This window comes from Staphylococcus lutrae (assembly GCF_002101335.1).
Classification (GTDB): Bacteria; Bacillota; Bacilli; order Staphylococcales; family Staphylococcaceae; genus Staphylococcus; species Staphylococcus lutrae.
In genome coordinates this window covers 230,687-288,357 of sequence record NZ_CP020773.1, presented here as the reverse complement: position 1 = coordinate 288,357, position 57,671 = coordinate 230,687, and the positions used below count along the sequence as shown (strand labels likewise).

61 protein-coding genes, 9 tRNA genes, 2 pseudogenes and 2 riboswitches (2 of these 74 running past the window's edge) are annotated in these 57,671 nt (G+C 35.6%); of the genes and pseudogenes, 52 read left to right on the top strand and 20 right to left on the bottom strand.

The window, feature by feature from the left end:
- A protein-coding gene (gene yhaM, locus B5P37_RS01435) for a 3'-5' exoribonuclease YhaM (RefSeq protein ID WP_085236403.1) crosses the window boundary here: on the top strand, positions 1-411 show its 3' end. 531 nt of this gene lie to the left of the window's left edge; only the last 411 of its 942 coding nucleotides appear in the window; its start codon lies off the left edge, out of view; the stop codon is at positions 409-411.
- 224 nt (positions 412-635) lie between these two features.
- Here the strand turns inward: yhaM and prsA are convergent, their stop codons facing one another.
- From prsA to B5P37_RS01410, 5 genes are all read right to left on the bottom strand, one after another.
- Entirely contained in the window at positions 636-1,604 is a 969-nt protein-coding gene (gene prsA, locus B5P37_RS01430) for a peptidylprolyl isomerase PrsA (protein WP_085236401.1), read from the bottom strand.
- A gap of 251 nt (positions 1,605-1,855) precedes the next feature.
- Positions 1,856-2,407 (bottom strand): DUF3267 domain-containing protein, encoded by a 552-nt coding sequence (locus B5P37_RS01425; protein ID WP_085236399.1) that lies wholly within the window; start codon positions 2,405-2,407, stop codon positions 1,856-1,858.
- A gap of 47 nt (positions 2,408-2,454) precedes the next feature.
- Entirely contained in the window at positions 2,455-2,985 is a 531-nt protein-coding gene (locus B5P37_RS01420; protein WP_085236397.1) for an HTH-type transcriptional regulator Hpr, read from the bottom strand.
- Positions 2,986-3,084: 99 nt separating this feature from the next.
- Positions 3,085-3,441 carry a YtxH domain-containing protein gene (locus B5P37_RS01415; protein ID WP_085236395.1) on the bottom strand — a complete coding sequence of 119 codons (357 nt, stop codon included), beginning with the start codon at positions 3,439-3,441 and terminating at the stop codon, positions 3,085-3,087.
- A 76-nt stretch (positions 3,442-3,517) separates the two neighbouring features.
- Entirely contained in the window at positions 3,518-3,943 is a 426-nt protein-coding gene (locus B5P37_RS01410; protein ID WP_085236393.1) for an HIT family protein, read from the bottom strand.
- A 135-nt stretch (positions 3,944-4,078) separates the two neighbouring features.
- Between B5P37_RS01410 and ecsA the strand changes: the two genes are divergently transcribed.
- Both ecsA and ecsB read left to right on the top strand, forming a co-directional pair.
- A complete protein-coding gene (gene ecsA, locus B5P37_RS01405) occupies positions 4,079-4,816 on the top strand; it encodes an ABC transporter ATP-binding protein EcsA (protein ID WP_085236391.1) in 738 nt (245 codons plus the stop codon).
- Positions 4,813-6,027 carry an ABC transporter permease EcsB gene (gene ecsB / locus B5P37_RS01400; RefSeq protein ID WP_085236389.1) on the top strand — a complete coding sequence of 405 codons (1,215 nt, stop codon included), beginning with the start codon at positions 4,813-4,815 and terminating at the stop codon, positions 6,025-6,027. The genes ecsA and ecsB overlap by 4 nt, the downstream gene beginning before the upstream one ends.
- Before the next feature lie 63 nt (positions 6,028-6,090).
- On the opposite strand, the gene B5P37_RS01395 is transcribed toward ecsB, so the two are convergent.
- On the bottom strand, positions 6,091-6,600 hold the full coding sequence (locus tag B5P37_RS01395; protein ID WP_085236387.1) for a signal transduction protein TRAP: 510 nt from the start codon (positions 6,598-6,600) through the stop codon (positions 6,091-6,093).
- Positions 6,601-6,928: 328 nt separating this feature from the next.
- Here B5P37_RS01395 and hemE point away from each other — a divergent pair, with 328 nt between their 5' ends.
- From hemE to B5P37_RS12305, 15 genes and pseudogenes are all read left to right on the top strand, one after another.
- Positions 6,929-7,963 carry a uroporphyrinogen decarboxylase gene (gene hemE / locus B5P37_RS01390; RefSeq protein WP_085236384.1) on the top strand — a complete coding sequence of 345 codons (1,035 nt, stop codon included), beginning with the start codon at positions 6,929-6,931 and terminating at the stop codon, positions 7,961-7,963.
- 37 nt (positions 7,964-8,000) lie between these two features.
- Entirely contained in the window at positions 8,001-8,933 is a 933-nt protein-coding gene (hemH, locus tag B5P37_RS01385; RefSeq protein WP_085236382.1) for a ferrochelatase, read from the top strand.
- Between the two features lie 5 nt (positions 8,934-8,938).
- Positions 8,939-10,342, top strand: coding sequence for a protoporphyrinogen oxidase (gene hemY / locus B5P37_RS01380; protein WP_085236380.1), 1,404 nt, complete (start codon positions 8,939-8,941; stop codon positions 10,340-10,342).
- Positions 10,343-10,701: 359 nt separating this feature from the next.
- Complete coding sequence (locus B5P37_RS01375; RefSeq protein WP_085236378.1) at positions 10,702-11,256, top strand: RBBP9/YdeN family alpha/beta hydrolase; 555 nt, start codon at positions 10,702-10,704, stop codon at positions 11,254-11,256.
- Positions 11,257-12,167: 911 nt separating this feature from the next.
- Positions 12,168-12,470, top strand: a complete 303-nt coding sequence (locus B5P37_RS01370) for a complement inhibitor SCIN family protein (protein ID WP_244898622.1) — start codon at positions 12,168-12,170, stop codon at positions 12,468-12,470.
- A gap of 516 nt (positions 12,471-12,986) precedes the next feature.
- A tRNA-Glu gene (locus tag B5P37_RS01365) sits at positions 12,987-13,058 on the top strand.
- 109 nt (positions 13,059-13,167) lie between these two features.
- Positions 13,168-13,241: transfer RNA gene (locus tag B5P37_RS01360), tRNA-Met, on the top strand.
- 11 nt (positions 13,242-13,252) lie between these two features.
- A tRNA-Asp gene (locus B5P37_RS01355) sits at positions 13,253-13,329 on the top strand.
- 10 nt (positions 13,330-13,339) lie between these two features.
- A tRNA-Phe gene (locus B5P37_RS01350) sits at positions 13,340-13,412 on the top strand.
- A gap of 14 nt (positions 13,413-13,426) precedes the next feature.
- Positions 13,427-13,499 (top strand) — tRNA-His (locus tag B5P37_RS01345).
- Positions 13,500-13,514: 15 nt separating this feature from the next.
- Positions 13,515-13,588 (top strand) — tRNA-Gly (locus B5P37_RS01340).
- Between the two features lie 7 nt (positions 13,589-13,595).
- Positions 13,596-13,670, top strand: a tRNA-Asn gene (locus tag B5P37_RS01335).
- A 1-nt stretch (position 13,671) separates the two neighbouring features.
- Positions 13,672-13,743: transfer RNA gene (locus B5P37_RS01330), tRNA-Glu, on the top strand.
- Positions 13,744-13,791: 48 nt separating this feature from the next.
- Positions 13,792-13,880, top strand: a tRNA-Ser gene (locus B5P37_RS01325).
- Between the two features lie 212 nt (positions 13,881-14,092).
- Positions 14,093-15,413: pseudogene (locus B5P37_RS12305) on the top strand (ISL3 family transposase).
- 206 nt (positions 15,414-15,619) lie between these two features.
- On the opposite strand, the gene B5P37_RS01315 reads toward B5P37_RS12305, so the two are convergent.
- Positions 15,620-16,195, bottom strand: a complete 576-nt coding sequence (locus tag B5P37_RS01315; protein WP_085236373.1) for a recombinase family protein — start codon at positions 16,193-16,195, stop codon at positions 15,620-15,622.
- 267 nt (positions 16,196-16,462) lie between these two features.
- Between B5P37_RS01315 and B5P37_RS12300 the strand changes: the two genes are divergently transcribed.
- Entirely contained in the window at positions 16,463-16,567 is a 105-nt protein-coding gene (locus B5P37_RS12300) for a putative holin-like toxin (RefSeq protein WP_219620995.1), read from the top strand.
- A gap of 391 nt (positions 16,568-16,958) precedes the next feature.
- Here B5P37_RS12300 and B5P37_RS01310 read toward each other — a convergent pair whose 3' ends face one another.
- Positions 16,959-17,297 (bottom strand): tyrosine-type recombinase/integrase, encoded by a 339-nt coding sequence (locus B5P37_RS01310; protein WP_240622412.1) that lies wholly within the window; start codon positions 17,295-17,297, stop codon positions 16,959-16,961.
- Positions 17,298-17,452: 155 nt separating this feature from the next.
- On the opposite strand from B5P37_RS01310, the gene istA reads away from it, so the two are divergent.
- Entirely contained in the window at positions 17,453-18,736 is a 1,284-nt protein-coding gene (gene istA, locus B5P37_RS01305; protein ID WP_085236371.1) for an IS21 family transposase, read from the top strand.
- A complete protein-coding gene (locus B5P37_RS11860) occupies positions 18,733-18,978 on the top strand; it encodes a hypothetical protein (RefSeq protein WP_085236368.1) in 246 nt (81 codons plus the stop codon). Before istA ends, B5P37_RS11860 begins: the two co-directional genes overlap by 4 nt.
- Here B5P37_RS11860 and B5P37_RS01295 read toward each other — a convergent pair.
- Positions 18,950-20,079 (bottom strand): IS3 family transposase gene (locus tag B5P37_RS01295; protein ID WP_145951843.1). Its coding sequence is split into 2 segments (ribosomal slippage): positions 18,950-19,833 and positions 19,833-20,079, totalling 1,131 coding nucleotides; the frame shifts between segments, so codons are not numbered across the junction. The two genes, B5P37_RS11860 and B5P37_RS01295, sit on opposite strands and share 29 nt — an antisense overlap.
- Positions 20,080-20,153: 74 nt before the next feature.
- Between B5P37_RS01295 and istB the strand changes: the two are divergent.
- Positions 20,154-20,720: pseudogene (gene istB / locus B5P37_RS01290) on the top strand (IS21-like element helper ATPase IstB); the annotation flags it as partial.
- A gap of 48 nt (positions 20,721-20,768) precedes the next feature.
- Here the strand turns inward: istB and B5P37_RS01285 are convergent.
- Positions 20,769-21,041, bottom strand: coding sequence for a hypothetical protein (locus tag B5P37_RS01285; protein WP_085236365.1), 273 nt, complete (start codon positions 21,039-21,041; stop codon positions 20,769-20,771).
- Positions 21,042-21,684: 643 nt separating this feature from the next.
- On the opposite strand from B5P37_RS01285, the gene B5P37_RS01280 reads away from it, so the two are divergent.
- From B5P37_RS01280 to menC, 12 genes are all read left to right on the top strand, one after another.
- The gene (locus tag B5P37_RS01280; RefSeq protein WP_085236363.1) at positions 21,685-21,963 is read left to right on the top strand and encodes a DUF2087 domain-containing protein; all 279 of its coding nucleotides are present in this window, start codon (positions 21,685-21,687) and stop codon (positions 21,961-21,963) included.
- A complete protein-coding gene (locus tag B5P37_RS01275) occupies positions 21,956-23,146 on the top strand; it encodes an MFS transporter (protein ID WP_085236361.1) in 1,191 nt (396 codons plus the stop codon). The genes B5P37_RS01280 and B5P37_RS01275 overlap by 8 nt, the downstream gene beginning before the upstream one ends.
- Positions 23,147-23,334: 188 nt before the next feature.
- Positions 23,335-24,399, top strand: a complete 1,065-nt coding sequence (ulaG, locus tag B5P37_RS01270) for an L-ascorbate 6-phosphate lactonase (RefSeq protein ID WP_085236359.1) — start codon at positions 23,335-23,337, stop codon at positions 24,397-24,399.
- A 27-nt stretch (positions 24,400-24,426) separates the two neighbouring features.
- The gene (locus B5P37_RS01265) at positions 24,427-25,854 is read left to right on the top strand and encodes a PTS ascorbate transporter subunit IIC (RefSeq protein ID WP_085236357.1); all 1,428 of its coding nucleotides are present in this window, start codon (positions 24,427-24,429) and stop codon (positions 25,852-25,854) included.
- A gap of 22 nt (positions 25,855-25,876) precedes the next feature.
- Entirely contained in the window at positions 25,877-26,155 is a 279-nt protein-coding gene (locus tag B5P37_RS01260) for a PTS sugar transporter subunit IIB (protein WP_085236355.1), read from the top strand.
- A gap of 12 nt (positions 26,156-26,167) precedes the next feature.
- Positions 26,168-26,635, top strand: a complete 468-nt coding sequence (locus B5P37_RS01255) for a PTS sugar transporter subunit IIA (protein WP_085236353.1) — start codon at positions 26,168-26,170, stop codon at positions 26,633-26,635.
- A gap of 16 nt (positions 26,636-26,651) precedes the next feature.
- Complete coding sequence (locus tag B5P37_RS01250) at positions 26,652-27,290, top strand: 3-keto-L-gulonate-6-phosphate decarboxylase UlaD (RefSeq protein ID WP_085236351.1); 639 nt, start codon at positions 26,652-26,654, stop codon at positions 27,288-27,290.
- Positions 27,291-28,154: an L-ribulose-5-phosphate 3-epimerase gene (locus B5P37_RS01245; RefSeq protein ID WP_085236349.1), complete on the top strand. Its 864-nt coding sequence runs from the start codon at positions 27,291-27,293 to the stop codon at positions 28,152-28,154. It begins immediately after the preceding gene.
- Positions 28,147-28,842, top strand: coding sequence for an L-ribulose-5-phosphate 4-epimerase AraD (gene araD, locus B5P37_RS01240; protein ID WP_085236346.1), 696 nt, complete (start codon positions 28,147-28,149; stop codon positions 28,840-28,842). Before B5P37_RS01245 ends, araD begins: the two co-directional genes overlap by 8 nt.
- 130 nt (positions 28,843-28,972) lie before the next feature.
- Complete coding sequence (locus tag B5P37_RS01235) at positions 28,973-30,535, top strand: BglG family transcription antiterminator (RefSeq protein WP_240622363.1); 1,563 nt, start codon at positions 28,973-28,975, stop codon at positions 30,533-30,535.
- Positions 30,536-30,856: 321 nt separating this feature from the next.
- Entirely contained in the window at positions 30,857-32,254 is a 1,398-nt protein-coding gene (gene menE / locus B5P37_RS01230) for an o-succinylbenzoate--CoA ligase (protein ID WP_085236343.1), read from the top strand.
- A 2-nt stretch (positions 32,255-32,256) separates the two neighbouring features.
- Positions 32,257-33,249 (top strand): o-succinylbenzoate synthase, encoded by a 993-nt coding sequence (gene menC, locus B5P37_RS01225; RefSeq protein WP_085236341.1) that lies wholly within the window; start codon positions 32,257-32,259, stop codon positions 33,247-33,249.
- Here menC and yidD read toward each other — a convergent pair.
- A complete protein-coding gene (gene yidD / locus B5P37_RS01220; RefSeq protein ID WP_085236338.1) occupies positions 33,195-33,470 on the bottom strand; it encodes a membrane protein insertion efficiency factor YidD in 276 nt (91 codons plus the stop codon). The two genes, menC and yidD, sit on opposite strands and share 55 nt — an antisense overlap.
- 46 nt (positions 33,471-33,516) lie before the next feature.
- Between yidD and ytkD the strand changes: the two genes are divergently transcribed.
- Positions 33,517-33,993, top strand: coding sequence for an RNA deprotection pyrophosphohydrolase (ytkD, locus tag B5P37_RS01215; protein ID WP_240622365.1), 477 nt, complete (start codon positions 33,517-33,519; stop codon positions 33,991-33,993).
- A 4-nt stretch (positions 33,994-33,997) separates the two neighbouring features.
- Positions 33,998-34,747, top strand: a complete 750-nt coding sequence (locus tag B5P37_RS01210; protein WP_103322017.1) for an alpha/beta hydrolase family protein — start codon at positions 33,998-34,000, stop codon at positions 34,745-34,747.
- 156 nt (positions 34,748-34,903) lie between these two features.
- On the opposite strand, the gene pckA is transcribed toward B5P37_RS01210, so the two are convergent.
- The gene (pckA, locus tag B5P37_RS01205; RefSeq protein ID WP_085236333.1) at positions 34,904-36,490 is read right to left on the bottom strand and encodes a phosphoenolpyruvate carboxykinase (ATP); all 1,587 of its coding nucleotides are present in this window, start codon (positions 36,488-36,490) and stop codon (positions 34,904-34,906) included.
- A gap of 251 nt (positions 36,491-36,741) precedes the next feature.
- Positions 36,742-36,853, top strand: a riboswitch (SAM riboswitch).
- Between the two features lie 105 nt (positions 36,854-36,958).
- Here pckA and metK point away from each other — a divergent pair.
- From metK to B5P37_RS01190, 3 genes are all read left to right on the top strand, one after another.
- On the top strand, positions 36,959-38,158 hold the full coding sequence (gene metK, locus B5P37_RS01200; RefSeq protein ID WP_085236330.1) for a methionine adenosyltransferase: 1,200 nt from the start codon (positions 36,959-36,961) through the stop codon (positions 38,156-38,158).
- 88 nt (positions 38,159-38,246) lie between these two features.
- A complete protein-coding gene (locus tag B5P37_RS01195; RefSeq protein WP_085236327.1) occupies positions 38,247-39,158 on the top strand; it encodes an NERD domain-containing protein in 912 nt (303 codons plus the stop codon).
- A 233-nt stretch (positions 39,159-39,391) separates the two neighbouring features.
- Positions 39,392-40,228: an aldo/keto reductase gene (locus B5P37_RS01190; RefSeq protein WP_085236324.1), complete on the top strand. Its 837-nt coding sequence runs from the start codon at positions 39,392-39,394 to the stop codon at positions 40,226-40,228.
- Between the two features lie 141 nt (positions 40,229-40,369).
- Here the strand turns inward: B5P37_RS01190 and B5P37_RS01185 are convergent, their stop codons facing one another.
- From B5P37_RS01185 to B5P37_RS01175, 3 genes are read right to left on the bottom strand one after another with little or no spacing between them, the layout of a single operon-like run.
- Entirely contained in the window at positions 40,370-40,717 is a 348-nt protein-coding gene (locus B5P37_RS01185) for a fluoride efflux transporter FluC (RefSeq protein ID WP_085236322.1), read from the bottom strand.
- Positions 40,714-41,079, bottom strand: coding sequence for a fluoride efflux transporter CrcB (gene crcB, locus B5P37_RS01180; RefSeq protein ID WP_085236319.1), 366 nt, complete (start codon positions 41,077-41,079; stop codon positions 40,714-40,716). The genes B5P37_RS01185 and crcB overlap by 4 nt, the downstream gene beginning before the upstream one ends.
- Positions 41,080-41,109: 30 nt before the next feature.
- On the bottom strand, positions 41,110-41,412 hold the full coding sequence (locus B5P37_RS01175) for a hypothetical protein (protein ID WP_085236317.1): 303 nt from the start codon (positions 41,410-41,412) through the stop codon (positions 41,110-41,112).
- 152 nt (positions 41,413-41,564) lie between these two features.
- Here B5P37_RS01175 and B5P37_RS01170 point away from each other — a divergent pair, with 152 nt between their 5' ends.
- Both B5P37_RS01170 and B5P37_RS01165 read left to right on the top strand, forming a co-directional pair.
- A complete protein-coding gene (locus tag B5P37_RS01170) occupies positions 41,565-42,275 on the top strand; it encodes a transaldolase (RefSeq protein WP_085236315.1) in 711 nt (236 codons plus the stop codon).
- A gap of 165 nt (positions 42,276-42,440) precedes the next feature.
- Positions 42,441-42,890: a magnesium transporter gene (locus B5P37_RS01165; RefSeq protein WP_085236313.1), complete on the top strand. Its 450-nt coding sequence runs from the start codon at positions 42,441-42,443 to the stop codon at positions 42,888-42,890.
- On the opposite strand, the gene B5P37_RS01160 is transcribed toward B5P37_RS01165, so the two are convergent.
- Together B5P37_RS01160 and B5P37_RS01155 are read right to left on the bottom strand one after the other, a co-directional pair.
- A complete protein-coding gene (locus B5P37_RS01160) occupies positions 42,887-43,327 on the bottom strand; it encodes a competence protein ComK (protein ID WP_240622364.1) in 441 nt (146 codons plus the stop codon). The genes B5P37_RS01165 and B5P37_RS01160 overlap by 4 nt on opposite strands.
- Positions 43,324-43,818, bottom strand: a complete 495-nt coding sequence (locus tag B5P37_RS01155; RefSeq protein ID WP_085236311.1) for a sigma-70 family RNA polymerase sigma factor — start codon at positions 43,816-43,818, stop codon at positions 43,324-43,326. Before B5P37_RS01155 ends, B5P37_RS01160 begins: the two co-directional genes overlap by 4 nt.
- A gap of 196 nt (positions 43,819-44,014) precedes the next feature.
- On the opposite strand from B5P37_RS01155, the gene B5P37_RS01150 reads away from it, so the two are divergent.
- The 7 genes from B5P37_RS01150 (at position 44,015) to ribH (ending at position 51,270) form a co-directional block, all read left to right on the top strand.
- Positions 44,015-44,236: a hypothetical protein gene (locus tag B5P37_RS01150; protein ID WP_085236309.1), complete on the top strand. Its 222-nt coding sequence runs from the start codon at positions 44,015-44,017 to the stop codon at positions 44,234-44,236.
- Positions 44,237-44,390: 154 nt separating this feature from the next.
- The gene (gene sagB / locus B5P37_RS01145) at positions 44,391-45,254 is read left to right on the top strand and encodes a peptidoglycan release complex glucosaminidase SagB (RefSeq protein WP_085236307.1); all 864 of its coding nucleotides are present in this window, start codon (positions 44,391-44,393) and stop codon (positions 45,252-45,254) included.
- Positions 45,255-45,886: 632 nt separating this feature from the next.
- Positions 45,887-47,458, top strand: coding sequence for an FAD/NAD(P)-binding protein (locus B5P37_RS01140; protein ID WP_085236305.1), 1,572 nt, complete (start codon positions 45,887-45,889; stop codon positions 47,456-47,458).
- A gap of 161 nt (positions 47,459-47,619) precedes the next feature.
- Positions 47,620-47,754: riboswitch (FMN riboswitch) on the top strand.
- Between the two features lie 161 nt (positions 47,755-47,915).
- Positions 47,916-48,959, top strand: a complete 1,044-nt coding sequence (gene ribD, locus B5P37_RS01135; RefSeq protein WP_085236303.1) for a bifunctional diaminohydroxyphosphoribosylaminopyrimidine deaminase/5-amino-6-(5-phosphoribosylamino)uracil reductase RibD — start codon at positions 47,916-47,918, stop codon at positions 48,957-48,959.
- A 4-nt stretch (positions 48,960-48,963) separates the two neighbouring features.
- On the top strand, positions 48,964-49,593 hold the full coding sequence (locus B5P37_RS01130; RefSeq protein WP_085236300.1) for a riboflavin synthase: 630 nt from the start codon (positions 48,964-48,966) through the stop codon (positions 49,591-49,593).
- Positions 49,594-49,606: 13 nt separating this feature from the next.
- Positions 49,607-50,788: a GTP cyclohydrolase II gene (gene ribA / locus B5P37_RS01125; RefSeq protein ID WP_085236298.1), complete on the top strand. Its 1,182-nt coding sequence runs from the start codon at positions 49,607-49,609 to the stop codon at positions 50,786-50,788.
- Positions 50,789-50,805: 17 nt separating this feature from the next.
- A complete protein-coding gene (gene ribH, locus B5P37_RS01120) occupies positions 50,806-51,270 on the top strand; it encodes a 6,7-dimethyl-8-ribityllumazine synthase (RefSeq protein ID WP_085236296.1) in 465 nt (154 codons plus the stop codon).
- Between the two features lie 279 nt (positions 51,271-51,549).
- Here ribH and B5P37_RS01115 read toward each other — a convergent pair whose 3' ends face one another.
- Positions 51,550-52,533, bottom strand: a complete 984-nt coding sequence (locus B5P37_RS01115) for a proline dehydrogenase family protein (RefSeq protein ID WP_085236294.1) — start codon at positions 52,531-52,533, stop codon at positions 51,550-51,552.
- Positions 52,534-52,999: 466 nt separating this feature from the next.
- Here B5P37_RS01115 and B5P37_RS01110 point away from each other — a divergent pair, with 466 nt between their 5' ends.
- The 4 genes from B5P37_RS01110 to B5P37_RS01095 all read left to right on the top strand — a co-directional run bounded on the left by B5P37_RS01110 (position 53,000) and on the right by B5P37_RS01095 (position 56,519).
- On the top strand, positions 53,000-53,332 hold the full coding sequence (locus B5P37_RS01110) for a hypothetical protein (protein WP_085236292.1): 333 nt from the start codon (positions 53,000-53,002) through the stop codon (positions 53,330-53,332).
- Between the two features lie 482 nt (positions 53,333-53,814).
- A complete protein-coding gene (locus B5P37_RS01105; RefSeq protein ID WP_085236290.1) occupies positions 53,815-54,639 on the top strand; it encodes an alpha/beta fold hydrolase in 825 nt (274 codons plus the stop codon).
- Between the two features lie 158 nt (positions 54,640-54,797).
- On the top strand, positions 54,798-55,748 hold the full coding sequence (locus B5P37_RS01100; RefSeq protein WP_085236288.1) for an L-lactate dehydrogenase: 951 nt from the start codon (positions 54,798-54,800) through the stop codon (positions 55,746-55,748).
- 360 nt (positions 55,749-56,108) lie between these two features.
- The gene (locus B5P37_RS01095; RefSeq protein WP_085236286.1) at positions 56,109-56,519 is read left to right on the top strand and encodes a transcriptional regulator, SarA/Rot family; all 411 of its coding nucleotides are present in this window, start codon (positions 56,109-56,111) and stop codon (positions 56,517-56,519) included.
- Positions 56,520-56,650: 131 nt separating this feature from the next.
- Here the strand turns inward: B5P37_RS01095 and mnmM are convergent, their stop codons facing one another.
- Positions 56,651-57,214 (bottom strand): tRNA 5-(aminomethyl)-2-thiouridylate-methyltransferase MnmM, encoded by a 564-nt coding sequence (gene mnmM / locus B5P37_RS01090; RefSeq protein WP_085236284.1) that lies wholly within the window; start codon positions 57,212-57,214, stop codon positions 56,651-56,653.
- Positions 57,211-57,671, bottom strand: the end of a protein-coding gene (gene mnmL, locus B5P37_RS01085) for a tRNA modification radical SAM protein MnmL/YtqA (protein WP_085236282.1). The gene runs 493 nt beyond the window's last position; only the last 461 of its 954 coding nucleotides appear in the window; its start codon lies beyond the right edge, outside the window — the gene reads right to left on this strand; the stop codon is at positions 57,211-57,213. Before mnmL ends, mnmM begins: the two co-directional genes overlap by 4 nt.

The following is a 57,671-nucleotide window of genomic DNA, read 5'->3' as shown; positions in this document are numbered from 1 at the left end:
CCAGAACTCAATAAAAGCTTATTGTTCAGTGGCATCATATTGCACGATATCGGTAAGGTGAGAGAGTTATCAGGCCCAATTGCGACGTCATATACACTCGAAGGGAATTTATTAGGTCATATTTCGATTGCGAGTGATGAAGTGGCTGAAGCGGCACGTGAATTGGATGTAGATGGAGAAGAAATCATTTTACTTCGCCATATGATTTTGTCTCATCACGGTAAGCTTGAATACGGCTCACCAAAACTGCCTTATGTCAAAGAAGCAGAAATTTTAAAGTATATTGATAATATTGATGCACGCATGCATATGTTTGAAAAAGCATTCAAGAAAATTAACAAAGGACAATTTACAGAACGAATTCTTGGTTTAGAAGGTAGACAATTCTATAAGCCTGAGAAGTTGGATTAATGTTGATTACAGAAAAGCGAATGATTATCACATAAAACAAACCCAGAGTTGGACATGAGTAGAGATGTCTGAACTCTGGGTTAAAAGTTGTAGGCACGATTCAATTTGGACTACACAATAGACGAAGATGGTGTGCCTGCGACAAATATCAATGCTTTAAAATCAAAAAAAGCGCTGATACTTTGAAAAATAAATCAAAGCACCAGCCATTGTTTAAAGGCATACTACATACCTAATTGACCACCCTCTGCACCTTGTTGAGAGGCTTGTTTTTTCAACGCTTCTGGGTTTAAAATATTATCTTCAATCGCTTTTTTAATATCGCGATCTTTGTAATCTACATTGTATTCTTTTAACAAATCTTTGTATGCATCAGTTAAAAGTTTAGGGTCTTTTTGTAATTTATTTTGAATCAGTTTTTCTTTTAATTTTGATTTTTCTTTATCGAAATCTGTAGGCTCATCTGCGCGGATGATATGGTAACCATATTCAGTTTTGACAACGTTTGAAATTTCGCCATCTTTTAATTTAAATAAGGCGTCTTCGAATGGTTTAACCATTTGGCCTTTCACCACATATCCTAAACTACCATTTTTATCTTTTGTTGAATCCATAGACTCTTCTTTTGCTAACTTGTCAAAGTCTTTAGGATTTTTATCGAGTTTTTCTTTGATTTCATCAATTTTTTTCTTTGCATCTTTATCAGATAAACCTTCTTTATCGTCTTTATCTTGTTTCACTTTAATTAAGATATGCGATGCTTTTTTCGTTTCATCTTTAATTTCTTTGTCTGAAATTTTAACTTTATCATTCAGTAATTCTTTTTGATAAGCAATCATTTTACGTTGTTCTTTATAACTGTCTAATGTAATGCCTTGTTGCTTGAGTAGTTCTTCAAATTGTTTTTTGCCACCGTATTTTTCAATTTCTTCATCGGTTTCTTTATCAATTTGTTTATTATCTACCTTATCACCGTATTTTTTTACTAGAATTTTATTTAATAAAACTTTAAAAGATTGACTTGCAACTTGATCATTTCCAATTTCTTTCAATACATCTTCAACTTTAACGTCGCCCGCTTTCGAAGAGATTAACGTTTGGTCTTTTGAAGTAGGGGCATCATTACCACATGCTCCGAGTAAAACTGCGCTTGCTGTAATTGGAATAAATAATTTTTGTATGCCTTTCTTCATCTTTTGAGCTCCTTTTTATATCATTCATACCATTTAATATACCATAATGTGCGCAAGCAACCAAAGCAGAAGGTGAAAAATACGACTAAATGATGAGAATACAGATGGAAGTCAAAAAAAGTAGGGGAGAAGGCGTTAAAAAACGTCCTCTCCCCTATATTCAACTTAAAATCTATCATTTAAGACACGGATTGCATACGAAATTAATCCTTGTCGTTTTAAAAATAGGACACGCATATCACGATTGCACATTATGATGCGTGGGAATTGTGTTCTAAAAGTACAAAGCCATTTTGATGTTCCTCTACAAAATGCCCCTGACAAGCAAAAAGAATGACTTTTAAATAAAGGATGTCCATCACAGAATAACCTGCATTTAATGCTAATAAAAACATGAAATAATGGCCATATTCTGGAAATGCGCGTGCTATGAGAATACAGAGCAGTGTAATCACCACAAACGGCATGATTAGACAAATACAAAAGTAGTACTTACGAATAGGTCGATCCAAATAAATATTGTAAAACGGAAACCAGGAAAGACGTACTAATTTGTATACTCTTAAATGTTTCAAGTATGGGAAGACCGTAATAATATGAATGAGTTTATGTACGGGGTAGATAAATAACATTAAGACAATAAACAATAAAAAATTTTGATCCGTAAATGGAATGTTTGAATAGTAATGAAAAATCTCAAAACTAACAAAAAATGTAATTATAACCGTTACAAAACTTATAAAAGCGATACGGGCTAAACCAAATCTTGAATGTATATCAATAGACCGCAGACAGTTTAACATTCAAAAGCTCCTTTGCTATCAGTGATAAACGTATTATCTATCTGAAATTAATGTTCGTCAAGTAAATTTTTGCGAAGACTTTCTTGACATGAATTCACATCATTAATAAAGTCTTTACCTTGCAGTTTAGAGACGAGGTAATGTGCGTCACTAAAACTAGGAAGATGGAACATTTCTCTTTGAAACTCTTTTGACGCATTATAAATATTGTTATTTGATTCTTCGTAATGGTCAAAAATTTCGAGTACTAACTGCTTTCCCTTATCAGTTAACGTAATATACGTGTTTCTTTTGTCATGTTTATCTTTCTCGAGTTTTAACAATTCTTGTTGCTCTAAACGTTTAGCAAAATTAAATGCTGTTGATACGTGCATCACGCCATATTTTGAAATATCGGATATCGTTGCACGTTCAAAGGCATAAAGTGTAAGGAGAATGAGATGTTCATTCATCGTGATGTCTGATCTTTTCAACCAACCTTGCCAGTCACTTTCCGCATTTTTCCATATGACTTTTGATAACATGGCAATTTTATGTGTATAAAGCATTCCCTCAATTTGCGCTCGCTTTGTGTTCATACATACCACTCCTTTCTTAGACTATAAAAAAGCATGATACTGTATTGTACCATGCTTACTCGTATTATATCGGATTATGTTCAATCAAACACTAAAAAATTAGTTTTTTGATGGAAAATTTGAAATTTCTTCGCCACGATTTTGTAAATTTTCGATATGTGATTGAATACGTTTAATATTTGGATCGATATCGGCTTTGAATTCACCAATCATCGTTTTCACTTCATCACCAATAGATCCAGCAAAACGTTGGCCGTCGTTTTTAATTTGTGCGACGTATTGTTTGATGTCACCAATACTATTTTTCATCGTATCGATTTCATGTTCTAATTCGCTTTTAGGTCTTTCAGCTTTAGGGTTTGCGATGCGCGTTTGTCCATCTTTTACGATGAGTGCGACGCCTAATCCTGTCGCGACGCCAGCAATCACACCTAATGTCATTCGAACAATTTTCATGATTTTCCTCCTTGAATCGTTTTCTATTACATATACCCTGATTCGAGTACATTATTCAGTTCAAATCAGAATTCTCTTATTTGATATGCGCCGCGATTTGTGCTGCAATCTTGGCTTTTTCCTCATCATTGATACGTGACTCATTTGTCTCCCAATGATAGCCAAATCCATCGATGTCATTTTCGTAACGTGGAATCAAATGGAAATGAATGTGGAACACAGATTGTGAGGCATATGTTCCGTTGTTTTGAATAATGTTTAAACCATCTGGATGAAATGTATCTTTTATTGCATTGGCAACAATGGGCAATGCTTCTCCGATATGTTTCATTGTCTCAGCATCCGTCTCATATATATTAGGAGAAGGTTTTTTAGGAATTAACAGTGTATGACCTTTAGAAACTTGAGAAATGTCTAGAAAAGCATAGACATAATCATTTTCATATACTTTAAAACTTGGAATATCACCGTCAATAATCTTTGAGAATATCGTTTGTGTCATATGGATTCCCTCATTTCTTCATTTAGTTTTATTATAGCACGTACATTCGGCGATGTAACGATTTTATCGCATGTGTATTAAATAGCATTATGAACGCTATTTTTGGTACAATGACTGTTATGGAGGTGCAAGTTAATGACTGTGCATATAAAAAATTTAACAGGTGGTTACGGTAAAAAACCTGTCATTAAAAATATAAATTTTGAACTGTATGATGGTGAGATTGTCGGACTTATCGGATTGAATGGTGCAGGTAAGAGTACAACGATTAAGCATATGTTAGGTTTACTTACACCTACTGAAGGTGAAATGACAATCTCTAATATTAATATTAAAGAAGATATTGATGGATATCGCCAACGATTGTCTTATATTCCAGAGGCGCCAGTGATTTATGACGCCTTGACATTGAAAGAACACATTGAAATGACGGCAATGGCGTATGGAATTGATTATGATACCGCAATGAAGCGAGCGACGCCGCTGTTAAAAACATTCCGTTTAGAAGATCAATTGCAAATTTTTCCGAGCCATTTTTCAAAAGGGATGAAACAAAAAGTCATGATTATTTGTGCCTTTATTGTGGAACCGGATTTGTATATTATTGATGAACCATTTTTAGGTCTCGATCCTATCGGTATTCAGTCTATGTTAGATTTGATGGCGTCTAAAAAAGAAGAGGGGCGTACGGTATTAATGAGTACCCACATTCTGGCCACTGCTGAACGCTATTGTGACCGTTTTATTATACTCGATCATGGAGAAATTGTAGCGATGGGAGATTTGAACGCATTACGTGAACAAACAGGGATGACTAATGCAACCTTAGATGACATATACATTCATGTGACTAAAGGAGCGCATTCCATATGAAAACAGCGCAACAACTTTTTCACGAGCGTTTAAGCGCACATCGAAAGGAAAAAAATTATTATAATAAATTTATTTTTAACGGACATTTTTCAGTGTTTCTCGTTGTTCTAATAGGTGCTTTTATACTTGGATATGGCCAATGGCTACAACATATGCCTTCAAATATCAATTATGCATTGTGCGTGTCTGTTGTCCTTTCAATGACATCGATTTTCCCTTTAAAAACGTTATTGCAGGATGCCGATCGATTATTCCTTTTACCTTTTGAAAAGAAAATGGCTGCATACATTCAAAAAAGTGTTATCCACAGTTATTTTTCGAGAATGCCGCTACAGATTTTGATGTTAATTATTTTTTATCCGTTATGGCATACCGCCTACCCAGAACATATGAAAGATTTTATGATTGTCGTTATTTTAGCGCTGATTTTTCCTTTCTTAAGCTTGCTACTGAAATGGGAATGGTATCGTTATGGACTAGAAAATTGGTCGATTTGGCTCTTATTATTTGTACTTCACTTATGTGGGTATTACGTCATTTTAGCGGCATCGGATGTATCGGCATTTGTCGCCGTATTCGCTCTTGTTTTGTTATGGCTTTTATTGAAACGCTTGAATAGGACTCAATTATTTCCTTGGGTATTCATGATTGCACAGGCACAACAACAGCAAATGAACTATTATAAATTTGTGAACATGTTTACAGATGTAAAAGGATTACAGGAACAAGCAGTACGTCGTCGATATTTAGATTTTCTGTTAAAAACCCCTCGACCTTTTGATCAAACAAAATTGTATCCATTCTTATTTAAAAGAAACTTTTTAAGAGGGAAAGACGCCCTGAATATGACCATACGACTGATTGTGATTATCGCGGGATTGATGATTTGGCTACACCACCCTGTCGTCAATGTGATTATGGGAAGTTTAGCAATGTATCTCATCGTATTACAAATGTCGCAGTTTTACACACAAGAAGCCTATAGTTTATGGCCACAAGTTTGGCCGGTTTCTGAGGAATATGTGATAGAAGGCTATCGTAAGTTTTTACAGCAAATGGTATACATCATTGGTACGCTTCTTAGCATCGTCTATATCATTTTACATTCAAACTATTTTTATGCAGTTGTTTTATTTTTCGTCATCGGTTTTTACACCACGCGATCGACAATTAAAAAATTGAAATATCAAGAGCATTTATTAAAAGATTAAATTAATATTAAGAAGCACAAAAAATGGACTGAGTATATATCGTATCAGTCCGTTTTTGTGCTTTTAGTTTTCATCTTCTGAAATTGGATAAAAATATTGTTCTAAGTAAGAGGCATGTGCACTTGAAGCACCTGCGAGAGATCGTACAGCTTCTTTAGAAAAATGCTCACGAAATGATGAGGATTTTTTGAAATCTTCGTAAGCTTTTCGTGATGAGAATCCGAAAAAGACCTTGTAAATATTACTTTGAACAGGTTTTAATAAACGATAACTGTTAAATCCATCCGTTTCTTCTAACCGAGGAAAATAACTTTCAAGTTTCTTTTCTAATTGATATTTATGATCTTCAGTTGTTGGAATAGAGATTAATGCGTGGAAGTCTTCACTATTGATAGAACCTAAACGTGTTAAAACTCGAAACGTTTTAGGTTGTTGGAAGATGGTCTCGCTGTCTGTTTCCTCAATCATGACAGACTGTTCATTCCCAGAAAAAATGAATAGATCACGAGTTGGATGGTTAAGTTGGATTTGGTGTAAATATCCGTACGTCCCATATGTGATATAAAATTTCATGGTGTTCTCCTCCTTATTTCATTTATTATAAGTTTTTCTACCGGAAATAACCACTATAAAATCCTTAAAAATGTAAGAAAAATATGGCGTTAAATTTTAAGAAATTCTTTTAAGAGGAATGTGAATCAAAGTTTAGTTTTTTTCATTCATTGAATTGAATGTCCATCGTATCATATCAGAAATAATGATACAAACCACGATATATATAGGTGATAACTGATATCATTTTTTACATTTAAAATTTTTATGACATTTGAGCCGGAACATGCAGGAATGGGAAGGCGATGTGATATATTAGTGAAGAATGACAATATTCAAGGAGGAATATATGAGTACGACAATAAATGATACGATTTTGCGTGCAATTCGAGGAGACGCGGTTTCTCATACGCCAGTTTGGTTTATGAGGCAAGCCGGGCGCTCTCAGCCAGAATATCGTGAATTAAAAGAGAAATATTCGCTTTTCGAAATTACACATCAACCGGAATTATGTGCGTATGTCACTGCGCTACCTGTAGAGCAATACGCAACAGATGCAGCAGTTTTATATAAAGATATCATGACCCCTTTAAAATCTATTGGTGTCGATGTGGATATTAAATCAGGCGTGGGTCCTGTTATCGCGAATCCAATTCGAAAAATGTCCGATGTAGAAGCATTGGGTCAAATTGATCCGAAACGTGATGTACCTTATGTTTTGGATACGATTCAACTGTTGACGCAAGAAAAATTAAATGTTCCGTTGATTGGTTTTACAGGGGCACCGTTCACACTTGCAAGTTATATGATTGAAGGTGGACCGTCAAAAAATTATAACCATACGAAAGCTTTAATGTATAGTGACGAGGCGACGTGGTTTAAATTGATGGACGTTCTGACTGCAATGTCTATTGATTATGTTGGCGCGCAGGTTCAAGCAGGCGCACAATTAATCCAGGTGTTCGATTCATGGGTAGGGGCATTGAATCGGGCAGATTATGACTATTTTATCAAACCATGTATGGAGAGATTAATTAAGGGTATCAAATCCTTTGATGTACCTGTAATTATGTTTGGGGTTGGGGCGAGCCACTTAATAGAATCTTGGAATCAATTGCCGATTGATGTTTTAGGATTAGATTGGCGAACTTCTATTAATGAGGCACGTGCAAAAGGTGTAACCAAAGGGCTACAAGGTAATTTGGATCCAAGTCTTTTGTTAGCACCGTGGGAAGTGATTGAAGCGCGATTAAAGCCTATTTTGGATCAAGGAATGCAGCATGGGCGTCATATTTTTAATTTAGGGCATGGTGTTTTTCCTGAAGTGAAACCTGAAACATTAAAACGCGTATCACAATTTGTACATGAATATACAAAACGCTAATTAAGAAGAATCGAGTATATAAAGGACGGGTTATAAGATGAAAAAACAAATAGGATTATTGGTGATGGCATACGGTACACCTTACAAAAAGGAAGATATTGAACCGTATTATACTGATATAAGACATGGTAGAAAGCCATCAGAAGAAGAGTTGAATGATTTAATTTCACGCTATGAAGCAATTGGGGGACTGTCACCTTTAGCTGGGACGACTGAACGTCAAGCAGAAGCCATTGCAAGCGCATTAAATGAAGTATATGATGATGTAGAATTTAAGTTGTATATTGGTTTAAAACACATTCACCCTTTTATTGAAGATACAGTGACTCAAATGAATGAGGACGGCATTAAGGAAGCAGTAACAGTTGTGTTAGCACCTCATTTTTCTAATTTTTCAATTGGATCATACAATCGTCGTGCTCAAGAAAAAGCAGCGGAATTTGGAATTCAATTGCATCATGTTGAACATTACTATCAACAACCACAATTTATCGATTATTGGACAAAGAGAGTCAATGAAACGTTAGAAAACATTCCGAAAGATGCGCATGAGCAAACGGTACTTGTTGTTTCAGCGCACAGTTTGCCTGAGAAAATGATTAAAGAGAGTCATGACCCTTATCCAGAAGAATTAGAAGATACAGCACGCTTAATTAAAGCCCAATCATTAATTGAACATGTTGCAGTCGGTTGGCAATCAGAAGGCAATACGGGCACGCCATGGTTAGGGCCAGATGTACAAGACTTAACGCGTGAACTTGCGAAAGAAAAAGGATATCAACACTTTATTTACACACCTGTCGGCTTCGTAGCAGAACATTTGGAAGTCCTGTATGATAACGATTATGAATGTAAAGTTGTATGTAATGAAATAGGTGCAATGTACCACCGTCCACCGATGCCTGATACGCATCCTTTATTTATTGGTGCAATTGTCAATGAGATTATGAATATCTTTCCGAAAGCGTGAGACAAATGACAAAAATTGCAATTATTGGTGCAGGCATAACAGGTCTTGCTAGCGCCTATTTTATAAAAAAAACAAACCCCGACATCGAAGTGACCATCTATGAAGCGACTGCACGTCCAGGAGGTAAAATAAAAACGATTCAACGAGAGGGTTATACCGTTGAACTTGGACCCGAATCGTATTTAGGCCGCAAAACGATAATGACAGAAGTTGCGAAAGATATCGGGATAAAAGATGAAGACATCGTAACAAATCAAACGGGACAATCATACATTTTTGCCAATCATACGTTGTATCCCATTCCAGGTGGTGCCATATTAGGCATACCAACTGATACGAAACCATTTATGACTACAAAATTAATTTCATTTAAAGGGAAATTGCGTGCGCTTAGAGATTTAACGTTAAAGCCGATAACAATGACGAATGATGACATGGCTGTCGGTGAGTTTTTCAGAAAGCGCCTAGGCGATGAAGTGCTTGAAAACTTAATTGAACCTTTATTAAGTGGTATTTATGGGACGGATATTGATGAGCTGAGTTTGATGAGTACGTTTCCGAATTTTAAGACATTGGAAGAAGAACATGGCAGTATCATTAAAGGAATGCAACATGTAAAAAAATTAAGAGCACAACAAACACAACATCAGCAACAAGGTGCTCAAGGTCAATTCAAACAGTTTAGAAATGGATTAAACAGTTTTATTGATCAGTTAGAATCCTGGTTGAAAGCACAGCATGTTGTTTTTCAATATGAAAAGCCTGTATCTGAATTAGTAGGAACACAAAAAGGGTATCACGTCGTATGTGATGATACGACACGTACGTTTTATGATGGCGTTATTGTTGCGACACCACATCAAGTGTTTAGAGAATGGTTCAAAGGAGATCCGATGTTCGACTATTTTCATCAACTTGAAGCTTCATCAGTGGCCACTATTGTTTTTGCATTTGATGAGAAGGACATTGAAAACACGTATAATGGCACTGGATTTGTGATAGCAAGAACAAGCGGAACATCTATCACTGCATGTACGTGGACGACGAAAAAATGGCCACATACAACACCTGAAGGTAAAGTTTTAATACGTGCGTATATAGGAAAACAAGGTGACAATATTGTAAATGAAAAAACGGATGAAGCACTTATCAACATTGCCAAAAAAGAATTGCAACTTATGATGACTTTCCATGGTGAGCCTGAATGGACGATTGTGAATAAAATGCCACATGCGAGTCCACAGTATCATGTAGGGCATATTGCTCAAATAAAAGAAATTCAACAGCACATTATTGATCATTATCCGCATTTACAAATTACTGGTGCACCATTTGAAGCGGTAGGGTTACCGGATTGTATCAGTCAAGCGCAGAACGCTGTAAAACAATTACTTAAACGGTTAACTTAAATGTAATCATAAAAAGCTGCCGATGGGGAAACATCGCAGCTTTTTTAATATTTACTTTTAATAACAATACGATATGTGAAAATATACAATCTGAATAGATGTATCAATGTTAAAACGTATAGCCTGCGTTTAAAAAAGTTTGAGCATTCGTTGTTCGCCTTTTCGACAGTATCAATTAAATGATTTTGGAATATCAGTTGAAAAGAGTTGACGAAGTAATAGGGACAGTTGAATGATGGCTTGACGAAGTAGTGACCTATTAATTTGCCTTTTATAAAATGTTTATTTTTAAATTTATTTTACTTAAGTATGGTATGATAGAATTAATGATGATATGGGGAAAAGGAGGGGGATGTAGGATGACAAAATTATATATTGTACATGGTTTTCAAGCGGACGCGAACAGTCATTGGTTCCCATGGTTAAAACGGACACTTGAGCTTGAAGGTCATGATGTAGACGTACTTAATTTACCGCATCCGAATCAGCCAAATATCAATGAATGGCTTGATTATATGCGAGAATCCGTTCATAAAGTAGATGATAATACCATTTTTGTCGCACATAGTCTAGGTGTGATTACGACTTTGAAATATTTAAACGATTTAGATGTGAACAAAGTAGGAGGATTAGCCATAGTCTCTGGTTTTAAAGATAAACTTGAAGGTTTGGATATTTTAGATGAATTTGTTGAACAATCTATTGATTATGAAAAACTAAAATCCAAAATCATTAAAAAATTTGGTATTGCTTCAAAAACAGACGAGATTGTCCCATACACATTGACTGCTGAATTATGCGATGCTCTAGATGCGAAGTTCTACTTACAAAATGAAGGTGGCCATTTTTGTAAGGAAGAAGGCTATGACTCTTTTATGTTTTTAAAAAATAAAATATTAAAGTATTTTGATTAATTTATGACAAATTCATAAATAAGAGGGTCTTGGCTTGATATTTTAGGTTAACCTAAATATAATATGGATGTAGAGTACAATTCTACATATGAGTTTGTATTCTCCTAATCATGTTTAAGATTCCATTTACTCTCAAGGTACTCCTTTCACCTTGAGAGTCTTTTTTTGCTGCATATGGATTAGAATCATAACTTAAAAGTTGATCGGTAAAAGTAAATGATGCTTTGATATGGTAGGGGAATAGTATGCATTTTACTACGAAGATTCATTAGTCGTATGTCATCTTTATTGACAATGAATTAAATTCGATTATATCCTTATCGAACGATATCGAGCAACACCGAATATTCCCTATAAAGTGCAGGCAATTTACATTAATGGAAAGCATTGTTTTCTATCCTGAGTGACTCTTTAATCGTGCATTTATAAGAAAATCACTGCGATTTAATTACAAAAAGCTACTTTATACGTTATAGACTAAGTTGTATGAGCAGGGTTTGAATATAGATAATTATTGAAATTGCTATTATTGTCGTAATAGGGAGATGTTAAAAATAGCGCCGCTTTTAAACTAACACAATGCTTTGATACCTTCTTAATTGTATTCGTATTGTCTGAAATGAACGTATTAAAAATAAATAATTAAGTAATTAATAAAAAATTAAGCATTGTTAACTATTGTTGCAATACAAAAACGTCTATATAAAAGAGATTTTCACAATATTGATTAATAGATCGTAAATAATCCTATTTACATATAACACGATCTATTAACTGGATGATTAATTTTTAATAATTTGTTTATTTTATTATTTCTAATTTTATTGTATGATTTTTTCATATGACGTGATTGAAGGAGAAATAAAATGAATATCAAAAAATTTATTGTAACAAGCAGTTTAGCAACAATTATGGCTACATCATTCGTAAGTACACTTCCAACTCAAAAAGTAGAAGCAGCAACGTATTCAGATGCGAATACATATTATAATGCGAAGTTAAAAGAAGAACTTCAATTATTAGTGAATGACCTAAATAGTTTTGAATTAGCAACAGGAAGTCTAGAATTATATTATAAGAGAACAATTAAAAAGGCAGGCTATAAAGCTAAAGTTGCATTAAGAAGCAACAATTACACTTTAATGTCAGAAGCAAAATATGAGTTAGAAGCACTTTATGAAGATATAAAAATAGCACAAATCCCAAATTACTAAACATTTGGAGATTATTCTTGCTTAGATGTTTGATACCTTCGATCATCTCATAAGTGATTATGTTGAATAAATGATGTTTTGTAAGGTAAATGTATAATAACATAGTTAAAATGTATTCGGATAAGCGATAGAAGGTGTCTACTAATGATAGATTCTTCCATCGCTTTTTTATTTATTTTAGAATTGGGAGAAAACAATTTATCTCGCTACAGTAATTTAAAAATGGTGTTTATTACGAATTATGTGTAGTGAAGGGTTGATGTATAAAGGTGTTATTTATCATAATATTGTATGTGATAGGTTTAGTAATAGGAGTTATGTATGTTATTAAAAGCGATATTTTTTACATAGTAAATAATGGAATAGGGGAACCATAATTTTTAACAAGTCATTCAGACACTTTAGGTATTTTTTTACTTCAAAGTAACTAATTTACACTTATTTTTATTTGGAAGTTATTGACCTTTTCTTTTGTTAAATATATACTGAAAAAGTCATTTGAAGATTTAATGTTTTGGCTCCTTGGTCAAGCGGTTAAGACACCGCCCTTTCACGGCGGTAACACGGGTTCGAGTCCCGTAGGAGTCACTTAGAATTTTTAATTCATAACATTTATTTTAATAATTTTAAAAAATTGTTGACATTAGATTGATAAATTGTTATGATGGTTAAGTAAGTGATTTACAAATAATATTATCGCGGGATGGAGCAGTTCGGTAGCTCGTCGGGCTCATAACCCGAAGGTCGGTGGTTCAAATCCGCCTCCCGCAATTTTTATAAGTGGTCCCGTAGTGGAGCGGTTTAACACGCCTGCCTGTCACGCAGGAGATCGCGGGTTCGATTCCCGTCGGGACCGCCATTCTTAAAATGGTTCAGTAGCTCAGTCGGTAGAGCAAAGGACTGAAAATCCTTGTGTCGGCGGTTCGATTCCGTCCTGAACCACTTCTTAAATCACGGCGGTTGTGGCGAAGTGGTTAACGCATCGGATTGTGGTTCCGACATTCGTGGGTTCGATTCCCATCAACCGCCTATATCGTTTGTTTTGCGGGTGTAGTTTAGTGGTAAAACCTCAGCCTTCCAAGCTGATGTTGTGGGTTCGATTCCCATCACCCGCTCCATTTTTATTCCACAGTAGCTCAGTGGTAGAGCTATCGGCTGTTAACCGATCGGTCGTAGGTTCGAGTCCTACCTGTGGAGCCATGGCCCCTTGGTCAAGCGGTTAAGACACCGCCCTTTCACGGCGGTAACACGGGTTCGAGTCCCGTAGGGGTCATATAATCAGAAGTGAAATATCGCTTCTGATTTTTTAATTTTATATTTTGGAGAGTTGTCCGAGTTGGCCGAAGGAGCACGCCTGGAAAGTGTGTAGGCGCCAAAAGCGTCTCGAGGGTTCGAATCCCTTGCTCTCCGTAAGGTTCAATTAAGTTCATGCTACACTACTATTTATTTTTAGGTGTGTAGAATGAACTTTTTTAGGTTCTATACTTTTAAGGTTCTATACTTTTAACGGTTGGTGAGTTGATCACTGGCCGTTATTTTTGTTTTAAATACAAAAAATAGCACAAATATCTCTATAATTGTAAGTGATGAAACCAACAAATTAAGGAGAGATATTCGTGCCTATGTATAATGATATATCAGAAATGATTGGAATAAAAGTATCAAATTTAAAAATCACTGAATGTTTAGGTATTCAAACCTTCAAGAACGTTCAATCATTGTTTTATAAAGGGGTTTTAACTTATCAACCTAAAGGTTGTGAGTGTTGTGGTATCAAGAATGAGCAACACACAGTTATTAAAAATGGCTTTCGCAGTACAAGAGTGTATATGGGGCTTATTCTTGAAAGGCCTAGTTATCTTGTGTTAAAAAAGCAACGCTTCTATTGTAAAGCTTGTGGTCAAACTTTTACGGCTAAAACACCATATATAGAACCGCGTTGTACAATTTCTAATGACGTAAAACTAATGGTGACGAGAAAGCTTGCCACTGTCATATCTGAAAAAGATATAGCGAATAGTGTTTTAGTTTCACCTTCAACTGTTCATCGGTATTTGAAAGACCTAGGGGAAGCAGTAAAAACACAACCTAGTGATATATTGCCCCAACATTTATCCTTTGATGAATTTAAGTCAACTAATGATGTCGACAGCTCTATGAGCTTTATATACTGTGATAGTATCACGCATGATATTATTGATATCTTACCAGATCGACGTAAGTTCAAGTTGGAAGAATACTTTTTAAGATTCTCAAGAAAGCAGCGTGAAGGAGTTAAAAGTGTTTCTATTGATATGTATCCACCATACATGTCGCTAATTCAATCATTATTATTTCCCAATGCAGATATTATCTTAGACCGTTTTCATATTGTTCAAGCGGTTAACCGTGAAATCAATCACAGTCGCGTTAAAACAATGAATAGTTTTAAGACTAGAGAAAAACCCAAGTACAATAAATTAAAACGGTATTAGAAGCTTTTATTAAAATCTCCAATTGAATTAGACAGAGTCCATTATCACTCGTTCAGACTTTTTAATACATGGCATAGTCAGTATAGCTTAGTACGATTCTTGTTAACTTTTGATGAAGAATTCCAGTTAACGTATGAAGCGACATCATATTCTAGAAACTCTAAGATCAAATAACATTGAACAATTAGAGGAAGCGTTACAACGTTCGAAGAGTTTAAATATTTCAAATGGACTCAAACGTGTTATTAACACACTCATAAAATATATACCTTATATTTCAAATACGATTCAAAATCCTCATTTGACCAATGGTCCAATTGAAGGTATTAACAATAAAAAAAAGCTTATTAAGCGTGTCTCTTATGGTTATAGAAATTTTTATAACTTTAGAAATAGGATTTTAATTATTTCGAGGTTATACGTGAGTGAATATAAAAAACGTACTAAGCAACAAAAAATTGCCACTTAGTACGATATTTCTTCACCAACCGACGTTGACAAAGAGCCAACTTTTTCGGCTCACTTACGGAGAGCAAGGGATTCGAACCCTCGAGACGCTTTTGGCGCCTACGCACTTTTCAGGCGAGTAAATTTACACTAAATTTCTAATAACTTTTTATGCTATTTTACACACTATTTAATTTTTATGTTAACAAAGTGTCGATGATTTTACAATCACAATTTTTTCAACTCATAATAAAACGTACTCTTTTTGACTCCTGTTGTCTTCAATATATCCCCAACACTTAACCCATTTTCATTTCTTTTTTGATACAACTCAATTGCCTTTTCAATCTCTTTTTTTGTGCTGCTTGGCTTACGACCAAACTTTTTACCATTTGCTTTTGCGCGTTCTCGCCCCTCTGATGTACGCTCGACTATTAAATCACGTTCAAACTGTGCAAATGAACCTAAAATATTGAACAAAAGCGTGTTAAGTGAATTGTTGCTATCCGCTTCAAACGTCATATTTTCCTTTAAAAATCTTACTGATACTTCTTTATCATTTAGACTACTAACAATCCTATTTAAATCACTGATTGACCTTGCCAATCTATCAATCTTAGTAACAATAACAATATCACCTGCTCTCACGTGTTCAATCATTGCTTTTAATTCTGTCCTTTGTTTAGTGCTAGTAGCCGTTACCTTCTCTAAAAATATTTTTTCCGCACCATTATTTTTTAATTCTGCTATTTGATTTTCTAAATTTTGACCAACTGTACTCACTCGAGCGTATCCAATAATCACTTAAATCAACTCACCTCTTTAAGTCTAAAATATAATTAATATTTATACTTTTGATTATAAACTAACTTTTAGACTAAAATCAAGTATTAATTTAAGTGATTTAAAGTGATATATTTACCTGTTTAAAATTTAATATATCTAGACAAAATATTGGAGTCACTATAAAATGAAGTTGTGAGAAAGTTAGATAGATGGTGGCTATCTTAGTATAAAGTGAGGTGATGTCTATGAGCGCATCAACAAAATCTTTAGAAAGGAGAAGCCTTAATGATTAGCATTGCAGATGCACTAATGATTATGATAGGGTTCAGTTCATTGACTGTATCCATCATACATTTAGTGCTCTCAATCAATAATAAATCAAAAAAATAACCATCACTAACTTGGGATGGTTTGATGGTTATTTAAAAACTATTAAAAAGGTCCACCGTCTTTTTAACGGTCTCACCAAGGCAATGCACTTCATGTGTGTTGCCTTTTCTATTTATAAATTAACACATGAGCATCATTTTGTCTAATATATAAGATTAATCAATTGCAAACAGCTTACTACAACAAACATTCTGGTGCATTGACATGTACCTTTATATGTAAAAGTAATTTTTGATGCATGAGAATGATAATCTCAGCGTGTTTTTTTCATAAACTGAAATAAAAAAGACTCTACAATACAGAATTAGTATTGTAGAGGAATAATAAGTTGGCATGATTTGTATGAATACATATTTAATTTAACATAATATATAATTTAAAGCAATTAAATTTAACTGTCAGCTAGTCCTTTAAGATGGTGGATGAGCGATTCATCCTCAGCATCTTCATATTCTTTCAATAAATGTGAGTAAATGGTAAGCGTTGTATGTATGTCTGCATGACCAAGCCTTTTAGAAATATATTGTATTGTCATACCTTGTGCCAGCAAGTAGCTACAATGTGTATGTCTTAATGATTTAAGCGTATAATGCTGTAACTTATTTTTGATGCAGAAATTTTTTAGTACATCATTAACTGCTTTATAAGATATAAAATTGACTTTGTTATGGAATATGTAACCATTTTGATTTTTGGGATGCGCTTCAAGTATTTCGGAGATGTACTTCAAGTCATCAAGCGGAACTTTGATTTTACGTTGAGAGTACTTATTCTTTCTATCATCAAGAAAGATGGTATAAATGCTAATTTAAAAATGTACACTCTCGCTTGAATAAGTATGTACAAAAACGACTGTTTTAATCATAATTTGATTGAGGTGAAATTATGAACTATACAGTCAAAATAGATACAGAAATTAAAATCACAAGCCTTTCAGACTTACCAAAGCTGAAAGAAATGATGGAGAGTGCAAAAATGAAAATCAATAAAAGCAAGTTAGCTCGGGATCTTGGTAAAGATAGACGAACAATCGACAAATACTTAAAAGGTTACACACCGTCAAGTTCTCGAAAAAGAACTTCAAAAGTTGATAAATATTACAATGTAATCCAACTACTTTTATCAGAAGAAAGCCCACAAACCTTTTATTATAAAAGAGTATTATGGCAGTATCTCAAAGATAATCATGGCTTAGATTGTTCTCAATCACTTTTTAGAAGTTATATATCGAAGCACAAAACATTTAATGATTATTTTAAAACGGGGGCTAAAATTAAAACGCTTAAAAGCATGGCACGTTACGAAACGGCACCAGGCACTCAAGCACAAGTGGACTGGAAAGAAAACATCAAATTTAGATTGAAAGACGGCAATGTCATTGAAGTTCATATCGCCATGTTAATCCTGTCTTACTCTAGATTTCGAATTTTTAATATTTCAACCACAAAATCACAAGAAATACTGAAGTCTTTTTTAACCCAGTCATTTGAAATGATTGGCGGGGTGCCTAAAGAACTACTCACAGATAATATGAAAGCAGTGATGGATCAGCCCCGTACAAGATTCAGTAAAGGACAAATCAATCGTCGATTCGAACAATTCGCGCATGATATGGGAACAAAAATACGACCGTGTATAGCAGGGAGAGCTATGACAAAGGGTAAAGTGGAAGCTTCTATGAAACTACTTGATGAAATCCATGCCTATCAAGACAAATTTAATTTGTCTGAGCTTCATGCATATATCTCAAAACTGAATCAAAGAGTGAATTATCAACTACATCAGGGTACGGGAAAAATACCGATTATTGAATTAGAAAAAGAAAAGAGCCACTTACTTCCACTTCCTACGGAAAAAGTAAGAGACTCCTATAGAATAATTGGACAACATGTAAAAGTTAACGCTTCCAATATGATTACGTACCAAGGCAATCAATATTCAGTACCATCTGAATATGCCAGAAAGCGCGTGCAATTACAGGTATTCAATCATGAACTACATGTATATTATAACATGAAGCTGATAGCGTGCCACTCTATAAGTAACGCCAAGTTGAATTATAAAGAAGAACATTATATTGAAGCACTACAATTATCATCTCCATATTATCCAGACATTGACGATTTAGCGAAAGAAAATTTAAAAGCCATTGGAGAGATGTATGAATGATGAAAACGAATTCTAACTATAGACAGCTTCTAGATAATTTAGAGTATCTGAAAATGAAACAAATGATATTACATCTGGATGAAGTTGTAGATTTTAATATTAGGAACGATGGTTCTATTATAGATGCTTTGATTAAGCTGACGAACTATGAAGTGGATATAAGAGAAAAAAATATGATTCAATCTATGGTTAAGGTGGAATGTCAACAGTTTCCTAGACACTTTTCATGTGTAGATCTTTAAACGCCACTGGTGTTAAATACTGTAATGAAGAATGTGGTCTAAAATTGTTGTACCAATTTACATAATCAAATAATTCTGTCTCTAACTGTTCTAGGTTTTCAAATTTCATCTGTTTTACAAATTCGGTTTTTAGTGCTTTCATCGTTGCTTCTGCAACTGCGTTATCATAAGGACAACCTTTAGTACTTAATGAACGTTCGATTTCAAAAGTCTTTAATACTTCATCTATCAATTTGTTATCAAATTCTTTACCTCTATCTGTATGAAATAGTGCGATTTGTTTTAGGTTATGATTAATTTTACTAATTGCTTTCACCACTAAATTTGCATCCTTATTTTTACCTGCACTGTAACCAACGATTTCTCTATTGAAGAGATCAATAAATAAACATATATAATGCCATCTATCTGCTACTTTTACATAGGTTAAATCACTTACCAATGCATCCATTGGTTGTTCTCTATTAAAAGTGCGATTTAAATGGTTTTTAATTAGTTTTTCATTTGTTTCTTTTGGATGATTTTTATATTTAGCTTTCGTATAAACAGAAACTAGATTATATTTTTTCATGATACGACCAATCTTTCGTCTGGATACAGTGAGACCTTTGTCGTTTAATTTATTCTTAATTCGTCTTGTACCAAAGCTTTTTCTATTCGAATTAAACGTATCTATAATAATTTTTTCTAATTCTAAATCATCATCTTTTTGGCTTTGAGTATTTCTTTTTATTGATTCATAGTAAGTGCTTCTTGGTATTTTCAGGACTTTACACATTGCTGATACTGAATATTGATGCGCATTCTTTTGAATGATTTCTATTTTCGTCCCATGATCAGCGCTGCTTGCTTTAAAATATCATTCTCCATTTTTAAATGTTGAACTTCTTTGCGTAATTTAATCAGCTCTTTTTCATCATCTGATAAGTTATCTTGATGATTAAATGAACCGGTGTTTTGATGTTGTTTTATCCATTTTCCTAATGCCGAAGGTGTTAAATCATACTCGCGTACAATTTCATTCCTAGGTTTACCATTTTCATATAATCTAACCATTTGTAACTTAAACTCTGAACTAAATGTTCTTCTTTCTCTTGTCATAATATAATCGCCTACTTTCTTAATTTAACAATATCTATTCTCATAGAATTTGTCCAATTAAGTGTAGACGATTCAAGGTGGCGGGGTTTCCATTTCAAAAGGAGCTGAATAGCTTTGATTTTGAGTTTCAACCGAGTATTAACCCACAGCAAATCAAGGATTTTATGTCTTTAAGATTTATTGAAAACAAAGAAAACATCGTTTTTCTAGGTCCTAGTGGGGTGGGTAAAACCCACCTCGCAACCGCCTTAGGCGTAGCTGCTGCTAAAAAAAGAAACAGCACCTACTTTATAAAATGCCAGCAGTTGATTGAGAATTTACGTAAGGCTCACAATGAAGGGAGGCTTGAAACTAGGCTTAAACATTATAGTAAATATAAGCTTTTAATTATTGATGAAATTGGATATTTACCGATTGATGTTGAAGACGCAAAGTTGTTTTTTCAAGTTATTGATCGTCGATATGAAAAGAAAAGCACGATACTTACCACGAATATTAATTTTAAAGCATGGGATGAGGTATTCCAAGATACGAAGATAGCGAACGCAATTTTAGACCGCGTATTGCATCATGCCTCAATCGTATCTATCGTTGGAAAGTCTTATAGACTAAAAAACCATTTCCCTTCAGAAAAAGAATAAAACTGTACATGCTTATTTAAGCAAAATTGTACATATTTATCTTGACGTTTATAAGATGGTACTATTTTCTAAATCAAGATGTTCATATCGTAATTCACGAACCGGTCTAAAGCGTGATCCTGTGATAATGAGGATAAAAATACATAAGTAAGAGAGGTGTTTTTTACCTTTCACATGTTTTAACAATAATTTTAATTCTTCTAAAGTCATAAATTTTTCATCCACAACTTGAGACGCTTTAAATCCTAATGGTTTTGCGTTTTTTGTAGGATTGACTTTAATAAGCCCCTGATCGATTGCAGATTCAAAAGCTTGTCGCAAGCAGTTATTAAGTTTGCTGATATTATGTATCTTAGCGTCACAGTTGAGAAGAATGAATTAATAAATACATCAATAAACCGGTATCTCTTTTGTTTTCTACTAATAATGATAGATAATTGAAAATGTGTGGATTTTATTTAATGGATTTCACCGAATGATTCAAGATTCGATAAGCCTGTACATGACGAGTTGAAATCATGTATAGGCTTATCGTATTTATGACTATTTGTGTAAGAAATACAATCTTACCCAACGTGATAAATGACTGATAGAAGATAAAATAACAGATATAGTGAACTGAGTATAAACCGGATGTTACAATGATTCAAAAAGCGTTTAGAGGGGCTTGACAAATCGATTAGCTGTTGCATATATTTTATATAATTGTATATTTAATGGGTTGAAATGTGTATTATTTATATTTTAAAGAAAATAATCATTACAAACAATGTTTTCTTAGTAATAGTACTATTGATATATGAAATAATTTCAGAAATTTCAAATAAAATATTCAGAAGTTTAGCCAAGGTTGTATCAGCCATAATATTTTGGTGGGTAGCAAAAGGATAGATATTTCATGTGATGTGATAAACAGTAGCATATCATTACATATTTTTGGAGCAGGGATATTGGAGGGAAAAACATGAGTGATGTTAAAAAAAGATTTATGAAAGATCATAAAATTCATACGATACCTAGAAAAGAAAAAGATAAAAAAGCATTAATGGAAATAATTGCTGCTGAATTTGAAAGTGAAAAAAACTATAGTGAAAAGGAGATAAACGCTGTACTGCAATCCTTTTATGACGACTATGTGTTATTAAGGCGCTATTTGGTAGATTACTCCTTATTAACTAGAGATAACGAAGGTAAAGAATATAAAGTATCACGTAATGATGAGGGTATAAAAAACGATGAATAATGCTAAACTAAATCATTTATTTGTGGTCTTTAATACATCAATTTTGTCAGGAATTGCGCTTTTTTCACCCATTATATACATTTTTATAATTAATTTAGGTTATAGCTTTACTGAAGCTGGAATATATTTATCTGTATTTTGGGGTGCTGCAGCAATTTGTGAATTACCGACTGGGATTTTAGCGGATACGATAGGTCAGAAAAAAATCGTGATATACAGTTGTATCTTGAGAGCATGCGGTTTAATTCTGATGGTGATTGATAACTTTTATTTATTGATTCTTTCAGGTGCGATTACAGGCGTTGCTGAAGCGATGTTGTCTGGGAGTTTAGGAAGTTGGTATATGAATCAATTAACGGAGAAAAATAATATAAACTTAGAACGTGTATTTTCTAGCGTAGCATTGTTCGGTTCTTTATTTTCCTTAATCGTGGGGTTCATTAGTGCAGAGTTTTTATTTAAATTGAATGCCACATTACCGGTTATATTAAGTGCGTGTTATTTTTTAGGGTTATCATTTCTAATTTATTTAATCTTGCCAGAAAGTAGAGCGATGACGGAGGTCGAAAATCTAAATAATGGGATTAGGAAAGTGGAAACGTTGTGGTATGACAATTTCAAGCAACTTTTATCGATATTTAAAGGAGATCAATCTTTAATATTAATATTGATCATATTAGTTGTACCTACAATTCTAGATATCGGGCCTTCCAATCAATGGCAGGTGGTATTTAAACATCATATTGCTTATTTATGGATCGGCATTTCAGTCATTGGAATGTTAACTAATTTTTTAATTCCAAAAATCCCTAAAATATTTGAAGGGCTTAAAGAAATAATATTCTATATATGTTTAGACATGATTGTGATATGGATGGTGACTTTTGATCGTTATTCAATTGTTTTCTTTATGATTCATATCGTTCTGTTTACGATTGCGAGTGTTAAATTAAATGTATTTATGCATAGAGATTTAGTAAAAAATAACAGTATAAGGTCTTCATTTGTTTCTTCATTTTATACTATCGAATCCATTATAACGATGGCGTTACTCCCGTTAAATGGGTACATATCTGAACAAAAAAATATATTTTATTCGTGGGATATTTTTATATGTATTTGTCTGGTACTAGTGTTTATCAATGTGTTCGTCATTATATCATATCGTAAATATGCTAAATAGTTTTCATTACGTATTTTGAATGGCATGCTATGCGTATAAAGTTTCAAAAGAATTGAATCAGGTGTCGTTAGCGATGAGTCCAATGATGTACAGGTTTTTTGTACATACATTGGACTTTTTCTTTTATATTAATGCGCATAAACTGTAGTTAAGTAAGCGTTTACATCATTGAAAGGAGTGTATGATTTTTGAAACATATTGATGAAGTTACTAAGGAAAAGTGGTTGATGAACACTTTTCCAGAATGGGGCACTTGGCTTAATGAAGAGATTGAAAACGAAATTGTTGCAGAAAATACTTTTGCAATGTGGTGGTTAGGTTGTACAGGGATTTGGCTCAAGTCACATGAGAATACAAATATTTTATGTGATTTATGGTGTGGCACCGGTAAAAGGACACAGAAGAATTCTAAAATGAAAAAAGGTCATCAAATGCAGCGTATGAGTGGTTGTCAAAATTTACAACCGAATTTGAGGGCACAGCCTTTTGTGATTGATCCTTTTGAAATTAAAAATGTGGATGCGTTAGTGGTGACTCATATTCATTCGGATCATTTAGATATTCATACAGCTGCTGCAATAATGAAAAACAGTGCACCGGATGTGCCTTTTATTGGTCCGCAAGAAGTTGTTAAAATTTGGCAAGATTGGGGCGTACCGAAAGAACGTTGTATCGTTGTAAAACCCGGTGACAAAGTTCAAGTCAAAAGTATTGAAATTCAAGTGCTCGAGGCATTTGATCGAACGGCTTTGGTTACCGCTGATGCATCAGTAACACTTAAAAATCAGTTGCCAGTCGACATGGATGAAATAGCAGTCAATTATTTGTTTAAAACATCTGGGGGTTCACTGTATCACGCTGGAGATTCTCATTATTCCAATCACTTTGCCAAACATGGAAATCAACATGATGTCAATGTGGTGATCGGGGCTTTTGGTGAAAATCCAAGAGGCATTACAGATAAGGTGACATCTGTGGATATGCTTAGAATGGCAGAAAGTTTGAAAGCAGACGTTGTGATACCCGTACATCACGACATCTGGACAAATTTCCAAGCAGATCCTAAAGAATTGTTATTACTATGGGAGTTTAAAAGAAAAGTGTTAAAGTATCAATTTAAACCTTATGTTTGGCAAGTTGGAGGTAAATTTGTATTTCCTAATGATAAAGATGATTTTGAATACCATTATCCACGTGGTTTTGATGATGTTTTCTCTATTGATACGGATTTACCGTTCCCATCATTTTTATAGGCATATTGCATGATAGGAGGGAATGATATGCAAATATTAATGAATGGCTTTACATGGTTTAGTAATAATATATTGTCTAAACCAGAATTTTTCATTGGTATCATTGTATTCATTGGATATGCATTATTAAAAAAGAAATTTTATGAATGCTTTGCAGGATTTATTAAAGCGACTGTAGGTTATATGATTTTAATGGTTGGTGCAGGTGGGTTAGTTGCTACATTTCGACCTATACTTGCAGGTTTAGGTGAGCGCTTTGGTCTTAAAGCGGCAGTGATTGATCCCTATTTTGGATTGAATGCCGTTGATGGTGCGCTCAAATCGATAGGCTTAACGACTTCATACACGATGCTTGCGCTACTCATTGGTTTTATCTTAAACATTGTGGTCGTCTTATTCCGTAAATACACTAAAATTAGAACTTTATTTATTACTGGACATGTGATGGTGCAACAAGCGTCTACTGTGACATGGATTATATTTTTAGCTTTTCCTGAATATCGTAATTTTATCGGTGCGATATTGGTTGGGATTCTTGTAGGATTATACTGGGCTGTTGGTTCAAATTTGACGGTAGGGCCGACGCAACGTTTGACGAATCAATCTGGTTTCGCTATTGGACATCAGCAAATGTTTGCCATTTGGTTAGTTGATAAAATAGCCCCTAAAATTGGTGATAAAAATAAAAATTTAGACAATATTAAACTCCCTAAATGGCTTTCAATTTTTCATGATAATATCGTTGCAACAGGGACGTTGATGCTGTTATTTTTTGGGACAATTTTGTTCATCCTTGGCGAAGATTTTTTACGACATATGGATCCGAAAAAGTTTCCAGAAACAATGTCATTCATCACTTATGTCGTTTCAAGTTCATTATCGTTTGCAGTTTATCTCGCGATTCTGATGATGGGTGTTCGAATGTTTGTGGCAGAATTAACACAATCTTTCCAAGGGATTTCAAGTAAGATTTTACCGGGCTCATTACCTGCAGTCGATTGTGCAGCGTCCTACAATTTCACACCTCAAAATGCCATTTTATTCGGCTTTATATTCGGTTCAATTGGACAATTTTTAACGATTATCGGGTTGTTGGTCTTTCATTCACCAGTGTTAATTATTACCGGCTTTGTACCTGTGTTCTTTGATAATGCGACGATTGCTGTCTATGCGAATAAGGTGGGTGGTACACGTGCAGCAATGATTTGTTCGTTCGTTTCGGGAATCTGTCAAGTTGGTATTGGAGCGATTGCGGTCGTCATTTTCCAACTTTATCAATATGGTGGATGGCACGGAAATATTGATTTTGAATTGATATGGCCTGGCTTTGGTATACTGATGCAACATTTAGGAATGGTGGGTTATATTGCGATCGTTTTCGTACTTTTATTAATACCACAATTACAGTATTTTCGCGCTAAAAACAAAGCGTTATATGATACAGGATTAGAATAATGATAGAAAAGAGGGAAACAATATGTTGAAAATTTTAGCTGCTTGCGGTAACGGTATGGGGAGTTCGATGGTCATCAAAATGAAAATAGAAAAATGTTTAAGAGAGTTAAACGTTACAGATTTTATTGTAGATTATTGTAGTGTTGGAGAAGCTAAGGCACAAGCGAATGGATATGATGTCGTATTTGCTAGCAAACATTTAATTCATGAATTAGAAGGACGTACATCAAGTCAATTGTTAGGGTTAGAGAACTTAATGGATGATCAAGAAATTAAAGCGAATTTACAAACTGTCATTTAAAGGTGATATAAGATGAATACTTTTAAAGAAAGTTTAATATCTGAAAATTCAGTGCTTTTAAATCAACACGCAGAGACATGGGAGGAAGCTGTAAAAAAATCAACGGCACCACTTGTTAAAAGTGGGGCGGTAGATCCTATGTATTCAGATGCGATTATTAAAAGTACAGAACATTATGGACCTTACTATTTGTTGATGGAAGGAATGGCCATGCCGCATGCACGTCCGGAAGATGGCGTGCGTCGAAATGCGTTTTCATTAGTCACATTTGATGAGCCGATTATTTTTTCAGATGGGAAGTCTGCGCAAGTTTTTGTTGTACTTGCAGCCACTTCTGCTGAAATTCATACCACAATGGCGATACCTCAAATCGTTGCTGTTTTTGAAATCGATCATATTATAGAAAAACTCACGTCAGCCACTTCAATCGATGAAGTATTAACGATAATTGATCAGGCTGATATGCGTCAGTATATTTAAATTAGGAGGGTATTTTATGACATTGCCATTATTACAAGTTGCTCTGGACAATCAAAATTTAGCAGATGCCATTACTACGATCCAACAGTTGGGAGATGTCATTGATGTCCTAGAAGTGGGGACTATTTTATGTCTACAAGAAGGGAAATCGGCCATTGAAGTGATGCGTGCACTCTATCCAGAACATTGTATTCTCGCTGATACAAAGTGTGCAGATGCAGGAAGTACGGTTGCACAAAATTGCAAAAATGCAGGTGCCAATTGGATGACTGTCATTTGTTCAGCAACGATTCAAACGATGGTCGCTGCAAAAAATGTGATGGATGATATACAAATCGAACTTTATGGAGATTGGACTTTTGAACAAGCGCAACAATGGTTAGCACATGGAATTCATCAAGTGGTTTATCATCAAAGTCGAGATGCACTATTAGCGGGTGAAACATGGTCGGAGAAAGATTTAAATAAAATACGCCGATTAATTGAGATGGGATTTAAAGTTTCGGTGACAGGGGGTCTCGAACTCGAAACGATTGAAAAGTTCAGAGGTTTACATGTATTTGCTTTTATTGCAGGTAGAAGTTTAAGAGAAGCTGTCTCGCCGCATCAAGCTGCATTAGATTTTAAAGCCGAAATAAAAAGGGTGTTCGGATAAATGATTCATTTAGGAATATATGAAAAAGCGTTACCGTTCGATTTAGACGTTGAAGAACAATTGAAATTAGCGTCAGAATTAGGGTTTCAGTTTTATGAACTTTCCATTGATGAAACGGATGAACGCATTGCACGTTTAGATTGGACAATGCAAAAAATTAAAAAAATAGTCATGGCACAATTAGATACAGGGGTATCGATTCAAAGTATGTGTCTCAGCGCACATAGACGATTTCCATTTGGTTCGGCCGACCCCCATTTAAGAAAACAGGCGATGGATATAATGAGGAAAGCGATTCTTCTGGCACATCGATTAGGAATTAAAGTGATTCAGTTAGCAGGCTATGACGTCTATTATGAGGATAAAACAGAAGATTCTAGGAGACGTTTTATTGAAGGGTTGAGTGAAGCTTTAAAGTTGGCCGCATCAAAGCAAATCATATTGGCTATAGAAATCATGGACGATCCATTTATGTCAAGTTTGACAAAATATAATGTGATAAAAGATGAACTTCGACACCCGCTGCTTAAAGTTTACCCAGATATAGGCAATTTATCGGCTTGGCCAGAAAACAATGTTGAAGATGAATTGAAATGTGGGGCGCACGATATCGTTGCTGTTCATTTAAAGGATACATTGGCTGTGACTGAAACGTTTAAGGGTCAGTTTAAGAATGTGCCTTTTGGTAAGGGGTGTGTTGATTTTATTCATGCATTTCGATGTTTAGAGGCGCTTCAATATCATGGGCCATTTTTAATTGAAATGTGGAGTGAACATGCTGAATCGCCAATAAAAGAAATTAAAGCAGCAAAAAAATTTATTATGGAACAATTGGAAAAGAGTGGTGCTTATCAACATGAATGAAGTGATTTTAAAGCAACATGTTTATGAAGCGAATATGCAATTACCTAAAAATAATTTGGTAAAATTAACCTGGGGCAACGTCAGTGTCATTGATCGTGAGAAAGGTATCATTTGTATAAAACCAAGCGGTGTCCCTTATAAGAAATTAAAGCCAGAAGATATGGTATTAACAGATTTAAATGGCGTTCCTTTTGAAAATCAGTTAAAACCATCTTCAGACCTAGCGACACATGTTTATTTGTATCAGCAATTAGATGAAATTCAAAGTATTGTGCATACGCACTCATTACACGCAGTCGCCTTTGCACAAGCCGGACGTGAAATACCCGCTTATGGTACAACACATGCAGATACATTTTTTGGTGCAATTCCTTGTACACGCGCATTAACAGAAGAAGAAATTAAAACCAATTATGAACTCAATACGGGGAAAGTGATTGTAGAAACGTTAAAAAAGCATCAAATCAATCCACTTGCAATACCCGCAATAAATGTAAAACAGCATGGGCCATTTATTTTTGGACAATCACTAAAACAAGCTGTTGAAAATACAATTATATTAGAAGAAGTGGCTGAAATGGCGATGAAATCAGAATCGTTAAATCGTGATATCTTTGAAATAGATACATTTTTGCTAGAGAAACATTATTATAGAAAACATGGCGCTCATGCTTACTATGGTCAATGAAATTAAAAAGTCTATTCCTTTCCAAAACTAAAGAGTGAATTTAAAGGAAGTGTCATTTCTAATGGTTGATTTCGATAAAAAATTGTTATGTTTTTTGGATTATTTTAAGAAGCGTCAGAAGTTTAAAAGCGTGAGTCAGACTGCAAAGGCGCTAGGGATTTCAAGACGCATGATTTATTATTACATTAATAAATTAAACGATATATTGAAATTATTAGAGATGCCTTCGATTACAAAGGATGAGCAAGGATATTTTGTGATAGCACCGACACAATGTATCGCCATTGAAGCATATTTTCAGGAAAAAAAGAATCAAAGCAACTATATTTTCAAAAAGGAAGAACGGGTTATTTTGATAGCGTCGGCCATACTTTTTCACACAAAAATATTACGAGTCAAAACGTTTGAATTGTATTTTGGTGTGAGTAAAAATACGATCATTAGTGACTTAAATGCAGTGAAGAAATGGTTCGAACGCTATCATATCGTTCTGTTAAATGATAAAAAACAAGGGTACTACGTTGATTCAGCTGTAAAACATCAACGTAACCTTATTTTTGAGATGGTGAAAACGATTGAGGTTGAGGATTATCACGAGTTGTTTGAGAATATTCTTACTTTCAACCAAGATGTGCAGCGTGTGCAGCAATATCAATCATTCGAATTTGAATTTTACCGTGTGTTAGACCAGTATGAATATATTTTACACAAAAAAGTATCACTAGCGAATAAACGCATTCTTTGTCGTTGTTTATTTTTATCATTAATTTTTCATAGTACGCAGCCGATGTTGTTACAAACGATTCAGAGAAAAATGATAGAAGAACGACTCGAATTTTATATTAGTCAGCAATTGGTAAAACAGCTTGTAGATACGGTGCCAGAAATCGTGAATGAGGTTTATTTTATGGCCATCCAACTTTTGTGTATTAGTAAAGATTATGACTTTTATTACGATAGTGACAGTTTTAAAGATTTAATGTGTATTAGTGAAATGTTTATTGAGGAGTTCGAAAGTGCGACAAGTTTGCATTTTAAAAATAAAGCGATGTTTCTTGAATTGATACAGACATTAATGAAAGTGGTCTATTACCGACAATTTTTTGCCTATGCCGACCGATGCCAATTGACGGTGTCGTTGGATCAGGATATGATGGGATGGTTAGATTTGACGCAACACATCATGGAGAATTTATCAAAAACATCACAATTTCAGCAAAAGTTTAACAGAATGTTTAGTCCTTCCGACTTAGTTGAATTTGTATGTGCGATTCAGGCGTTGTATGTCGAACATCAAACGACACCACATCACCTAGATATCGTTATTGTAACGAATATTTCAAAAGTCGAACAGACGATTTTATATACGAAACTTAAAGATTTATTGGCTATTGGACATTTTCATGGTCCTTATTCAGAACGTGAAGCCACGACATTACATCAACAATTCGATTTGTGTATTACGACATCACCCTACTACAACCATCCGCATTGTCAAACGATTCATATACATAAATATTTAACTTTAAAAGATTATGAAAGGTTGTATCAACTTAAGCAATATCGACTGTCATTACATCAACGTAAAGCAGAAATTTTTCAAATTATTGATAATGAACAATTATCAAATGAAGAAAAGTTTAAATTTATTGAAGAACTTTATGGTCCAAAAATGAAGTCACGAAAAAGCTAGGTCATGTCTCGTGTGATACAAAAATATTTTGTGTCATATCATCCCTTTCAATGTAGACATTACGAATGTCTCTTTGAAGGGGATTTCGTATGTCTCCTTGATTTGTGATGGATTCAATTAAAACATCGATGCATCAGGATGGTCATTGTGAGTGGTACGTGGTGAACGTCCTTTGCGATTGGAGTCACATATGATAATCGATTGTTGACAGGTTTTGGAAGAGGGTTGCGTCACATTATTTTGTCTTAAAATCATGCAAGAACGATCGATTCAGTCTATAATAAGTCATAATGAAACTTTGTTATTTCTGGGGGGACAATTATGGAACATTGGCTCATTCAACAAGCCAACCAACATCCAACAAAGATTGCAATACAGACATGTGATGAAAAAGTCACCTTTGAAGACTTGCTACGGCGCGCGCTGGAGATAGGGGCAGCCTTAAAGCAATTGCAACGTTCTCGCATTGGACTCTATGTTAACAATTCTATTGAAGCGGTCGTTCTCATTCATGGGGCCTGGTTATATGGTATTGAAATTGCATTAATTAACAATCGACTTACAGCTTATGAAATAGACGGTCAAATGGCATCCATAGACGTTGATTTAATCATCAGTACGCAACCGCACATAACACTTCAAACTTCGGTACAAGTCATTCAATCAATGGATTTGAAAGTTGCAATTGATGCAGAGTTACCTCAACATACGGGACTAAATGAACAGCATATCGCATCCATTATGTTTACTTCTGGTACGACAGGGCCTCAAAAAGCAGTGCCACAAACTTTTGAAAATCATCGAATGAGTGCGCAGGCTTGTTTGCAAACGCTTGGTTTTTCAACAGAATCGAAATGGTTGACCGTGTTACCTATTTATCATATTTCTGGTTTAAGCATTTTATTAAGAAGTGTGCAGTACGGATTTACTGTATTTTTGCTTGAAAAATTCAATACTTCTAAAGTTGTCGCTTTACTACAAAAAGAAAAGATTACGCATGTTTCTTTAGTGCCGGTGACTTTAATGCGCTTAATGGAACAAGGTTTGGATCAACCGTATCACTTGAAAAGCATATTACTCGGAGGCGCTAAATTGGACGGGCAATTTATCCGTCAAGCGTTAGATCGACAACTTCCTATATACAACTCGTTCGGTATGACTGAGACGTGTTCTCAATTTTTAACGGCAAATCCGAAAATGTTATCTGAAAGTCCGAACACAGTAGGATGTCCAAGCAGAGACATTTCTCTTAAAATTGTAGATGCAGATGAGAATGGCCACGGTGAGCTCTGCATTAAAGGAGGCAATGTCATGCAAGGCTATTTGTATCCACAACAGATGGCAAATACTTTTGATCATGAAGGTTATTTTAAAACTGGGGATATTGCGAGTATTGATGACAAGGGGCGTGTGTATATTCACGATCGACGAAAAGACTTGATTATTAGTGGAGGAGAGAATATTTATCCATATGAGATTGAAACTGTGGCTAAGTCACACCCCAATATCATTGACGCAATGTGTACCGCGGTTAAAGATGTGCAATGGGGACAACGCCCTATTTTATATCTTGTTGCACAACAATGGGTGAATGATATGGAAGCATTTCTTGAAGCACGTTTAGCGAAGTATAAGTTACCGGTACATATTTATTTTGTTGATGCATTACCGTATACAAGTACTGGCAAACTGCAAAGACGACTTTTAAATGAGGGATAAAAATGAGATTAACTGAAATGCATTTTCACATATATCAGCCTTCTTTTGTTCATGCTGTGCACACCCCTTTAGTGCATATGACACATCGACCTACACTTTTTGTTGAGTGGATAGATGACAAAGGCCATTCGTGGTTTGGAGAATGTAATGCTTTCGATTCGCCTTGGTATCATCAAGAAACGATTAAAACCGTTCAATTCGCGTTGATTTCTTGGTTTGATACAGTACGTCATCAATCGATTGAATCATTTGAAGCAGCGCAACACTTTTTAACGTCGCTTGATGAAACGCCGGCTGCACGAGCAACCGCTGTTATGGCTTTTTATCAAATGTTTTTTCAGCTTGAATCCTTTCAAGTGCCAATGACATTAACAATCAATGGTGATTTCTCACAACGTATGATGCGTTTTGATCATGCGGGTCGAATTAAAATGAAATGGTCAGATCGAATCGTCGAACAAGTTAAGCTGATTGCAACGATGTATCCAGACATTCCGATTTCTATCGATGCGAATCAATCGTTGACGGCAGCACATATGCATGATTTAAAGGCTTTGAAATCATATCTTGCATATATAGAGGAACCATTTGAGGTGTTAGATGCCACGTTGCCTTTTGATGAACTCCCAATGATTGCGATTGATGAACATGCGACGTGTATCGAGCGAATTTTATATGATATAGAACATCAACATGTACAAGTCGTTGTTTTAAAACCTTTTCGTCTCGGAGGGATTGATCGTACGCTAGAGATAATGCAGCGATTGCAAAAAGAGCATGTAAAAATTGTTATCGGTGGTATGTATGAATGTGGATTAAGTCGTTATTTTACAGCATGGTTGAGTCAATGGGGAGATTATGCCGGCGATGTATCGCCGGAAGGTTATTATTTTGACCGAGATATATGTGAAAACTCTGGGCGTTTAAAGCACGGACAGCTCTATTTTGAGCCGCCCGTTGTACATCGGTCGTTGTTGCATGAAGAATCAGAATGAGATGATTTTTTTAAGGGAACAGGGTCAAATCCGCCTTTATGGAAGGGGTGACACTTTAAAATGCGTTTCAGCCCCAACCAGCTTCCTTTTATCGCACCGTGAACTTGGATTGCTTCTAATGTATAATTAGAACATGTTGGATAAAAACGACATGAGGGCGGCGTTAAAGGTGAGATACAACGCTGATAAAAACGAACGAGGTATATTAAAATGATTTTCATTATGAATCCTCCTTTAATAAATCATATTGTAACACAGAAAGGGCGTATGGGTGTGAGGTATACGGATGATAATCAGCAACTCGTGACATTAGCTTTTAAAAATGATGCTGATATAAAAGATGGAGGACATGTTCTCGCATTGCCTATTTTCCAACAGCAATGGGTACTTACGTTTCATCAAGAGCGGGGAATAGAATTTCCAGGTGGTAAGCGTGAACAAGGGGAGACAAGTCAAGCGGCAGTAAAGAGGGAACTTTATGAAGAAACCGGCGCAATTGCTGAACATATATATTATATTGCGCAATATGAAGTTCAGAGCGATCAAAAGCATTTTAAAAAAGATGTCTATGCCGTGATGGTCAAAGATATAGAAACACATGCGCATTATTTTGAGACTGCGGGTCCGGTGTTAACCGATTCTTTAAAATCAGTGAGGGAAGAAGATAAGAGCTTCTTGTTAAAAGATCCAGCCATTTTACGGTGTGTAGAAAGGGTGAAGGAACTTGGCTTTTATCAAGAGTAAAAGAATGCCAGCTTTTTTGAAGGGATTTCGTGTTGAAGAATGGACTTATCAAGTGCATGCGCTACATGTCAAAGGCCTGTGTATTCTCCCTGAAGCACCAGTGAAACGAGTGATTATGTATTTACGGGGTGGAAAGGGACAGGTGGGTCGCGTTCGATTTGCACGACTACTCCAATTTATATCACCGCATACTCTTGTATTTGCACCGTATTATCGTGGGAATAATGGGAGTGACGGTCATGATGCATTTGCAGGTGATGATCTTGAGGATGTGATTGTTGCTGCGGAAATGTTGAAAGCACAGTATGCGCATATTCCATTACATTTGATCGGATTTTCACGCGGAGGCATTCAAGGATTGTTGACTTTTCAAACGGTTATGGCGGACAGCTATATCATTTGGGGTGGTGTGTCAGATATACATTTGATGTATGAAGAACGCGTGGATTTACGTGGAATGTTACGTCGAATGATCGGCCACCCCAAAAAAGAAGTTGAAGCTTATGAATCCAGAAATGCGTTAAAAACGATTCACTCTGATGCGCCTCCAATTTTGATTATTCATGGTGGAAAGGATCGACAGGTGGGCATTCATCAAGCTTATTACTTGGAGGAGCACCTGCAACGTGTTGGTGCACGTTACGATACATTTTATCAAATGGATGAAGGACACGTCCCGCGTCCAGATGCATTACGACAAGTATTGGATTATATCCAACACTGGATAGCGCAAGTTGAAGCAAATAAAGGATGATTGAGCAAATCAAATGCATTCAGACTGAGATGTTTTTAATTTGCTAAAGGCGCAATAGCGAGTCGAATGAAAGCTAATTAATCAGTGATATATAGAAGAGAACGGGGTGAAAATCTAAATTAAAATAGATTTTCATCCCGTTCATTTGATTGTCGTCTAATTTTGACTTTTGAAGCCACCAGTGGATTCAAGGTGCTGTGCTTCTGTGCCAAATTTTTTGAAGTTTTCTTTAAAGCGATCGACTAAACTTTGTGCTTGTTGATCATAGGCTGTTTTATCAGACCATGCATTTTTAGGTTGTAAAATGGTTGTCGGTACGCCTTCAATTTCTGTAGGTATCGATAGACCAAAGATGTGATCTTTTTCGAAAGTTACTGATTTTAATGTGCCGTTTATAGCGGCGTTAACCATTTTACGAGTATATTTTAACTTTATACGGTTACCGGTTCCATATTGACCGCCAGTCCAGCCGGTATTTACAAGATAGACATCTACTTCATGTTCATCGATTAAATGGCCTAATAATTTGGCATACACTTCAGCTCTTAATGGGAGAAACGGCGCGCCGAAACAAGTCGAAAATGAAGGCTGAGGTTCTGTTACGCCACGTTCCGTCCCTGCTAATTTAGAGGTGAAGCCACTTAAGAAGTGATACATTGCTTGGTCTTTATTTAATTTAGCAATTGGAGGTAGGACACCAAAAGCATCTGCTGTAAGAAAAATAATCGTATTCGGATGTGATGCTTTGGAAGGCAATACGATATTATCAATATGATCGATAGGGTAGGCCGCACGTGTGTTTTCAGTATAACGATTGTCGTCAAAATCGATATCGCCCTGTGGATTAACAACGACATTTTCTAATACTGTTCCATATCGAATGGCTTTGTAAATCTGAGGTTCCTTATCAGCAGATAGGTGAATGGCCTTTGCGTAACAACCGCCTTCAATGTTAAAGACACCGTTGTCATTCCAACCATGTTCATCATCACCAATCAGTTTGCGATCCGGATCAGCAGAAAGTGTTGTTTTACCTGTTCCTGATAAACCGAAGAAGAGTGCAACATCCCCCTTATCACCAACGTTAGCAGAGCAGTGCATACTTAAAATGTTTCTTTGTGGTAGTAAGTAGTTCATCACAGAGAAAATGGACTTTTTCATTTCTCCAGCATATTCTGTGCCTCCGATAAGGACAACTTTGTGTTTGAATGAAATAATAACAAATGTTTCCGAACGTGTCCCATCGATTTCAGGATCTGCTTTAAAGCGCGGTGCAGAGATGAGGGTGAAATCTGCTTTAATTTTAGACGCTTCTTCCTTTGAACTGGGTTTGATAAATAAATTTTGAACAAATAAATTATGCCATGCATATTCATTGATGACGGATAGTTTAAGTTGTGATTGTTTGTCACTTCCTGCATAGCCGCTAAAGACAAATAATTCATCTTTTTGATTTAAATAATCCATGACTTTATCATACAGCTTTAAAAATTTTTCTTCTGAGATAGGTTGATTAACGCTCCCCCAATCAATATCATCTTTAACTTGTGGATTATCAACAATAAATTTATCTTTAGGGGAGCGTCCCGTATATTCTCCTGTGTTGGCATTGATTGCACCTGACTCTGTTAACACAGCTTCGTTTCTTTTCAGAATTTTATTGTAGAGCTCTGTCGTAGTCAGTTGAAAATGTGAACTCGGTTTATCAATTAATGTGCCAATTGCTTCTTTGTCGAATGACATGGTATCATCCCTCCAAATTAATATTGAAAATGTAAGCCTTTACATTTAAAAAGTATAACATATTCGCTAAATAATCCATACCGAATTTAGAAAAAATAAAGATAAAATAAAGAAAGTAAAGTAATTTTTCACTATAGTAGTGGGCACTTCCAACTGAAACATTTCGTACAGCAAGGAACGCAATGAATTCTAGGATGCATTGATGAAATTGACATCGTAATCAAATTTATGTAATATGAAAACAACGGATTCTCTTATCCTGAGTGGTGGAGGGACATGGACCCAATGAAACCCAGCAACCTCTTTTAACGAAGAAAGGTGCCAAACCGTTTGCAGACATTTCTATGGTCTGAACGATAAGAGCGAATGGACGTTAGAGCCTTCACTCTATTTAATAGTGTCGAAAGGCTCTTTTTTATTGAGCTCAGAGAGAGAATGTTCGTAATATTTGATAAAAAGGAGTATATGATGACTTATAACAGACGTTTATTCACTTCAGAATCAGTTACTGAGGGTCACCCAGACAAAATTGCTGACCAAATTTCTGATGCAATTTTAGATGAAATCTTAAAAGGAGACCCAGATGCACGTGTCGCTTGTGAAACAACAGTGACGACTGGAATGGCATTAATTGCAGGTGAGATTTCAACTTCTACATATGTTGATATCCCGAAAGTCGTAAGAGAAACAGTCAAAGAAATTGGTTACACACGAGCGAAGTATGGTTACGATTATAAGACGATGTCAGTATTAACTGCTATTGATGAACAATCACCAGATATCGCACAAGGGGTAGATCGTGCGCTAGAATACCGCGATGATTCAAATGAAGAGGTACTCAACACAGGTGCAGGCGATCAAGGATTAATGTTTGGATTTGCGACAAATGAAACAGAGGCACTCATGCCATTACCAATTGATTTATCACATAAATTATCTAAACGTTTATCTGAAGTGCGTAAAAATGGCACTTTAGATTATTTAAGACCGGATGGGAAAGTACAAGTAACTGTGGAATATGATGAAAACGATCAACCTAAGCGAATCGATACGATTGTTATTTCTTCTCAACATCATGAAGAAGTTGAACTTGAGAAAATTCAAAATGATATTAAAGCCCATGTTATTTACCCAACGGTTGATGAAAAGCTTTTAGATGAAGATACAAAATTTTTCATTAATCCAACAGGACGTTTCGTAATTGGTGGACCACAAGGAGATGCCGGCTTAACAGGCCGTAAAATCATTGTTGATACGTACGGGGGATATGCACGTCATGGTGGCGGTGCATTTTCTGGTAAAGATCCTACAAAAGTTGACCGTTCGGCTGCATATGCGGCGCGTTATGTTGCCAAAAATATTGTTGCTGCAGATCTTGCTGACAAGTGTGAAGTGCAACTGGCCTATGCAATTGGGGTAGCGCAACCGGTATCGATTGCCATTGATACTTTTGGCACTGGGAAGGTCAAAGAGGAACTTTTGATTGAAGCCGTGAGTAAAAACTTTGATTTACGTCCAGCTGGCATTATTCAAATGTTAGATTTACAAAAACCAATCTATAAACAAACCGCTGCTTACGGTCATTTTGGTCGTACAGACGTGCAGCTCCCTTGGGAACGTGTGGATAAAGTTCAATTATTAAAAGATGCTGTAAATGCTCTGAAATAAATTTCTTGTTGATTAGTATCGCTAATTTTATAGTTATTTAATATAATAGAAATAACTGTAGAAAAGTTATAAAAGGAAGGTATTGCTCATGATACAATTTGGTCCAATGGAAATCGGCCTAATCGCTGCGATTGTTGTTGCAGCATTATTCTTTATTTTGTTCTTAGTGGCATTGAAAAGCAAAAAGAAAACTAAAGAAACATATGCGCATCGCTATCAAGAGAAGCAAGATAAGTTAACGCACGAACACCAGGAAGAACTTGAAAAAGTCCGTATTGACAAGAAAAAAGCAGAAGCACGACATAAAGAAGAATATGAAACAATGATGTCGTCGAAAAACAGAGAAATTGATGCTTTAAAACTTTTTTCAAAAAATCATAGTGAATACGTGACGGACATGCGCTTACTCGGCATTCGGGAACGTTTAGTGAAAGAAAAGAGAATTCGACCAGAAGATATGCACATTATGGCGAATATCTTTTTGCCGACAAATGATTTAGAGCATATTACACGGGTAAGCCATCTTGTTTTGACGCGTACAGGTCTATACCTCATTGACTCAGAGCTGTTAAAAGGGCATGTATATCAAGGAATTAGTCAGCAACAGTTTTCTAAAAATCCTATGATGGAACAAGTGTTTAAAACATTAAATTTAAATCCACAAACACCGCAAACCATTGTTTTAGATCAAAATCGTGAAACTGAAAATGCGTTATCAATTGTGGATTATACTGAACGATTGTCACATATTGAATCATTAGCAGTGAAGTTACAACGCGAACTAGATTTGAAATATACACCAACTGCCATTTTATACTTTAATCCACGTCATGAAGAAGCGATCACCATTTCAAATTATGCATCACAAGGTGCGACTAAAGTTTTGGTTGGTCCGTTGCAGTTAAATGATTTCTTCAATAAGTTTGTCTTTCATGGGCGCATTCAATATGATGTCAATGATTTACAAAATATCATGGACGAAATTGAATCATTTAATTAATCATGAATCACAACGTGTGGGGGACGATATCATTTGAATATCGTTCCCTTTTTTTGATACGTGCTGTAATGAGAATATGATGATTACATCTACCTATCGCTTGTCATAGGTGTTCATAGATTTGATATAGATGGCATACACGCGTTGAATATTGAAGGTTTCCAGTTTCAATTCATTGCACTAAAGCGGGGTTTTCAGATAGGATAAAGTTAGATGAAAAGGAGAGATATGAGATGAATAATGTAACTTTTTATAATGGAAATACGATGCCACAAGTGGGTTTAGGTGTATTCAGAGTTGAGAATAATGATCAAGCGAAGGAAGCTGTAAAGCATGCCATTAAAAGTGGCTACCGAAGTATTGATACAGCAATGATATACCAAAACGAAGAAAAAGTTGGGGAAGGTATTCGTGAAGCAATTGAGGCGTTTGGTTTGTCAAGGGAAGATCTTTTCATTACTTCAAAGCTTTGGCTTGATGACTATGGCCGTGAGAATGTGGCTAAGGCATATCAAGCATCTTTAGATCGTTTAGGTCTTGATTATTTAGATTTATATTTAGTTCATTGGCCGGGTTTGGATGAAGCAGTCATGATTGATACTTGGAGAGGAATGGAAGATTTATACCATGATCAAAAAGTGAAGAATATTGGCGTAAGTAATTTTAATATTGAACATTTAGAGGCATTGTTAGCCCAAACACGCATTAAGCCAGTGATTAATCAAGTTGAATTCCACCCGTATTTAACACAGGCGCGTTTACGTCAATATTTAAAAGTACAACATATACAAATGGAATCATGGTCTCCTTTAATGAACGCACAAATCTTAGAAGATGAAACGGTGAAACAAGTGGCTTCTGAGGTTGGAAAATCACCGGCACAAGTCATCATACGTTGGAATATTCAACATGATGTTGTAACGATTCCTAAGTCTGTAACATCGAGTCGAATTGAAGACAATTTAGCTGTTTTTGATTTTGAATTATCCGATGCACAGATGCAATTGTTAGATCAATTGAATGAGGACCGCCGCATTGGACCAGATCCACTTCAATATAACGGTCATTAATGACACGCACAATGCTTTGCTGTGCAGCATGACGCCATTCATCGTCGTCATATAAGCGGAACTGTATTATAGAAAGTCTAATATAACAAGGGACGACAGTAACGGGTTGAATAAGCTACTGTCGTCCCTTTTTCGATTGTCTTAAAGTTGTGTACCAATCATACACAAAAATAAACAGCCAGGATATTGTAAAACACTATACGTTATAAATGATAACCATTGCTGGTTTCTCAACATATTTAAAAGTTCAAGTGTCAATGTTGAGAAGGTCGTTAAACCTCCAAGTAATCCAGTAATCAGTCCTAATCTCAAGTCGAGTGGAAGGGGTGTAAGATGATCTAGCAAGCCAATGCTGAAGGCGCCTATCCAATTGACAATCAGTGTTGCAATGGGCAATTGAAATCGTGTTGATTTTTGTGTGAGTGTCGTGATGACAGCCCGCGAAACAGCCCCTAAACCGCCACCAAGTGCAATCATTAAAATAATCATTTTGAAGTCCCTCCCATTTTCATCCCGAGATAACAACAAAATAGACCGCCTATGTAGCTCAGTAAACTATATAAGAGCAAGGGCAACCATAGTTTTTGATGGATGAGTGTCACTAATTCTATTTGGAAGGTAGAAAATGTTGTTAAGGCGCCTAATAGACCGGTCGTTAACCCTTGCTTCACTCGAGGGAAGGCGGCCCACTTTCTTCGGAATAAGATGGTCAAATACCCCATAAAGAAGGCACCTACTAAATTTGCAACTAAAGTGCCAATAGGTAAGTGGTACAGTGTAGGAATCGTGCTGAATTGCCATCTAAGCAATGCACCAAACGCGCCACCGAATAAAATGAAAACATATTTCAAAACATCACCATTCTTTATTATTGATCTATTTTAAATAATACCAAACGTATAGAGTGAAGCAATAAGATGGATGATTAATACAACAAGCAAAAGTAATGGTTGTACTTTAGAGGCTTGATGAATCCAACTTCGACGCTCAGGTAAATGTTTGATAGATTTATCAGCAAAACGAATCGCAAAAATTAAAATCAAAAAATTGACCACACTACATACTAAAATTAACTTTGCGATTGAAGTGATATACATATTAAGCATTGGATTTAATGTATTAAAGTAAAGACTGATGAGCATCAACAAAACAGATAAATAAAAGTATTTCTTAGACTTGGACATACGATGCCTCCTTTTCATATCGCTAGTTATCATATCATATTTTTATAATGATTTGTATTGAATGAAAAAGTTTCTAAGCGTAAAAATAGCATGATAAGCCTAAAAAGTGTTATAACTTTAAGTATAATAACAATTCAAGGAGGCACAATGCTATGGCTGATTTAAAAGTACGTGTTTTTGCAGATGGTGCAGATATAGAACAAATGAAGCGTGCATATCAAAATAAAGAAGTAGACGGTTTTACAACAAATCCAAGCTTAATGGCAAAAGCTGGCGTTAAAAATTATATTGAATTTGCAAAAGAAGCTGTAGAAGCGATTCCTGATGCATCCATTTCATTTGAAGTGTTTGGTGATGATATGGAAACCATGGAAAAAGAAGCAGAAGTCATTCAACAATTTGGAGAAAATATCTTTGTTAAAATTCCTATTGTTAATACAAAAGGGGAGTCCATGCTTCCACTGATCGAAAGATTGTCAGCTAAAGGCGTCAAACTGAATGTAACTGCTGTCTATACACTTGAACAAGTGAAAGCCATTACGGAAGCTGTGACGACAGGTGTAGAAACATACGTTTCTGTTTTTGCAGGTCGTATTGCAGACACAGGCGTCGATCCACTGCCACTCATGAAAGCGTCCGTTGAAGTGACACATAGCAAAGCGGGCGTTCAGCTTTTGTGGGCAAGCTGTCGTGAGCTATATAATGTTATTCAAGCAGATGAAATCGGTGCGGATATCATCACATGTCCGGCTGACGTGGTTAAAAAAGTTCCGAATATTGGACGTGACATTGACGAATTGTCTGTAGATACGGTTCAAGGTTTTGCGAAAGACATACAATCATCTGGTTTAAGTATTTTGTAAATTCAATAGTATTGCATTAAAACGCACATATGGGTAGGGAGTGAGTAAGCTGTAACCAGATTGCTTAACCTACGCATATGTGCTTTTAATTTTTATCGTGTTGATTGCAATGTGTGATTTTTTGGGATATTATTTGTGAAGATCGATGACATAAAGGAGTTTACCATGAGAAATGATGTGTTTGAATATAAAGTAAAGAAAGAAATGTGGTATTTAAATGCACGCGAGAAACGGGCGCTTGCGGAATGGATGAAACACCAAACGGTTGAAGCAATACAGCAAGAATATCAATCCCCGCGTAGATTTGTATATGATTACTTGCAACAACATGTTTTCAAAACACGCGTGTTGTCAACAGGGCATCTTGTTACATCTCTCATCGGTTTATTGGTAACGAATATTATCTTGTTAGGCTTATTTATTACGGGTTTATTACTCAGTTTGAGTGCTGTACATTATTTTATCCAGCCACAAGTGCATTTGTCGATAAGTCTAGTCGTTGTTATACTTATCTGCGCCATTCTCTTAATGATCTTGACCATTTATTTAATGAAGCGTAGCAATGCCTTTTTCACAAAGCGCTTGCTCGATTACAAAATGAATCGTGTCCGCTAGTTTATGATGAGTGTTGAGAGCATGTGTGCATCTTTCCATTGACTGACGAATTGATGTAAAGGTATCGGGACTACAAGTGTGGTATTGTTTTTGAAATGAATGCATGTTTCATTTCGTTGAGAGGAAGCCGCCACAACTTGCGCCATATTGATGTAATATTGAATTGGAGCGCGTTGTGACAATAACGGACATAAAATAAGCGTCAAATCCATAAATATAGGGACCATTTTAGAGACATTTAAAAGTGCACGAGCTTGCTTTTTTTGTGTACGTATTTCTTTATGAAATCGGTAGGCAAGATGATTCAAATATTGTTTCAAATTGAGTTGACTTCGTTGATTATAGGTTGAATATTGAATAAAAGTACGGTAATTCAATTGTTGGGCCGTTTTGATAAACAAAATATTTTCGGCGTCGTGTTGAGATAAAGACATCATCTATTCATTCCTTCCTGTACATTTTCATCTGTAAGGGCTTGTCTTAAATAAAGGAGTGTAGTTGATTTATATTTTCGAATTGTCGTTGCAGAGACGCACATGCGTTGTTGAATCTCTTTTTGAAGGTAGCCTTCCATAAAATAATGAAGCCATGTTTGTTGAGCGGGACTTAACTCAAGAATGAGATCATTTAAGATGAAGTGATTGATAACGGGTGTATGATCACTGATTTCATAGATTTCTGAAGTCATGGGTACGAGTGGCACTTGTGATGATTGTTGTCGTAATAAGTCAATTAAGTAAAATTTTAAGCGGTAACTTACAAAGGTTGAAAAAGATTGATTGAATGTCGGTTGGTATTTCATTGAAAGTTCCCACAGCTTAATGGTTAACAGCTGAAAGTATTCTTCATAATTATATGAAATATGGTGCTGATGGAGTAAATAATGGATTAATTTGTAATACTGCTTGTAAAGTGTATCAAATATCATTTCGTTCACGCCTTTCTGTTTGACCGGTCAAATGTGTTATACCATAGCGAAATGATTGTGACATTGTGCTTTTTATGCTATTTTATGTTTAATATCAGGTGTAGATGGTATTTTATCGTTTATTTTTATAGGATAGACAGACTTACGCGTCACATTGGCCGTTTTATATGTCAAATGACTGAATAAGGAGGTTAATATGGATTACGAACATTTAAATTTAGAACATTTCTTTGCGCGCAATGACGATTTAGACATCATTCGAGACCGAGCAGAATTTGTGATGATTAATAATATGACAAAAGAGATGATGTATCGGGATGGCGCGGTAGAAGGGACTATTAATTTAGCGCCATATTATTATAAAAATCGTTCACAAGCAGTCAGTTTTATCATGATGGACTACCAGCGTGACAAATAGTAATGAATTATTTTACATATTCATTACTGTTTTTTTATGAATGTGTAACAAGAATAGATACGCGTTGTACATCAACGTGTAAGGTGGTAAAATTTGAGTTCTAGTAAGTTACAAACAAAACTACAATAAAGAAACATTCTGAAGAGGTGTGTTTATGAGAAAGCACAAGAAAGGCTCAATTCTTGCTGTCATCGCGTCATTCATCATTGCATGTGTTGCAGGTTTTTTCTTTTTTAAAATGATTGAAGACCAAATTTTCTTTAAAAGTGTAAAACAAGTAGAAAATGTTGAGGTTTTAGATGTCACGCTAGATCAAGCGGCAAAAAAACAAATTGATAACTATACAAGCCAACAAGTTTCAAATAAAAATCATACGAATTGGCGTGATGCATCAGATACTGAAATTCGAAATGCGATGGATAGTTCAAAATTTATGGATGACAAACGTCAAAAATACCAATTTTTAAATTTGTCAAAGTATCAAGGTATTGATAAAAACAGAATTAAACGTATGTTAAGAAATCATCCGACTTTATTAGCGCATACTGATGATTTTGTCAATGCAGCTAAAGATAAACAAGTGAATGAAGTATACTTAATTTCTCATGCACTTCTTGAAACAGGATCGGTTGTTTCTGAGTTGTCTAAAGGCGTCGAGATTGATGGTAAAAAGTACTATAACTTTTATGGTGTAGGGGCATTAGATGAAGATCCAATTAAAACTGGTGCTGAATATGCGAAGAAAAAAGGATGGGATACACCAGAAAAAGCGATCAGTGGGGGTGCGGAGTTTATACATGACCACTACTTATCTGGTCCGAACCAAAATACTTTATATAGTATGAGATGGAATCCTAAAAATCCTGGTGAGCATCAGTATGCAACTGACATCAACTGGGCAAAAAGTAATGCGATTATTATGGCTGATTTTTATCAAGATATGAAAACTGAAGGAAAATATTTTAATTGGTTTGTGTATAAGGACGATAAAAAGCATCAAGATGGCCATAATTATTAAAATTTAAACTTAAAAACCTAATAATATGAATCAATTCAATATCGTATAATGGTTATGAAACGGAACACGCCCTTCAAATATTGAAACAATCGTTCGTCGTTTACTGTGATAAGCGACGTCAACATCTATCAAGTACAACTAGCCATGATGACTAAAAATTGAACATCAAACCTTAAAACCAAAATAACACCCTCTAAAGAGGGACGATACAGTCCGCTTTAGAGGGTGAATGTGTGAAGTTTAATGAGAGGAAATGACAATACGCCGCTCAATAGATTCATGATTCTTACGGAAGATCATTATCAAAGCAGCGTTAACAAGCTGTTATTGCGCCTCGTTTTTACGACCTAATACTAAAAATAGAACAACCGTTGCAACAGTAACTTTAACAATGAATTTTAACATATTCATTCACTCCTTATTTACATACTACTATAACATATTCATAAAATGTAGCATGTGCATTTGAGCCCTTTCGACTTTAATTTTTCATCGTAATAAGGTTTGACACCGTTATAAAAATACCAACAACATTTGGTTTGAAGGGTGAAACACGTAAAATCTTTAATTCAGCTCCGATTTATAGGTATAATGTAAGGGTATCAAACAAATGAAAATGAGGATGATGCCAAATGAAAGTAGCCATTATTGGAATGGGAACAGCAGGTGTCAGTGTTTTACGACAGCTTGTTAAATATAAACAATTTAAAAAATTAGAAGTCGATGTGTATGACAATGCGCAGAATATGGGCCAAGGGAAGCCGTTTCAAAATGATAGCGAGAACTTATTGATTAATGTTCCGGTGGATAGATTGTCTTTAAATATTGATGATCTGTTAGAATTCAGATCATGGTACAATGCGCAAGATGAGTTTGATTATGGAGATGTAGAATATTTACCCCGCTTTGTATTCGGGCATTACATGAAACATTTTTTAGCTCAGTTTAATCAGACTTTTGACAACATCAATATCATTAAGCACCAAGTGACACATATGTATATTGAAGAACAAGAAAGTGAAATGATCCCTAAGCGTATTGCTGTATGTACTTCTGATGACCATCATAAGTGTCAAACCTACGATTATGTCTTTTTCACGATAGGAACACTGTCTTATAACGATCCATATGATTTAAAAGGGCAAAAAGGGTATATTCATTCTCCTTATCCAGCAAATCAAACTTTATCTGAAGTCAATGGTAATGATACAATTGCGATTTTAGGGACTGGGCTTGCTAGTTTAGATGTCGTACGATATGCCTTAGCACACCATCAACATAAACCAATCATTTTGGCGAGTCGCACTGGTAAACTGCCGAGTGTACGGGGGGACATGCAAAGTATTACATTTAAATATATAACTGTAGAGAAATTTGATGAGATAAAAGCAGAAAATATGGGTGTCGTCCCTCTTGAAATGGCAGTGAATTTGTTTAAAAAAGAATTTGAGGATCGTGATATTCCATTAGAGAAGCTCCTTAAGCGTCGTAAATATGATTCTATTTATGATTTGAAATATGATTTAAACCATCCTAAAGAGGTCGGGGCATTACAAAGTATGTTTGAGGCTTTAAAAGAGAATATGGATTGGATTTGGAACAGTTTGAGTCGTGATGATCAAGCACATTTTCTGAACAAATATCATCGCTATTTAAAAGAAAACACAAATCCAATGCCGCGTGAGACGGCACAACAATTAATTAAAGAAATCGAAGCAGGTCATCTTCATGTGTTATCAGGATTATCACATGTGCGTCGGTATTACGGGAAATATCGTTTGCGTTTTAAAAATGTCACTGAGGAAATGAAAGTCGATGTTATGATCAACGCGACAGGTCCAAAAAAACATTTGAGTCAATTAGATGAGGACGATGCGTTGCTCATTGATCTTGAGAATCGTCAAATTATACAACCGCATCCACAAGGTGGCATTCAAATTGTTCCGTCGACAAATGAAGTGATTAGCCCTTTATATGGAACGTTGAAAAATATGCGTGCGATGGGTCAAATCACAAACGGAGTTAATTTTGAACGCAATGGTGTGAATATGATTGTACAACAGGCTGTTCGTGCAGTAGAAAACTTGTATGAAACGTATCAGGCTCAAAAAGCATTGGACAAAGAAAAAAGAAAACAACAACAAAAAACCCAACATAAGCAACAAAAAAAGAAAAAAGCCAAAAAGAAACATCATAAGAAATAACCTGACACTGAGTCATTTGGAAATAGCAATTGATGCACAGGAGATAAAAATATTAATTTTTAATAGTATAAATGTTTGTAAAATATTCATAGATAAGATAAGATATACGCATAGTCTTGGCAAGAGACTATGCGTATCTTTTATTCTCAATACAATTTCATATATTCTTTCGGGGCTGGGTGAAAATCCCAACCGGCAGTAAATCATAAGCCTGCGACCTGTATCAAATTTTTGATATGGCTGATCTAGTGAGAATCTAGAGCCGACAGTGAAAGTCTGGATGGGAGGAAGAATAGTAACGGCATTTTTCACATTAATTTTTTAAATATATAATGTGAGTTTATTTGTCGTATCTAAAAAGTTGAATGAAAACAGATTCAATCTGAATTGAAGATTTTTCATACATCCTACCACTCGAAGTCGACAATCGAGTGTTTTTTTATTGAGGTGAAAGTCAATGCAATATTTAGAATATGCCATACAGTTGGCTGAAATGGTCGAAGGACAAACCGGTACGAATCCTGCTGTTGGTGCAGTCATCGTCAAAAATGGACGAATCATAGGTATCGGTGCGCATTTGAAAAAAGGCGAGAAACATGCTGAAGTGCAAGCAATCGATATGGCAGGTGAAAGCCATGTCAAAGGTGCAACAATATACGTTTCCTTAGAGCCATGTTCTCATTATGGCCATACGCCGCCATGTGCGCAAAAGATTATTGATACAGGTATTTCCAAAGTTGTATATGCAGCGAAGGATACAACTTTAAAAGATACAGGACATGCCATGTTGCGAGATCATGGCGTGGAAGTCGACTATCGACCGCATCCTAAAGCAACACAATTATACACGGAGTTTTATCAAAGTAAGCGTGCAAGTTTACCGATTGTGACAGTCAAAGTCAGCGCAAGCATGGATGGTAAACAAGCGACAGATGATTTCAAAAGTCAATGGATTACATCAAAAGCAGTAAAAAAAGATGTTTTTCAATTGAGGCATCGACATGATGCGATTTTGACTGGGAATGGCACCTTAATGCATGATAACCCTAGTTTAACAACACGATGTGAGGATGGTCACCATCCAGCGAAAGTGATTTTATCACGTTCTGGCCGTATCGATTGGCAAGCGCAACTTTTTCATGATCAAACAACACCGATATACGTCTATACTGAAAATGAAACGGTTATTTCACCGTGGGCGCATGTGGTGTTGATTCGAATGAATTCGGTTGAGATTGAAGCCGTGTTAAAAGATTTATATCAAAAAGGTTATGGTCGTGTTCTTGTCGAAGCAGGACCAAACGTAACATCACAATTTTTAGCGTCATATTATGTGACAAACTTCATCCTATATGTAGCCCCGAAATTAATAGGTGGTCAAGGAATTAATCAATTTTTTCATACGGAAAAAGTCACACCCCTTGATCAACTTCCACAATTTGAAATTGTACAAACAGATATACTAGATACCGATTTGAAACTACGATTGAGAAGGAAGTGACATCATGTTCACAGGTATCATAGAAGAAGTGGGTACAATTCAACATATTCAAACGCATCATCCCATTACAGAACTGACAATTCAATGTCAAAAGATAATCAGCGATATGCAGATTGGTGATTCGATTAGTGTGAACGGGACATGTTTAACAGTCACCCGTTTTAATAGCGATAGTTTCACAGTTCAAGTGATTAGAGGTACAGAAAATAAAACGTATTTGGCGCGGTTAAAAGTAAAAGATCACGTCAATTTAGAACGTGCTTTACGTCCAATAGATCGACTAGGGGGACATTTTGTTCAAGGTCATGTAGATGGTCGCGGTGTGATAAAAAATATACAAACCTCACAAAACGAATGGATTTATACGATTTCAGCAGATGAATCGCTCATGGCTCAAATGATTCCTCAAGGTTCAATCGCTGTTGATGGAATTAGTTTGACAATATTTAAGAAATTATCAAACCAATTCGAAATTCACCTTATTCCAGAAACACGAAAAGCAACAACACTGTCTACAAAAAAGCAAGGGGATCAAGTCCATTTGGAGACAGATTTGCTATTTAAATATGTAGCATCATTGACGCAACAAAATTCAAAGCTTTCAGTTCAAGACTTACTGAACGCTGGTTTTTAAAGGAGGGGATTTCGTGAAACGAGATACTATTGAAGCAGCCATTAATGCATTGAAACAAGGAGACATGATTATTGTTGTAGATGATGAAGGACGAGAAAATGAAGGGGACTTAGTTGCTATTACAGAGTGGATGCACGATGACACGTTAAATTTTATGGCACGTTATGGAAGAGGTTTAATCTGTGCCCCCATTACTGAAGACATTGCTAAGCAAGCAGGCCTTGAAAATATGGTGAAGCGAAATAATGATCCACATGAGACGGCTTTTACATATAGCATTGATCACGTTCAGTCAACAACTGGAATTAGTGCAATTGAAAGAACACAAACAGCACGCGCACTGATAGATGATGAAATGACGGCGGATACTTTTTATCAGCCTGGGCATTTATTTCCGCTGATTGCTAAAAGTAACGGTGTACTCGAACGTCGCGGTCATACTGAAGCGACAATAGATTTAGCACTTTTAACGGGTGCACGCCCAGCTGGTGTGATATGCGAAATCATGAACGACGATGGTAGTATGGCTAAAGGTGAACAACTTGAAGCATTCAAAATGGAACACAACCTGAAAATGATTACGATAGATGATCTGGTGGTTTATATTAAAAAGCATCGTCAACTGATTTCAGCAGAAGCAAAAATCACTTTGCCGACTCGTTTTGGCACTTTTGATATGTATGGTTTTACTTCAAAAATCGATCAACAAGAACATTTAGCACTTGTCAAAGGGGATTTTTCAACGACGATGAATGTGCGTGTTCATTCTGCCTGTGCAACTGGAGATATTTTTCATAGTGAGCGATGTGATTGTGGTGCGCAGTTAGAAGCCGCGATGACCTATATCCAACAACATGGGGGAATGATTCTTTATTTACCTCAAGAAGGACGAGGTATCGGTTTAGTAAATAAATTAAAGGCATATGAGTTAATCGAAAAAGGACATGATACGGTTTCGGCAAATGAGGCACTTGGTTTTGAACCGGATTTACGTGAATATGACGTTGCTGCTCAAATTTTAAAACATTTTGGCGTTACATCAGTCCGCTTATTAAGTAATAACCCAGAAAAAATACATGGTTTGACACGGTATGGTATTCAAATCGAAGAAAGAATTCCACTCGTCACAGAATCAAATGAGCACAATCATGATTATATGCAAGTCAAAAAACATCAAATGGGTCATTTAATATAAATCAAGGAGGTATTTTTATGAAATTTGAAGGGCAACTTAACGGCGAAGGATTAAAAATTGGGATTGTAGTGAGTCGGTTTAATGATTTGATTACCGGACGTTTACTTGATGGGGCAATGGATGCATTGAAAAGGCATCAAGTTGCAGAAACAGACATTGACGTTGCACACGTACCAGGCGCATTTGAATTGCCAATGGTAGCAAAGACAATGGCGCAAACACGTCAATATGATGCAATCATTACATTAGGCTGTGTCATTCGTGGGGCAACATCACATTATGATTATGTGTGTAATGAAGCGGCAAAAGGGATTGCTAAAGCGAGTGATGATACTGGAATTCCAGTGATTTTTGGTGTGTTAACAACAGAAAACATTGAACAAGCAATTGAAAGAGCCGGTACAAAAGCAGGGAATAAAGGTGCAGAAGCTGCAATTGGAGCAATCGAAATGGCACGTCTATTAGAACAGTTCAGTAGATAAGTATAGGTGCGGATTGACACTCAGCGTGTGTCCGTAAACATCAAAATGATTATTGTGAAAATGCATTGAACAAAATGGGATGTGCACTTCTAAAAGCAAGAATATAAAAGAGAAGAAGGAGATTTGCGTTGAATATCGCCCTTTATTTTGCTTCTTCAACGGAATTTCTCTTTATCGAGAGGGGGATGATCAATGCCATGGATAAAAATGGGATTTTGTCATCCCTCTCTTGTACTCTAGTTATGATGCATATATTGAAAGCACTGAGACTCAAGGTGATTAACGTTTTTTTAGTCGATTTAATAATGTCACGACACCCGCACTAACAGCGATAAACGTGATCAGTGATTTCGGTTTGACAAATTCTTTTAAAGCAAGCGTAATATTTTGAGGTCTTTCGGCTAAACGACGCATAAAATAACCAAACCAATCGTCACCAAATGGAACATAAATTGTGAAATGATAGCCTTCATTCGCAATAGATTCTGCCAATTCTGATCTAAAACCATAAAGCATTTGAAATTCAAATTGCGATTTATCAATATGATGTTTTTCGGCAAAAGCTTTAACATGATTAATAATCTTGTGGTCATGTGTCGCAATTGAAGTGAAATTTTCAGCAGTGAGTAATCTTTTCTCGATTAATCGTATATAGTTTTCGTCGATTTCCTCTTTAGTTTGATAAGCAATATACGAGGACTCTTTATACGCCCCTTTGACAAGACGTAAACGCAAATCGGGATATTTGTCGATCAAGACGTCTGCTTTAAACAAATACGCTTGAATCACGGTACCTACATTGTTATATTCCGCTTTTAAACGATCGAGTGTTTGAGTAATATCAAACAAACTTTCATATTTTTCAGTGTCGATGTTAATATGCATTTGATTCAATTCATGTGCTTTTGCTACGATTTCGTGAATATTACGATACGCCAACGCACGGTCAAATTCAGAGCCAAGTTGGCTTAATTTCACAGATATATGTGCATTTAAATGATTTTTGTGAATGGCTTCCATTACTTTAAGTATTTTGTCTTTTGCAGCAATGGCATCACGTTCATTGTTGACAAATTCCCCAAGATTATCAACAGTGGCCGCGATATTTTTTTTGTTTAATTTTTTAATTGTTTCAACCACATCATCAATCGTATTGCCTGCGACGACTTTTTTCGCCCCGAGTGAAGGTCCTACTGTTTTCGCTGCTGAATTTAAAAATGCATTATTAGATAATGCCATGAAAAAGTTTTTGACTAAGACCATTCTAAATTCCTCCCAGTTGTTCATGTTTTATCAATAGTGTATCACGAACATATCATAGGGGAAAACGTTTTCACATTAAAAAATATATTTTTATATAGGTAATGTATCATGTTAATTTGAACTAAATGTGAAGATGAATTTATTTATTTTTGAGTATTCGTCGCAATAGGTTCTTGAGCAATAGCAGTCATTAATGGCGCACTGAGTAGAAGTAAAATACATACCATACATTTAATGATAATTTTCATAATATACTCCTTGCTAAATGGTTTTGTTAAGCATAATCTAACATATTGATGTCAAGTTAACATGAAGTCTGTGTGAAGAGTTGCTGAAGTGATGTAAATCGCGCATTATTTGTTAATTTTTTGTAAATTGTTGCGCAGAAATCTTAATAAAATCTTTAAATGATTGGAAATACACGCGTGTTAAAATAAATGTAAATCTATATTAAGGGAGATAAGCAATGTTTAGAGATTTAGCATTCTATATATTTGGGACGTCGTTAGATACGTTTGTCCAGTATTTTGTTTTTGAACTTTTGCTACTCGTTATATTGGGATTGATTGTTGGTGTTGTCACGAAAAAAACATGGCCAGTGGTCGTCTTAATCATAGGATTGAATCTCGTTGATGCTGGAATTGTAGCTCAGTTTAATGCATCTCAAGGCGATGGCACGTTGTTGGGACAGTTAATGGGATTGATTGTTGCCAAATTTTTCCCTACTTTTTATGAGCTATTGTTAACGATTTTAATTTTACGATTCAAATTTGTTCGTAAAACATTTAAACTCGTTTAAGTGAAGCAATGGTCAAAAAGTTGTTTTTAAAGCTATCGGTATAAAAGTACAGTTTTGAAAAAGCAATTAAATATAAAATGATTCAAAGTGCCCCTGTCTATCAACGAGCCTGTCTCGATTGCTAGACAGGGGTAAAATCTTGACGTTAGGAAAAAGAACATCATTTTAAAGTGCACTTAACATCTGCCAAATTAGTCAATTTGACTACGTTCATCGGTGAAAACGATACATCAATGGTGCAAGATTTACGAATGTGCACTTTCATCTCGCTGATTGTCGTTGCAATAAATACCCATCGCATAGATCACAAGGTGTTCAAATGCACATTATTGGCAACGTTAATGTGATGATGGCGATTCATACTTGAGCGATACGACATTTCAAATTTGACGCCATTTTTTTGATGTTTATAGTCGCACTTTTAAGACAACTCACGATATAATGAAAATAAGAATATATAGAATGAGAAAGGATAATGCATGATGTGGAAATGGGAAACTGAGGGTGAAGCGAAAGGTGTTGTCGTCATTGTACACAACATGTTGGAACATACAGGGCGATATGCCTTTGTCATTACACATTTAAAACGTAATGGCTACCACGTTATAATGGGAGACTTGCCAGGTCAAGGTCAGACTTCACGTATGCATAAAGGACAAATTGAGCACTTTGAACTATATCAGGAACGTGTATTGGAGTGGATGGAAATTGCCGAAGCGTACCATTTGCCTACTTTTATCATTGGTGTGGGCTTGGGCGGATTAATCTGTGTTAATTTGTTGGAGAAAGTCAACCTAGACGTTGAAGGGGTCGTCCTTATCTCGCCTCTATTAGCGTTCCAAAAAAATTACAAAACACGCAAACACTTTTTAACTTCAAATGTTGGTGATATTTCAAAAGGCGCGAAATTTGATTTAGGAATTGAACCCGCACATCTGACACGTCATCCTGAAGTGCTTGAAGAAATGGAAAATGATCCAATGATGTTGAAAAAAGTAAGTTATCATTGGTACAAAGAAATCATTCGAACGATGAAAGAAACGGCCGATCACCTTGACCGGTTAACGCCTAAACCGATGTGCATTATGTATGGCACGGAGGATAAGATCACTGATACAACCGTAACACGTGAACTACTTCAAAAATTGCGATTTGAAGAGGTATACTTTAAGGCGTGGCAAGATCTTGAACATGAAATTCATAATGAACCTGAACGTGAAGCGGTAATGCGCTATGTTTTGAGCTTTTTAAATAATAATGTCTTTGCAGCGGGATATGTCATTGATGATGCAAATAGCTTGAGATAGCGAAGTTTTCTACATGCTGCGCACCTCGTTATTGGAAATTTGGGAAATTAAAAATTTATGATTGAAAGACATTTGAAAACATGTTAAATTATAAATGTGAAAAGAATCACAAGCAATTAATTTCTACCAAATACGGCATAGTAGGAGAGTGTTTTTCAATGAAGAATAAAGGCAATAAAGTAGTATTAGTCGGTAATGGCGCAGTTGGAGCAAGCTATGCTTTTACAATGGTTAGCCAAGGTGTAGCGGATGAACTCGTGATTATTGATATCAATAAAGACAAAGTGTTGGGTGATGTTTTAGATTTAAACCACGGCGCACCATACGCAGAATCGCCGGTAAGAGTTTCAGCAGGAGAATACTCAGATTGTAAAGATGCTGATTTAGTTGTGATTTGTGCGGGTGCCCCTCAAAAAGTTGGAGAAACGCGTCTAGATTTAGTAGAAAAGAATGCGAAGATATATCGAGAAATTATCTCATCCATTATGGCGAGCGGCTTTGATGGTATCTTTTTAGTGGCAGCAAATCCTGTAGATATTTTAACGTACGTGACTTTAAAATACTCTGGCTTACCGAAACATAAAGTTATTGGTTCAGGCACAATATTAGATACAGCACGATTTAGACATCTGCTCGGTGAGGCATTTGATGTTGCGCCAAGTAGTGTACATGCGAATATTATCGGAGAACATGGTGATTCTGAAGTTCCGGTTTGGTCGAGCGCGTCAATTGCAGGTGTATCGATTTACGATCAATTGAAAAATGATCCAGAACGTGAGCACCTCATCGAAGAAATTTATGTAAAAACACGTGATGCAGCATATGACATTATTAAAGCTAAAGGTGCAACATATTATGGTATTGCAATGGGGCTTATGCATATATCAAAAGCGATTTTAAAAAATCAAAATGTCGTATTGACTGTTTCGAGTTATTTAGAAGGTGAATACGGACACGAAGGGGTGTATACAGGCGTGCCGACTTTAATCAATGCTGAAGGTGCAACACGTATTATTGAAACGCCTCTAAATGAAGATGAAACAGAAAAATTTAATAAATCAGTGCATATTTTAAAAGAGATGCAAGATTCAATCTCACACTTACTGTAAAAATTTATTTCAGGTAAGTAAATAAGAAAACGGTATATCTGAATCGTGCCACTGTATTAAAAAGCTAGGGATTTGCGTTATGCAACCTAGCTTTTTTGTGGTTTAGTGGGATTGTTTAAATAGAAGCGTTGATCAATCAGGAATTGGATTGTTTAAAACAGTTCGACATTGGTGGATGATTGTTTTAAATATATTGATTATGGTAAACCAATGTGATAAAAGAATGAGTTTTTTAATATGAATAAATGACGAGCATTCAAATTTAAAAACGACAAAATATTACAATTATATTAAATAGGATTGGATTTTGATTTTAAGGGTATCTTTAAAGGATAGGTAGGATAAGAATGGAGGCTAATTATGGCTGAAAATAAAAATTATAATGTGAGTGATATCATATTACTCGATCAATTACAAAAAGAAGTAGAGGCAATTTTTAATGCAATAGAGGACCAATTTCAATTAGGAAAAGAAGAATTTTTAATTTTACTAACGCTTTGGGATAAAGGATCAATGACGCTCAAAGAAATGGATGATTATGTAAAAGTTAAAACGTATAAGCGGACGAGAACATACAATAATTTAGTAGAAAAGAAATGGATTATCAAAGAAAGACCGTCCGATGATGAGCGAACAGTGATTATTCATTTTAACGAGAACAAAGTCAGTGATAAGCAACAGTTAATTAACTTTACATGTATAGAGATTGAGAGCCGAGAAGCACATCTACAAGCGTTATTGAATTCCATTATTCATGGTTGTGACTTGTAGGTCAAGGAAGAACAAATGCGTGATTGTTTAAAGAATGACACCGTCTTAACAGATAAAAATAGAACAGGCATAAATTAAACCAGCGATTCACTGAAAAATGTGTAACGCTGGTTTAACTATTGGGTTTCAATTTATGCACGTTTTTCGATAGCAACAACATAAGGGGGTTGGTTTTGCTGATTGATAAATTCATATTTAATCACATGTCCAAGCTGTTGATCAAAAGTGGACAAATAGTCGATCAGTGCGCGACTTTCTATTGCACCTTCTTCATGTCCAGGGTAAACCACCAGTACAATGATGCCTTCGGGTTGAAGGACCTCAAAAATCCGTTCAATGGCTGTGATAGTGGTGGACGCATGTGTCACAATGCGTTTATTTCCTTTAGGCAAGTAGCCGAGATTAAAAATGGCAGCATGAATCTGATTGCGATGACTTTCTGGGATATGAGCAATGATATCTTCATGACCGACTTGAAAGAGTGTTACATGATCAAATGATTGTACTTTTTCTTGCGTATGAGAAATGGCGTCAGCTTGAATGTCACACCCATAAACATGACCATGTGGGACAAGTTTAGCTAAAAAAAGCGTATCATGTCCATTTCCGCATGTTGCATCGATAACTACACTATCAGCTGCGACGTGGCTACGAATGAGTGATTTGGCAAAGGGTAAGATGCGTGAAACAATCATCGCGTGACCTGCGCTTCGAAATATTGCCCTTGGACGGTACCGCGGCGTGTGAGTTCAGCATCAATTTCATTTAAAATTTCCCATTTGTTAACACTCCACATCGGACCCACCATTAAGTCTATCGGCCCATCACCAGTAATTCGGTGGACAATCATCTCTGGTGGAAGTTGCTCAAGTTGATTGCAAACGAGATTGACATATTGTGCGCGTGTCATAAATTCAAGTTGTCCTTTTTCATATTGTTTCATCATTGGTGTCCCTTTTAATAGGTGAAGTAGATGAATTTTTATGCCTTGAACATCCATACTTGCAACCGCTTGAGCTGTTTCCATCATCATTTGCTCATCTTCACCAGGGAGACCATTGATAATATGTGTACAAACATTGATGTGATGTTGGCGTAATTTAGCGACTCCCTCATAATAACAAGTCATATCATGCGCACGATTGATAAGAT

Excerpts from the sequence above, each read along its gene's own strand:
- prsA (WP_085236401.1), bottom strand. The coding sequence starts at position 1,604 with ATGAAGAAAGGCATACAAAAATTATTTATTCCAATTACAGCAAGCGCA.
- B5P37_RS01425 (WP_085236399.1), bottom strand. The coding sequence starts at position 2,407 with ATGTTAAACTGTCTGCGGTCTATTGATATACATTCAAGATTTGGTTTA.
- B5P37_RS01420 (WP_085236397.1), bottom strand. The coding sequence starts at position 2,985 with ATGAACACAAAGCGAGCGCAAATTGAGGGAATGCTTTATACACATAAA.
- B5P37_RS01415 (WP_085236395.1), bottom strand. The coding sequence starts at position 3,441 with ATGAAAATTGTTCGAATGACATTAGGTGTGATTGCTGGCGTCGCGACA.
- B5P37_RS01410 (WP_085236393.1), bottom strand. The coding sequence starts at position 3,943 with ATGACACAAACGATATTCTCAAAGATTATTGACGGTGATATTCCAAGT.
- ecsA (WP_085236391.1), top strand. The coding sequence starts at position 4,079 with ATGACTGTGCATATAAAAAATTTAACAGGTGGTTACGGTAAAAAACCT.
- ecsB (WP_085236389.1), top strand. The coding sequence starts at position 4,813 with ATGAAAACAGCGCAACAACTTTTTCACGAGCGTTTAAGCGCACATCGA.
- B5P37_RS01395 (WP_085236387.1), bottom strand. The coding sequence starts at position 6,600 with ATGAAATTTTATATCACATATGGGACGTACGGATATTTACACCAAATC.
- hemE (WP_085236384.1), top strand. The coding sequence starts at position 6,929 with ATGAGTACGACAATAAATGATACGATTTTGCGTGCAATTCGAGGAGAC.
- hemH (WP_085236382.1), top strand. The coding sequence starts at position 8,001 with ATGAAAAAACAAATAGGATTATTGGTGATGGCATACGGTACACCTTAC.
- hemY (WP_085236380.1), top strand. The coding sequence starts at position 8,939 with ATGACAAAAATTGCAATTATTGGTGCAGGCATAACAGGTCTTGCTAGC.
- B5P37_RS01375 (WP_085236378.1), top strand. The coding sequence starts at position 10,702 with ATGACAAAATTATATATTGTACATGGTTTTCAAGCGGACGCGAACAGT.
- B5P37_RS01370 (WP_244898622.1), top strand. The coding sequence starts at position 12,168 with ATGGCTACATCATTCGTAAGTACACTTCCAACTCAAAAAGTAGAAGCA.
- B5P37_RS12300 (WP_219620995.1), top strand. The coding sequence starts at position 16,463 with ATGATTAGCATTGCAGATGCACTAATGATTATGATAGGGTTCAGTTCA.
- istA (WP_085236371.1), top strand. The coding sequence starts at position 17,453 with ATGAACTATACAGTCAAAATAGATACAGAAATTAAAATCACAAGCCTT.
- B5P37_RS11860 (WP_085236368.1), top strand. The coding sequence starts at position 18,733 with ATGATGAAAACGAATTCTAACTATAGACAGCTTCTAGATAATTTAGAG.
- B5P37_RS01280 (WP_085236363.1), top strand. The coding sequence starts at position 21,685 with ATGAGTGATGTTAAAAAAAGATTTATGAAAGATCATAAAATTCATACG.
- B5P37_RS01275 (WP_085236361.1), top strand. The coding sequence starts at position 21,956 with ATGAATAATGCTAAACTAAATCATTTATTTGTGGTCTTTAATACATCA.
- B5P37_RS01265 (WP_085236357.1), top strand. The coding sequence starts at position 24,427 with ATGCAAATATTAATGAATGGCTTTACATGGTTTAGTAATAATATATTG.
- B5P37_RS01260 (WP_085236355.1), top strand. The coding sequence starts at position 25,877 with ATGTTGAAAATTTTAGCTGCTTGCGGTAACGGTATGGGGAGTTCGATG.
- B5P37_RS01255 (WP_085236353.1), top strand. The coding sequence starts at position 26,168 with ATGAATACTTTTAAAGAAAGTTTAATATCTGAAAATTCAGTGCTTTTA.
- B5P37_RS01250 (WP_085236351.1), top strand. The coding sequence starts at position 26,652 with ATGACATTGCCATTATTACAAGTTGCTCTGGACAATCAAAATTTAGCA.
- B5P37_RS01245 (WP_085236349.1), top strand. The coding sequence starts at position 27,291 with ATGATTCATTTAGGAATATATGAAAAAGCGTTACCGTTCGATTTAGAC.
- araD (WP_085236346.1), top strand. The coding sequence starts at position 28,147 with ATGAATGAAGTGATTTTAAAGCAACATGTTTATGAAGCGAATATGCAA.
- menE (WP_085236343.1), top strand. The coding sequence starts at position 30,857 with ATGGAACATTGGCTCATTCAACAAGCCAACCAACATCCAACAAAGATT.
- menC (WP_085236341.1), top strand. The coding sequence starts at position 32,257 with ATGAGATTAACTGAAATGCATTTTCACATATATCAGCCTTCTTTTGTT.
- yidD (WP_085236338.1), bottom strand. The coding sequence starts at position 33,470 with ATGAAAATCATTTTAATATACCTCGTTCGTTTTTATCAGCGTTGTATC.
- ytkD (WP_240622365.1), top strand. The coding sequence starts at position 33,517 with ATGGGTGTGAGGTATACGGATGATAATCAGCAACTCGTGACATTAGCT.
- B5P37_RS01210 (WP_103322017.1), top strand. The coding sequence starts at position 33,998 with ATGCCAGCTTTTTTGAAGGGATTTCGTGTTGAAGAATGGACTTATCAA.
- pckA (WP_085236333.1), bottom strand. The coding sequence starts at position 36,490 with ATGTCATTCGACAAAGAAGCAATTGGCACATTAATTGATAAACCGAGT.
- metK (WP_085236330.1), top strand. The coding sequence starts at position 36,959 with ATGACTTATAACAGACGTTTATTCACTTCAGAATCAGTTACTGAGGGT.
- B5P37_RS01195 (WP_085236327.1), top strand. The coding sequence starts at position 38,247 with ATGATACAATTTGGTCCAATGGAAATCGGCCTAATCGCTGCGATTGTT.
- B5P37_RS01190 (WP_085236324.1), top strand. The coding sequence starts at position 39,392 with ATGAATAATGTAACTTTTTATAATGGAAATACGATGCCACAAGTGGGT.
- B5P37_RS01185 (WP_085236322.1), bottom strand. The coding sequence starts at position 40,717 with ATGATTATTTTAATGATTGCACTTGGTGGCGGTTTAGGGGCTGTTTCG.
- B5P37_RS01175 (WP_085236317.1), bottom strand. The coding sequence starts at position 41,412 with ATGTCCAAGTCTAAGAAATACTTTTATTTATCTGTTTTGTTGATGCTC.
- B5P37_RS01170 (WP_085236315.1), top strand. The coding sequence starts at position 41,565 with ATGGCTGATTTAAAAGTACGTGTTTTTGCAGATGGTGCAGATATAGAA.
- B5P37_RS01165 (WP_085236313.1), top strand. The coding sequence starts at position 42,441 with ATGAGAAATGATGTGTTTGAATATAAAGTAAAGAAAGAAATGTGGTAT.
- B5P37_RS01160 (WP_240622364.1), bottom strand. The coding sequence starts at position 43,327 with ATGATGTCTTTATCTCAACACGACGCCGAAAATATTTTGTTTATCAAA.
- B5P37_RS01155 (WP_085236311.1), bottom strand. The coding sequence starts at position 43,818 with ATGATATTTGATACACTTTACAAGCAGTATTACAAATTAATCCATTAT.
- B5P37_RS01150 (WP_085236309.1), top strand. The coding sequence starts at position 44,015 with ATGGATTACGAACATTTAAATTTAGAACATTTCTTTGCGCGCAATGAC.
- sagB (WP_085236307.1), top strand. The coding sequence starts at position 44,391 with ATGAGAAAGCACAAGAAAGGCTCAATTCTTGCTGTCATCGCGTCATTC.
- B5P37_RS01140 (WP_085236305.1), top strand. The coding sequence starts at position 45,887 with ATGAAAGTAGCCATTATTGGAATGGGAACAGCAGGTGTCAGTGTTTTA.
- ribD (WP_085236303.1), top strand. The coding sequence starts at position 47,916 with ATGCAATATTTAGAATATGCCATACAGTTGGCTGAAATGGTCGAAGGA.
- B5P37_RS01130 (WP_085236300.1), top strand. The coding sequence starts at position 48,964 with ATGTTCACAGGTATCATAGAAGAAGTGGGTACAATTCAACATATTCAA.
- ribH (WP_085236296.1), top strand. The coding sequence starts at position 50,806 with ATGAAATTTGAAGGGCAACTTAACGGCGAAGGATTAAAAATTGGGATT.
- B5P37_RS01115 (WP_085236294.1), bottom strand. The coding sequence starts at position 52,533 with ATGGTCTTAGTCAAAAACTTTTTCATGGCATTATCTAATAATGCATTT.
- B5P37_RS01110 (WP_085236292.1), top strand. The coding sequence starts at position 53,000 with ATGTTTAGAGATTTAGCATTCTATATATTTGGGACGTCGTTAGATACG.
- B5P37_RS01105 (WP_085236290.1), top strand. The coding sequence starts at position 53,815 with ATGTGGAAATGGGAAACTGAGGGTGAAGCGAAAGGTGTTGTCGTCATT.
- B5P37_RS01100 (WP_085236288.1), top strand. The coding sequence starts at position 54,798 with ATGAAGAATAAAGGCAATAAAGTAGTATTAGTCGGTAATGGCGCAGTT.
- B5P37_RS01095 (WP_085236286.1), top strand. The coding sequence starts at position 56,109 with ATGGCTGAAAATAAAAATTATAATGTGAGTGATATCATATTACTCGAT.
- mnmM (WP_085236284.1), bottom strand. The coding sequence starts at position 57,214 with ATGATTGTTTCACGCATCTTACCCTTTGCCAAATCACTCATTCGTAGC.